Source organism: Streptomyces sp. NPDC026575 (genome assembly GCF_055567415.1).
This window is the reverse complement of the sequence record NZ_JBVHQM010000028.1, coordinates 57,361-115,031: the sequence shown is the minus strand read 5'-3', so window position 1 is coordinate 115,031 and position 57,671 is coordinate 57,361. Positions and strand designations below refer to the sequence as shown.

Annotated in this window: 44 protein-coding genes (2 of these 44 only partly in view); 15 read left to right on the top strand and 29 right to left on the bottom strand. The window is 71.4% G+C overall.

What is annotated here, in order from left to right; translation table 11 throughout:
- Window positions 1-925, top strand: partial view of a DNA gyrase/topoisomerase IV subunit A gene (locus ACZ4NB_RS31190; protein ID WP_467666389.1) — the final stretch only. The gene continues 1,523 nt to the left of window position 1, outside the view; only the last 925 of its 2,448 coding nucleotides appear in the window; the start codon falls outside the window, past its left edge; its stop codon occupies window positions 923-925.
- 156 nt (window positions 926-1,081) lie between these two features.
- On the opposite strand, the gene ACZ4NB_RS31185 is transcribed toward ACZ4NB_RS31190, so the two are convergent.
- Both ACZ4NB_RS31185 and ACZ4NB_RS31180 read right to left on the bottom strand, forming a co-directional pair.
- Window positions 1,082-2,245 (bottom strand): CobW family GTP-binding protein, encoded by a 1,164-nt coding sequence (locus ACZ4NB_RS31185; RefSeq protein ID WP_467666388.1) that lies wholly within the window; start codon window positions 2,243-2,245, stop codon window positions 1,082-1,084.
- A gap of 108 nt (window positions 2,246-2,353) precedes the next feature.
- Entirely contained in the window at window positions 2,354-3,523 is a 1,170-nt protein-coding gene (locus tag ACZ4NB_RS31180; protein WP_467666387.1) for a citrate synthase/methylcitrate synthase, read from the bottom strand.
- Between the two features lie 113 nt (window positions 3,524-3,636).
- Between ACZ4NB_RS31180 and ACZ4NB_RS31175 the strand changes: the two genes are divergently transcribed.
- From ACZ4NB_RS31175 to ACZ4NB_RS31160, 4 genes are all read left to right on the top strand, one after another.
- Window positions 3,637-4,884 carry a citrate/2-methylcitrate synthase gene (locus ACZ4NB_RS31175; protein WP_467666386.1) on the top strand — a complete coding sequence of 416 codons (1,248 nt, stop codon included), beginning with the start codon at window positions 3,637-3,639 and terminating at the stop codon, window positions 4,882-4,884.
- A gap of 134 nt (window positions 4,885-5,018) precedes the next feature.
- Complete coding sequence (locus tag ACZ4NB_RS31170; protein WP_467666385.1) at window positions 5,019-6,017, top strand: sucrase ferredoxin; 999 nt, start codon at window positions 5,019-5,021, stop codon at window positions 6,015-6,017.
- Between the two features lie 500 nt (window positions 6,018-6,517).
- Window positions 6,518-8,338, top strand: a complete 1,821-nt coding sequence (locus ACZ4NB_RS31165) for an ATP-binding protein (RefSeq protein ID WP_467666384.1) — start codon at window positions 6,518-6,520, stop codon at window positions 8,336-8,338.
- On the top strand, window positions 8,335-9,009 hold the full coding sequence (locus ACZ4NB_RS31160) for a DUF7342 family protein (protein WP_467666383.1): 675 nt from the start codon (window positions 8,335-8,337) through the stop codon (window positions 9,007-9,009). Before ACZ4NB_RS31165 ends, ACZ4NB_RS31160 begins: the two co-directional genes overlap by 4 nt.
- Before the next feature lie 161 nt (window positions 9,010-9,170).
- On the opposite strand, the gene ACZ4NB_RS31155 is transcribed toward ACZ4NB_RS31160, so the two are convergent.
- The 4 genes from ACZ4NB_RS31155 to ACZ4NB_RS31140 all read right to left on the bottom strand — a co-directional run bounded on the left by ACZ4NB_RS31155 (window position 9,171) and on the right by ACZ4NB_RS31140 (window position 13,853).
- Window positions 9,171-9,845 (bottom strand): response regulator transcription factor, encoded by a 675-nt coding sequence (locus tag ACZ4NB_RS31155; RefSeq protein WP_467666382.1) that lies wholly within the window; start codon window positions 9,843-9,845, stop codon window positions 9,171-9,173.
- The gene (locus ACZ4NB_RS31150; protein WP_467666395.1) at window positions 9,842-11,008 is read right to left on the bottom strand and encodes a sensor histidine kinase; all 1,167 of its coding nucleotides are present in this window, start codon (window positions 11,006-11,008) and stop codon (window positions 9,842-9,844) included. Before ACZ4NB_RS31150 ends, ACZ4NB_RS31155 begins: the two co-directional genes overlap by 4 nt.
- A 78-nt stretch (window positions 11,009-11,086) precedes the next feature.
- Window positions 11,087-11,575, bottom strand: coding sequence for a DUF1453 domain-containing protein (locus ACZ4NB_RS31145; RefSeq protein ID WP_467666381.1), 489 nt, complete (start codon window positions 11,573-11,575; stop codon window positions 11,087-11,089).
- A 157-nt stretch (window positions 11,576-11,732) separates the two neighbouring features.
- Complete coding sequence (locus ACZ4NB_RS31140) at window positions 11,733-13,853, bottom strand: DNA gyrase/topoisomerase IV subunit B (RefSeq protein WP_467666380.1); 2,121 nt, start codon at window positions 13,851-13,853, stop codon at window positions 11,733-11,735.
- 444 nt (window positions 13,854-14,297) lie between these two features.
- Here ACZ4NB_RS31140 and ACZ4NB_RS31135 point away from each other — a divergent pair, with 444 nt between their 5' ends.
- Window positions 14,298-14,528 carry a DUF7455 domain-containing protein gene (locus tag ACZ4NB_RS31135; RefSeq protein WP_006602664.1) on the top strand — a complete coding sequence of 77 codons (231 nt, stop codon included), beginning with the start codon at window positions 14,298-14,300 and terminating at the stop codon, window positions 14,526-14,528.
- A 122-nt stretch (window positions 14,529-14,650) separates the two neighbouring features.
- Here ACZ4NB_RS31135 and ACZ4NB_RS31130 read toward each other — a convergent pair whose 3' ends face one another.
- The 6 genes from ACZ4NB_RS31130 to ACZ4NB_RS31105 form a co-directional block, all read right to left on the bottom strand.
- Window positions 14,651-15,460, bottom strand: coding sequence for a serine protease (locus tag ACZ4NB_RS31130; RefSeq protein ID WP_467666379.1), 810 nt, complete (start codon window positions 15,458-15,460; stop codon window positions 14,651-14,653).
- Between the two features lie 137 nt (window positions 15,461-15,597).
- The gene (locus tag ACZ4NB_RS31125) at window positions 15,598-17,148 is read right to left on the bottom strand and encodes an RNA polymerase sigma factor (protein ID WP_467666378.1); all 1,551 of its coding nucleotides are present in this window, start codon (window positions 17,146-17,148) and stop codon (window positions 15,598-15,600) included.
- Window positions 17,149-17,551: 403 nt separating this feature from the next.
- Entirely contained in the window at window positions 17,552-18,556 is a 1,005-nt protein-coding gene (locus ACZ4NB_RS31120; RefSeq protein ID WP_467666377.1) for a FadR/GntR family transcriptional regulator, read from the bottom strand.
- 722 nt (window positions 18,557-19,278) lie between these two features.
- Complete coding sequence (locus ACZ4NB_RS31115; RefSeq protein ID WP_467666376.1) at window positions 19,279-20,043, bottom strand: NUDIX hydrolase; 765 nt, start codon at window positions 20,041-20,043, stop codon at window positions 19,279-19,281.
- 49 nt (window positions 20,044-20,092) lie between these two features.
- Entirely contained in the window at window positions 20,093-22,096 is a 2,004-nt protein-coding gene (locus ACZ4NB_RS31110) for a glycogen debranching N-terminal domain-containing protein (protein WP_467666375.1), read from the bottom strand.
- Between the two features lie 215 nt (window positions 22,097-22,311).
- Window positions 22,312-23,907 (bottom strand): DUF4192 domain-containing protein, encoded by a 1,596-nt coding sequence (locus tag ACZ4NB_RS31105; protein WP_467666374.1) that lies wholly within the window; start codon window positions 23,905-23,907, stop codon window positions 22,312-22,314.
- Window positions 23,908-24,859: 952 nt separating this feature from the next.
- Between ACZ4NB_RS31105 and ACZ4NB_RS31100 the strand changes: the two genes are divergently transcribed.
- Together ACZ4NB_RS31100 and ACZ4NB_RS31095 are read left to right on the top strand one after the other, a co-directional pair.
- Complete coding sequence (locus tag ACZ4NB_RS31100) at window positions 24,860-26,467, top strand: MDR family MFS transporter (RefSeq protein ID WP_467666373.1); 1,608 nt, start codon at window positions 24,860-24,862, stop codon at window positions 26,465-26,467.
- A 70-nt stretch (window positions 26,468-26,537) separates the two neighbouring features.
- Window positions 26,538-27,386 carry an SDR family oxidoreductase gene (locus ACZ4NB_RS31095; RefSeq protein ID WP_467666372.1) on the top strand — a complete coding sequence of 283 codons (849 nt, stop codon included), beginning with the start codon at window positions 26,538-26,540 and terminating at the stop codon, window positions 27,384-27,386.
- A gap of 84 nt (window positions 27,387-27,470) precedes the next feature.
- Here ACZ4NB_RS31095 and ACZ4NB_RS31090 read toward each other — a convergent pair whose 3' ends face one another.
- On the bottom strand, window positions 27,471-29,630 hold the full coding sequence (locus tag ACZ4NB_RS31090) for a RecQ family ATP-dependent DNA helicase (RefSeq protein ID WP_467666371.1): 2,160 nt from the start codon (window positions 29,628-29,630) through the stop codon (window positions 27,471-27,473).
- Window positions 29,631-30,105: 475 nt separating this feature from the next.
- On the opposite strand from ACZ4NB_RS31090, the gene ACZ4NB_RS31085 reads away from it, so the two are divergent.
- Entirely contained in the window at window positions 30,106-30,813 is a 708-nt protein-coding gene (locus tag ACZ4NB_RS31085) for a hypothetical protein (protein WP_467666370.1), read from the top strand.
- 167 nt (window positions 30,814-30,980) lie between these two features.
- Here the strand turns inward: ACZ4NB_RS31085 and ACZ4NB_RS31080 are convergent, their stop codons facing one another.
- The 5 genes from ACZ4NB_RS31080 to ACZ4NB_RS31060 all read right to left on the bottom strand — a co-directional run bounded on the left by ACZ4NB_RS31080 (window position 30,981) and on the right by ACZ4NB_RS31060 (window position 35,947).
- Window positions 30,981-31,628, bottom strand: coding sequence for a hypothetical protein (locus ACZ4NB_RS31080; protein WP_467666369.1), 648 nt, complete (start codon window positions 31,626-31,628; stop codon window positions 30,981-30,983).
- 66 nt (window positions 31,629-31,694) lie between these two features.
- The gene (locus ACZ4NB_RS31075) at window positions 31,695-32,396 is read right to left on the bottom strand and encodes a ribonuclease HII (protein WP_467666368.1); all 702 of its coding nucleotides are present in this window, start codon (window positions 32,394-32,396) and stop codon (window positions 31,695-31,697) included.
- A 297-nt stretch (window positions 32,397-32,693) separates the two neighbouring features.
- Window positions 32,694-33,599, bottom strand: a complete 906-nt coding sequence (locus ACZ4NB_RS31070; RefSeq protein ID WP_467666367.1) for an ADP-ribosylglycohydrolase family protein — start codon at window positions 33,597-33,599, stop codon at window positions 32,694-32,696.
- Window positions 33,600-33,610: 11 nt separating this feature from the next.
- Window positions 33,611-34,270, bottom strand: coding sequence for a histidine phosphatase family protein (locus ACZ4NB_RS31065; protein ID WP_399150082.1), 660 nt, complete (start codon window positions 34,268-34,270; stop codon window positions 33,611-33,613).
- 57 nt (window positions 34,271-34,327) lie between these two features.
- Window positions 34,328-35,947 (bottom strand): ABC-F family ATP-binding cassette domain-containing protein, encoded by a 1,620-nt coding sequence (locus ACZ4NB_RS31060; RefSeq protein ID WP_467666366.1) that lies wholly within the window; start codon window positions 35,945-35,947, stop codon window positions 34,328-34,330.
- An 86-nt stretch (window positions 35,948-36,033) separates the two neighbouring features.
- Between ACZ4NB_RS31060 and ACZ4NB_RS31055 the strand changes: the two genes are divergently transcribed.
- Entirely contained in the window at window positions 36,034-36,789 is a 756-nt protein-coding gene (locus tag ACZ4NB_RS31055; protein ID WP_467666365.1) for a TetR/AcrR family transcriptional regulator, read from the top strand.
- A 27-nt stretch (window positions 36,790-36,816) separates the two neighbouring features.
- Here the strand turns inward: ACZ4NB_RS31055 and ACZ4NB_RS31050 are convergent, their stop codons facing one another.
- A complete protein-coding gene (locus ACZ4NB_RS31050; protein WP_384434336.1) occupies window positions 36,817-37,422 on the bottom strand; it encodes a YdbC family protein in 606 nt (201 codons plus the stop codon).
- A 221-nt stretch (window positions 37,423-37,643) separates the two neighbouring features.
- Here ACZ4NB_RS31050 and ACZ4NB_RS31045 point away from each other — a divergent pair, with 221 nt between their 5' ends.
- Both ACZ4NB_RS31045 and ACZ4NB_RS31040 read left to right on the top strand, forming a co-directional pair.
- Window positions 37,644-38,135 (top strand): TetR family transcriptional regulator C-terminal domain-containing protein, encoded by a 492-nt coding sequence (locus ACZ4NB_RS31045; protein WP_467666394.1) that lies wholly within the window; start codon window positions 37,644-37,646, stop codon window positions 38,133-38,135.
- Entirely contained in the window at window positions 38,132-38,653 is a 522-nt protein-coding gene (locus ACZ4NB_RS31040; RefSeq protein ID WP_467666364.1) for a TerD family protein, read from the top strand. Before ACZ4NB_RS31045 ends, ACZ4NB_RS31040 begins: the two co-directional genes overlap by 4 nt.
- Window positions 38,654-38,779: 126 nt before the next feature.
- On the opposite strand, the gene ACZ4NB_RS31035 is transcribed toward ACZ4NB_RS31040, so the two are convergent.
- A complete protein-coding gene (locus tag ACZ4NB_RS31035; RefSeq protein ID WP_467666393.1) occupies window positions 38,780-39,292 on the bottom strand; it encodes a CGNR zinc finger domain-containing protein in 513 nt (170 codons plus the stop codon).
- 197 nt (window positions 39,293-39,489) lie between these two features.
- On the opposite strand from ACZ4NB_RS31035, the gene ACZ4NB_RS31030 reads away from it, so the two are divergent.
- Window positions 39,490-40,758 carry an MFS transporter gene (locus ACZ4NB_RS31030; protein ID WP_467666363.1) on the top strand — a complete coding sequence of 423 codons (1,269 nt, stop codon included), beginning with the start codon at window positions 39,490-39,492 and terminating at the stop codon, window positions 40,756-40,758.
- Window positions 40,759-40,820: 62 nt separating this feature from the next.
- Here the strand turns inward: ACZ4NB_RS31030 and ACZ4NB_RS31025 are convergent, their stop codons facing one another.
- Together ACZ4NB_RS31025 and nrdR are read right to left on the bottom strand one after the other, a co-directional pair.
- Window positions 40,821-43,688, bottom strand: a complete 2,868-nt coding sequence (locus ACZ4NB_RS31025; protein ID WP_467666362.1) for a vitamin B12-dependent ribonucleotide reductase — start codon at window positions 43,686-43,688, stop codon at window positions 40,821-40,823.
- 124 nt (window positions 43,689-43,812) lie between these two features.
- Window positions 43,813-44,343 carry a transcriptional regulator NrdR gene (gene nrdR / locus ACZ4NB_RS31020; RefSeq protein WP_384434346.1) on the bottom strand — a complete coding sequence of 177 codons (531 nt, stop codon included), beginning with the start codon at window positions 44,341-44,343 and terminating at the stop codon, window positions 43,813-43,815.
- Window positions 44,344-44,890: 547 nt separating this feature from the next.
- Between nrdR and lexA the strand changes: the two genes are divergently transcribed.
- Window positions 44,891-45,691: a transcriptional repressor LexA gene (lexA, locus tag ACZ4NB_RS31015; RefSeq protein ID WP_393496662.1), complete on the top strand. Its 801-nt coding sequence runs from the start codon at window positions 44,891-44,893 to the stop codon at window positions 45,689-45,691.
- 147 nt (window positions 45,692-45,838) lie between these two features.
- Here the strand turns inward: lexA and ACZ4NB_RS31010 are convergent, their stop codons facing one another.
- The 5 genes from ACZ4NB_RS31010 to ACZ4NB_RS30990 form a co-directional block, all read right to left on the bottom strand.
- On the bottom strand, window positions 45,839-47,815 hold the full coding sequence (locus ACZ4NB_RS31010) for an ATP-dependent DNA helicase (protein ID WP_467666361.1): 1,977 nt from the start codon (window positions 47,813-47,815) through the stop codon (window positions 45,839-45,841).
- 41 nt (window positions 47,816-47,856) lie between these two features.
- Complete coding sequence (locus ACZ4NB_RS31005) at window positions 47,857-49,623, bottom strand: IucA/IucC family protein (protein ID WP_467666360.1); 1,767 nt, start codon at window positions 49,621-49,623, stop codon at window positions 47,857-47,859.
- Window positions 49,624-49,728: 105 nt separating this feature from the next.
- The gene (locus tag ACZ4NB_RS31000) at window positions 49,729-50,430 is read right to left on the bottom strand and encodes a GNAT family N-acetyltransferase (protein ID WP_467666359.1); all 702 of its coding nucleotides are present in this window, start codon (window positions 50,428-50,430) and stop codon (window positions 49,729-49,731) included.
- Window positions 50,431-50,538: 108 nt separating this feature from the next.
- Complete coding sequence (locus ACZ4NB_RS30995; protein WP_467666358.1) at window positions 50,539-52,566, bottom strand: IucA/IucC family protein; 2,028 nt, start codon at window positions 52,564-52,566, stop codon at window positions 50,539-50,541.
- The gene (locus tag ACZ4NB_RS30990; protein WP_467666357.1) at window positions 52,563-53,957 is read right to left on the bottom strand and encodes a diaminobutyrate--2-oxoglutarate transaminase family protein; all 1,395 of its coding nucleotides are present in this window, start codon (window positions 53,955-53,957) and stop codon (window positions 52,563-52,565) included. The genes ACZ4NB_RS30995 and ACZ4NB_RS30990 overlap by 4 nt, the downstream gene beginning before the upstream one ends.
- 283 nt (window positions 53,958-54,240) lie before the next feature.
- On the opposite strand from ACZ4NB_RS30990, the gene ACZ4NB_RS30985 reads away from it, so the two are divergent.
- Window positions 54,241-55,428 carry a trypsin-like serine peptidase gene (locus tag ACZ4NB_RS30985; RefSeq protein ID WP_467666356.1) on the top strand — a complete coding sequence of 396 codons (1,188 nt, stop codon included), beginning with the start codon at window positions 54,241-54,243 and terminating at the stop codon, window positions 55,426-55,428.
- 119 nt (window positions 55,429-55,547) lie between these two features.
- Here the strand turns inward: ACZ4NB_RS30985 and hflX are convergent, their stop codons facing one another.
- Together hflX and ACZ4NB_RS30975 are read right to left on the bottom strand one after the other, a co-directional pair.
- Window positions 55,548-57,035 carry a GTPase HflX gene (hflX, locus tag ACZ4NB_RS30980; protein WP_467666355.1) on the bottom strand — a complete coding sequence of 496 codons (1,488 nt, stop codon included), beginning with the start codon at window positions 57,033-57,035 and terminating at the stop codon, window positions 55,548-55,550.
- 146 nt (window positions 57,036-57,181) lie between these two features.
- Window positions 57,182-57,671 carry the 3' portion of a M1 family metallopeptidase gene (locus tag ACZ4NB_RS30975; protein WP_467666354.1) on the bottom strand. It continues 1,061 nt past the right edge of the window, so the window shows 490 of its 1,551 coding nt (coding positions 1,062-1,551); its start codon lies beyond the right edge, outside the window — the gene reads right to left on this strand; it ends in the stop codon at window positions 57,182-57,184.

Sequence of the window (57,671 nt, the reverse complement as noted above, 5' to 3'; positions counted from 1 at the left end):
GGTGCCGCTGGAGGTCTCCGACGACCCGTGCCGGGTGCTGCTGTCCTCCACGGGCCTTCTGGCGCGCACGGTCACCGGCGAGGTGCCCTTCGACGTCGAGGCCAAGCGGGTCAAACACGATCTGATCGTCTCGGCGGTGCCGGCGACGACCCGCGGCGAGGTGGGCGCGGTGACGTCCCTGGGCAGGCTGCTGCGGCTCTCGGTGATCGATCTGCCGCAGCTCCCGGAGACGGCGGCCGCACCCAACCTCTCCGGTGGCGCCCAGATCTCGGAGTTCCTGTCGCTGCAGGACGGCGAGGAGCTGATCTGCCTGACCACACTGGACGAGTCCTCGCCGGGCCTGGCCCTCGGCACGGAGCAGGGCGTCGTCAAGCGGGTGGTGCCCGACTACCCCGCCAACAAGGAGGAGTTGGAGGTCATCACCCTCAAGGAGGGCGACCGCATCGTGGGCGCCGCCGAACTGCGCACCGGTGAGGAGGACCTGGTCTTCATCACCAACGAGGCGCAGCTGCTGCGCTATCAGGCGTCGCAGGTGCGACCGCAGGGCCGTCCGGCCGGCGGTATGGCGGGTATCAAGCTGGGCGAGGGTGCCAAGGTGATCTCGTTCTCGGCGGTCGATCCGGCCTCCGACGCCATGGTGTTCACCGTCGCCGGCTCACACGGCACGCTCGACGACTCGGTGGCGACTGCCAAGCTCACCCCGTTCGACCAGTACCCGCGCAAGGGCAGGGCCACGGGCGGCGTGCGCTGCCAGCGCTTCCTGAAGGGCGAGGACTGCCTGACGCAGGCATGGGCGGGACCGGCCCCGGTGCGCGCCTCGGACGCCAAGGGCGCCCCGGTCGCCCTGCCGGAGACCGACCCGCGCCGCGACGGCTCCGGAGTGCCCCTGGCGAAGCCGGTGGCGGCACTGGCAGGACCGATGTAGCCGACGCGCCGCACGCAACGCGGACGGGCGCTGTCGGGCCGGTGGACTTCCGGCCCGACAGCGCCCGTCCGCGTTCCTCAGCCGCTCGCTTCAGGCGCTCTCCTCAGACGTCGGCCTTCCTCAAGCGCCACCGTCAGGCGCCTTCGGACACCACCCTCAGATGTCTGCTTCGACCTCGTCCTCACGGGCAGCCACATAGCGCAGCACGCCCCACATGCTGTTCACATCGGCATCCGACGGGCCGGGCTCCCGGCAGTTCTCCAGCTCCTTGCGCAGCGCCGGCGCGTCGATGCCGCTGCCGATCATGACGAGCTGGGTGCACCGCTCCTCGCCCTTGGGCCACGGCTCGGGGTAGAAGCGCAGGAAGTCGCCGACCGCGTGCAGCGTGAACTTCTGGCGGTTCTCCGGGACGTCGAAGTGGACGAAGCCCTTGATGCGGTAGAGGCCGGTCGGGCGGCTGTCGAGGAAGCTCATGAGCCGGCGCGGGTGCATCGGCTCGGACGAGGTGAACTCCACGCTCTGATAAGCGGCGTGCAGATGACCTGCGTGACCGGGGTGATGCGCGTGCTCCGGGTGATCGCAGCGACCCTCGCCGTCACCACAGTGGTCATCGACGTGATCGCGGTGGTCGTCATCCTGACCCGCGGGCCCGCCGTTCGCCGCGGCCTCACGCAGCAGATCCTCGAACGACAGCTGACGTACGGACGCGTCGAGGTCCTCCCCCGTACCGCGATCGAAGAACAGCTCGGGGTCGACCCGCCCGTACGCCGTGCAGATCACCGGCCGCCCCGGAGCGAGGTCCGCGAGCCGGTCCATGAGTGCCTGCCGCGCCGCATCACCGATCCGGTCGGCCTTGTTGAGCACCACGATGTCGGCGATGCCCACATGCCGGTCCAGTTCGGGATGCCGCACCCGGGTGTCATCGAACTCGGCGGCGTCCACGACCTCGATCAGCCCGCCGTAGACGATCCGGTCGTTGTCGCTGGCGAGGATCATCCGGATGAGTTCCTGCGGCTCGGCCAGCCCACTGGCCTCGATGACGATCACGTCGATCCGGGCGGCGGGGCGGGCCAGCCGCTCCAGGTAGGTGTCCAGTTCGCTGGTGTCGACCGCGCAGCACAGACAGCCGTTGCCGAGCGACACCATCGAGTCCACCTGCCCGGCGACGGTCATGGCGTCGATCTCGATGCTGCCGAAGTCGTTGACGATCGCGCCGATACGGGTGCCGTCGCCGGCGCCGAGCAGATGGTTGAGGAGCGTGGTCTTGCCCGAACCGAGGAATCCCGCGAGCACGACCACCGGGATCTGTTGCGTGACCAAGGGGGCGCCTCCATGGTGCGGGTGGCGGGCCGCCCGGACCGGCGGCGAACGAGCTGTCGATCGTAACGGACCGCCGGCCGCCACGGGCTCGGCCCGCCCCGCCGGCCCCTAGAGGGCGGCGACGACGGGCAGCGGCTGCGGCGGGGGCGGGCCGACGTAGCGGGCCGCCGGACGAATGATCTTCGAGTCCTCCGCCTGCTCCAGGATGTTGGCACTCCAACCGACGACGCGGGCCGCGCAGAACGTGGGCGTGAACATCTCACGCGGCAGTCCGCACAGTTCCATGACGACGCCCGCGTAGAACTCCACATTGATGTGCAGCTCGCGACCCGGCTTGAGCTCGGCCAGCAGCGCCTCGGCCCTCGTCTCCACCTGGAGGGCGAATTCCACCAGCGGTCCACCGAAGCCCTCGGCGATACCACGCAGCATCCGGGAGCGCGGGTCCTCGGTGCGGTAGACGGGGTGCCCGAAACCCATGATCCGCTCGCCGCGCAGTACGCGGTCGCGGATCCAGGTGTCGATGCGGTCCGGTGTGCCGATGGCGTCGAGGGTGTCCAGTGCGCGGCTGGGTGCACCGCCGTGCAGCGGCCCGGAAAGCGCACCGATGGCGCCGACGAGGCAGGCCGCGAGGTCGGCGCCGGTGGACGTGATGACGCGGGCGGTGAAGGTCGAGGCATTGAAGCCGTGGTCGATGGTGGAGATCAGGTACGCCTCGATCGCGCGCACCTGCTCCGGCTGCGGTTCTTCGCCGGTGAGCATGTAGAGGTAGTTGGCGGCGTGGCCGAGGTCGGCGCGCGGCTCCACGGGCTGCTGCCCCTGGCCGAGCCGGTGGAGCGCGGTGAGCAGGGTGGGTACGGCGGCACAGGCGGCAAGTGCGTCGGCCCGCCTCTGGTCGGCGTCGATGTCGTACAGGGGCCGAAAGCCGACCGTCGCACCGAGCAGCGAGAGCGCGGTACGCAGCCCGGCGAGCGGGCCGGCGAGCGCACCGGCCTGGGCGAGCGCGGGAAGCGCGTCACGCACGGCGGCGGGCAGCAGCCGCAGTGCAGCGGTCTGGGCTGTGAAGGCCGCAAGCTGCGCCGCGTCGGGCAGTTCACCGTGGAACATCAGGTACCAGACGTCCTCGAAGCTGCGGCTCGCGGCCAGCTCGACGGCGGAGTACTGGCGGTAGTGGTAGAAGCCCTCGAGGCCCCGGACGTCGCCGAGTTGAGTCTCGGTGACGATGACACCCGCGAGTCCACGGGGCGCGTTGATCGGTGCGTTCGCCTCGGCGATCGACATGGCGGATCTCCTTTGCTCTTCCTCCCCGAATATTGATCCGACTATCTATGCTTGACTCAAGAGTCGTCAATATTGATTGAATCAATATGTATGAGTCTGGATACGGTGACCTCATGGCGGATCAAGACACCACGCAGGACGCGAGCGGGCGACGGCTGAGCACCCGGGAGGCGGCCGACCGGCTCGGCGTGAAGCCCGAGACGGTGTACGCGTATGTCAGCCGCGGCCAGCTGACCAGTCGCCGCGAACCGGGCAGCCGTGGCAGCACCTTCGACGCGAAGGAGGTCGAGGTGCTGGCCCGCCGCAGCGGCCGGCGCGAACCACCAGCCGCCAGTGGCGAGTTGGCCGTCCGCACCGGCATCACCCTCATCGACCGCGACCACTGCTACTTCCGTGGCGTCGATGCATCCGAACTCGCCGCCCACTACAGCTACGAGGAAGTGGCCGAGTGGCTGTGGACCGGCGAAATGCGCCACGGCATCCGCTTCACCGCACCACACGACGCCCTGTCCGCAGCCCGCCGTGCCGTACAGGCACTGCCGGCCCACAGCGGACCGATGGACCGTCTGCGGGTAGCGGTGATCGCCGCAGCGGCCGCCGACCCACTCCGCTTCGACCTATCCGAGAACGTCGTCCTCGACACCGCCCGCACCCTGATCCCGACCCTCGTCGACGCCCTGCCGTCACAGGCTGCCGAGCAGTCCGCCGCGGACTCACTGGCCCCACGCCTGTGGTCCCGCCTGACATCTGAGCCGGCCGACCCCGCGTCGCTGCGCATCTTGGACGCCGCGCTGATTCTGCTCATCGATCACGACCTCGCCGCATCAACCCTCGCGGTCCGCGTCGCCGCCTCCGCACGAGCGCATCCGTACGCCATCGTCTCGGCCGGCTTCGGGGCATTGGACGGCGCGCTACACGGTGCGGCGAGTGGACTTGCCCACCGAATGCTGCTCGAGGTGCTGGGCCGGGGCAGCGCGGCCGCCGTCGTCGCCGACCACCTGCGAGCCGGGCGCCGGGTGCCGGGCCTCGGGCATCGCCTCTACACGGGTGAGGACCCGCGCGCCCACACCCTCTTCGAGCTGCTGGAAGAGGTACCGCGCGCCCGCCCCGCGCTGCAGGCTGCTCGCGAAGTGATCACCACCACCGCTCGACACACGGAGCTGCACGCCAACGTCGACCTGGCGCTGGCCGTCCTGACCGTCGCGACCGGAATGCCGACCGAGGCGGGCGAAACCATCTTCGCCATCGCTCGCACCGCCGGCTGGATCGCCCACGCCCTGGAGGAGTACGAGGAGCCCCCAGCCCGCATGCGCCCCAGCGGTAGGTACTGCGGCCCGAAGCCACCACAGCCACTGCCGTAAGCAGAGGCACCGCACGTACAGGTGGCCTTGGGTTGCTCAAGCCCCAGGCCACAGCCGGGACAACTTCCGTGGACATGCGAGCCCCCCAGCCCCTCCCGGAATCCACCCCAGCGCACGAGGTTAGGCTCACCTTTGTGAGTACCTGCGCCACCGCTTCCCTCGAATCGGCCGAACCTCTCGCCGGGACGGCGGCCACCGCCCTGACCTGGCTGCTCATCGAGCAGTCCGGGCCGTGGGGGGCCAAGGCGCTGACGGACAGCCATCTTGACCCTGACGTCGGCCGGGCCCTGGAGGCCGCGGCAGAGGGCACGGGCGTACGCATCGCCCTCATCCGCAGGCCAGGGCGCCATGCCGACTGCCACGACGCATCCTCGCGCCGCATGTTCCTCGCACACACCGCCCCAGGGCGTTCATGGGTCCGCACGACCACGGTCACCGACCCGCGAGCGGCCCTCGGGCTGAATTTCACTGCCCTGGGGGACGGAGAGCATGGCGGCCTTTGGGAGCCGTACACCGGTGAACCGCTGGTCCTCGTGTGCACCAACGGCAAGCGGGACCGCTGCTGCGCCCTCCTCGGCCGCCCGCTCGCCGCCGAGCTCGCCGCCGGCGGAGCCGCGGCATGGGAAGTCACTCACATCGGCGGCCACCGCTTCTCCCCCACCCTCTTCGTCCTCCCCTACGGCTACGCATACGGTCGCGCCTCGGCCCCTCTGGCCAAGGACGCCGTGGAGTCGGCGCGCGACGGACGGATCGCGCTCAACCACTGCCGCGGACGCTCGGCCTGGGACCGCCCGGCCCAGGCGGCCGACCTCGCGGTCCGCCAGCTCATTCGGGAGGACCGCGCGGACGCACTCGACGTCGTACGGACCGACACGGTGCGGCCCGAACTGTTGCCGGCCGACCACCGGGCGCTTCACAGCGGGACGCCTGCTGGAGCGTTCCCCACCTGGGCCGTCATCTTGACGCACACGGACGGCCGCGCCTGGCGGGTGATCGTTCAAGAGCGGGCCGACGGTGCTCCGACGCCCGCTAGCTGTGGTGCGCCGCTCGGTCCACCAGCTCGGATGGCGGTTGGTTCCATCACCGCCATCGCGGGTGCGACACGGGCAAGGGCAGCAGCGCCCTGCAGCTGACCTCGCGCGCCTCGGCGAGGGCACTCCCGAACCGGTGGCAGTACCTCGCGGCCGCCTCGCCTCCCTGGACTCGTCGGGAGTCTGCTGCAAGGAGGCGTCGCCGACGGCCGCAGCGCGCGACGGACGCCGGGAACCTCCCGGCCGCTTCAAGATCAACGTAGCGATCCCCAAACTCAGCATCGCTCCCGCTGCCCGCCACGCCACAACCCGGCGCCCTCCGCCCCGCACTGCTGCCTGCCACGCTCCCTTGCCACCCCTCATGGACCACATGACCGCTCCCCTCTCCGCGAGCCATCGCGCGCACGATCCGCCTCGACCGGAATCGGCATCACGCTGCGAGGTTAGGCGCGCACGATCTGCAATCGAAAGGCCTGTGGATAACCGCTCGGTCCCCCTGCCCACAGCCCGTGGCAGCGCTGCGAGTCGCCGCCCGAACACCCTCCGAATTGGGCCCATCAGGGATTACCGCCAGGCCGCCGCCGCGCTTACTGTTCGTTCATATGGGCGAGAAGGATGCGTCGGCTCCGCGCCCGAGTGGCGCTCGGCCCTCGGGTTCCGCAGCCGTCCCCGCCGACGCGCCGGCCTCCGGCACTGCGCCCGAGCTGCCCCGGAAGTGGCCGCGCCTGGGCTGGCCACGCCGCGTCTTCTCCCAGGTGCTGATGGTGCAGCTAGCCATCGCCACGGGAGTCACCGCACTGGCAACCGGTCTCTTCCTCGCCCCGCTCAGCGCCCAGCTCGACGATCAGGCGATGCGCCGCGCCCTCGCCATCGCGCAGACCACCGCCGCGGCGCCGTCGCTCGATGACGCCCTGGAATCCTCGCGCCCCAGCCGTCACGGTCCCGTCCAGAACGAGGCGGAGCGGATCCGTGCCGCCACCGGGGCCGAATACGTAGTGATCATGGACAAGCGCGGCGTGCGCTGGTCCCACACCGACCCGGACGAGATCGGCCACCACGTCTCCACCGACCCCAGCGTCGCCCTCGCCGGCCAGGAGGTCATGCAGATCGACGAGGGCACCCTCGGCCGCTCCGCGCGCGGCAAGGTCCCGCTGCGCAACGAGAACGGCGAGGTCATCGGCGCCGTCTCGGTCGGCATCGCGTACGAGAGCGTGCAGGAACGGCTGCTCTCCACCGTCCCGCAATTGCTCGCGTACGCGGGCGGGGCCCTCGCCGTGGGAGCGCTTGCCGCCTATCTCGTCTCCCGCCGCCTCCAGCGCCGCACCCATGACCTGGCGTTCTCCGATATCTCCGCGCTGCTCGCCGAGCGAGAAGCGATGCTGCACGGCATCCGTGAAGGGTTCGTCGCGCTCGACGCCCGCGGCCGGATCCGCCTGATGAACGACGAGGCGCAGCGCCTCCTCGACCTGCGCGCCGACGACACCGGCCGCCCTCTGGACGCCGCCCTGCCGCCGGGCCGTACAACCGATGTGCTGGCCGGCCGTGTTGCAGGGGCCGATCTGCTGGCCGTCAGCGGGCAGCGGGTTCTGGTGGCGAACCGCATGCCGACCGACGACGGGGGTGCGGTGGTCACTTTGCGCGACCGCACCGAGCTGGAACGGCTGGGCCGCGAGCTGGACGGTACTCGCGGCCTGATCGACGCCCTGCGCGCACAGGACCACGAGCACGCCAACCGGCTGCACACACTGCTAGGTCTGCTCGAGCTGGGGCTCCACGAAGAGGCCGTGGAGTTTGTGACACAGGCCGTGGGCGTGCATCGGGCGACTGCGGAACAGGTCACCGAGCGCATCCACGATCCGCTGCTCGCCGCCCTCCTGGTGGGCAAGGCCACGGTCGCCACCGAGCGTGGCGTCTCCTTGCGCGTCGCACCCGGCACTCATCTGCCCGACCGGCTGGTCGACCCGCACAGCCTGGTCACCGTACTCGGCAACCTCATCGACAACGCCCTGGATGCCACATCAAGTGAACGCGACGCACAACTGGAGGTGGAGATCCGGGCCGATGGCCAGACCGCCATCGTCCGCGTCAGCGACAACGGGCCGGGAGTGCCCGAGGCGCGTCGCGCGGAGATCTTCACGGAAGGCTGGACAACCAAGGAGCCGCCCGCCCACGGGCAGCGCGGCATCGGCCTGGCCCTCGTGCGCCGGCTCGCCGAGCGCTACGGAGGCCGTGCCGAGGTCGGCGAACGCCCCAGTGGCGGCGCGGTGTTCACCGTCACCCTCCCCGACGCGCTGTCCGAGCAGATTCCCCAGCCGGGTGATGCACCCCATGAGGTAGCGGTAATGAACACCCATGCCACCGGGCGAGCCAGCGACACCGAGGGCGCTCGTCACGTCGCAGGTGTCACGGAGGCCGGGCGATGATCGACGTACTGGTCGTGGACGACGATGTGCACGTCGCGCGGATCAACGCGGCGTATGTCGCCAAAGTGGCGGGGTTCCGGGTCAGTTGCCTCGCGCATACCGCCGCCGAAGCCCTCGCCGCCCTGGAGACGCACCCTGTCGACCTGATCCTGCTGGACCACTACCTTCCCGACAGAGCAGGGCTTCAACTGGTCGGCGAACTGCGGCGACGCGGTCTGCTCACTGACGTGATCATGGTCACGGCGGCTCGCGATATCGCCACCGTGCAGGCTGCGATGCGGCACGGCGCACTGCAGTACCTGGTCAAGCCGTTCACCTTTGCGGGCCTGCGCTCCAAGCTGGAGGGGTACGCGGCGCTGCACCGTACGTTCGCGGACGGCGGGCAGGCGGAGCAGTCCGAAGTGGATCGGATCTTCGGGGCGTTGGGAGCCGCCAACGCCGGCCCCGCCGAATTGCCCAAGGGTCACTCCTCCGCCACCGCCGACCGTGTGCGCTCGGTACTGCGCTCCGCGGACTCACCGTTGTCGGCCCAGGACGTCGCCCTCCAGGCCGGCCTCAGCCGGCAGACCGCCCAGCGCTACCTCAAGCTGCTGGAGCGGGCCGGGCGCGTACGCCTCACTCTCAAGTACGGCGAGACCGGCCGCCCGGAACACCGTTACGACTGGGTCTGAGGCCGACACCGCGGTTCAGTACGCGCGCTCTAAGCCAACCCACCCGGCCCCACCAGCACCTACGCCTACGTCTCTGCGTGCCGGAACTCGTCGGATGAACGCCCGACCCCGCCTCGAGTGGTGCGCTGTGTCCCCTGCTCTTCACCCCATCAGGTGGTGAGCTACCCGGGCGGCTGTGCGAGACCGTGGCGGTAGGCGTAGTGGACGGCCTGAGTCCGGTCGCGCAGTCCCGCTTTGGCGAAGAGGTTGTTGATGTGGGTCTTCACTGTCGCGGTGGAGACGTGCAGCGTGCGCGCGATCTCCGGATTGGACTGGCCGGCGGCGACCAGCTGCAACACCTCCACCTCACGGGCTGTAAGCCCGTCCGGTGGCTCGTCGGGCGGCTGCGGCAGGGTCCGTACGGGCTCCGTGACGCGTTCCAGGAGCCTGCGCTGGATCCTCGGTGACAACCCGGCCTCGCCCGAGAGCACGTCGTCGATGGCGCGGACGATCTCATCACCGTCCGCGTCCTTGGTCAGGTAGCCGCGGGCGCCGGCCTGAAGGGCGGGGAAGAGCGAGTCGTCGTCGGCGTAGGTGGTGAGCACGACGACCTGGGTGCCCGGGTGGTCCGCGCGGATGCGGCGGGTGGCCTCGACGCCGTCACAGCGTGGCATGCGCAGGTCCATCAGGACGACGTCGGGGGCTACCTCGGCGACCATACGGACGGCTTCCTCGCCGTCTGCGGCCGCTCCGACGACTTCGATGCCCGGCAGCAGCCCCAGCAGCATCACGATGCCCTCACGCACCACGGTCTGGTCATCGGCGGCCACGACCCGCGCCACCTTGCGCGCCGTCATGCCGGCACTCGCAACCGCACCACGAAACCCTCCTCAGCGGGACCGGACTCCAGCGTTCCGCCGAGGAGTTCGGCGCGCTCCCGCATCCCGAGCAGACCGTAACCGGCACCGCTCTTGGCGAGCTCGACGGCCTGCCCACGGCCGCCAAAGTCGCGCACCTCGAGGCGCACGTCGTCTGCCGTGTACTCCAGCAGCACGTTCACCCGGGCGCCCCGGGCATGCTTGCGTACGTTCGTCAGCGCCTCCTGGGCGACTCTGCGCAGCGCGAGACCCACCTCGGCCGGCAGCGGGCGCGCCTCCCCCGTAACGTCCAGCCGCAGGCCCTCAGCGGCCGCCAGACGGCGCAGGTAGTCCTCGACCGGGATCATCTCCCCGCGAAGCGCGGAAAGCGCCTCACGGGTGCCGTCCAGCCCTTCACGGGCCATCCCCCGGCATGCCACCACCCGTTCCATGAGCTTTTCACGGTCGGCCTCGAGGTCGGTGCTGCGCTGGATCAGCAGCCTCGCCGCCTCCAGATGCACCACCTGAGCGCTGAGGCTGTGAGCGAGGACATCGTGGATCTCCCGTGCGATACGGCCTCGTTCCGTCAGTGCAGCCGATTCGGCCTCGGCTTTACGGGCGGCTCGTTCCTGGGCCAGCAGCCGCTGGGCATTGCCGCGCGCTTCGGCGTCCAGCCGTACGACATAGCCCGCCAGCGCCAAGCCCGCGGTGGTCGCGATGGTCGTCAGCCAGTTGTCGGTGTTCATGACCGCGTACGCACCGAGTGCCGAGGCGGCGCACGGTACGGCGGCGCTGAGCGGCAGCCGCTCCATGGCGATGATGGCGCAGGCGCACCACAGGACGATCGCCGGCGTGCGCGCCCCTGCGTACTGGAAGCCGAAGGCGGTGGCCTCCAGTACGGCGAACAGCGCGATGGACGGCCACAGGCGGCGCTGCAGCGTCGCACGGAAGAATCCGCGGAACGCCAGCACGGTGACGGCCAGCCCGGCGACGGCCACCACCAGGGCCCAGCCGCGGAAGTGCGGCCCCGTCACGGTGGACCACGTCAGTGCCGCGACCGCCAGGAGGCGCACGGATCGGCCGATCCACAACCGGGCGCTGCTGATGCCCTCACGGGACAGTGACTCCCTAAGGGGCCAGCTCGTCCAGGCGTTCAGCGTCACATGCGGTCCTTCGTGGTTGCGGTGCGGTGCGAGGCGTACGTCCATGGGTGTCAGCCCCAGGACGTACGGCCAAAGGCGTCAGCAGGCGGCAGGAACACGGTACGTCTGCCGCAGGTCCTGGGCCCTCCAGGAGGTGACACCGGACCGTGTCAGCAGCATTGCGGCAACACCGAGCATGATGGCCGCGCTGCCCTGGTGGACGCCCATGGCCGCGGCGACCCCCATGAGAGCGGCGCGCAGCGCCATACCGCAGAGCCAGACACCGGCCGCCGCCCAGCCTCCCTTGGTCCACACCACGCCGTCCGCGTCCGTCCAGATACGCGTCGTCCAGGCCCAGCCGGCGCCACAGGCCAGCCCGATGAGCAGCTCCACGGCGAGCAGAACAGCGGCTTCCGCGGGATGCCGGGCATCGAGGAGACCGGGTTGCCGCAGCGCCATGACCGTCAGGACGGCCGGGATCAGCCACCACTTCCTGCCCTCGGCCTTGAGGCGCTGCGCCTTGAACTGCTGGATGAACACGAATGCGACAGCCGCGGTGATCACAACGATGTTGAGCAGGCCGCTCATGACCTGAGCCTCCGTGGGACGGGGATTTTCGACCCTTCCGACGCTATGGAGAGCGGCGGCCGTCCGGATCGGAGCCAGGGTGGGGAGCGGGTGGAAATGGCGGCGGGCGCCTCTCCACCCGTGGGTGGAGAGGCGCCCGCACAGTGCCGCGGTGGGCTCAGGTGTCGATGCGCGAACGGTCCAGGGTGGACGCGGAGTTGGTGATGAACTCCTTGCGGGGGGCGACTTCGTTGCCCATCAGGAGGTCGAAGGCCTGCTCCGCCGCTTCGAGGTCGCTGATGTTGATGCGGCGCAGGGTGCGGTGGCGCGGGTCCATGGTCGTCTCGGCGAGCTGGTCGGCGTCCATCTCACCCAGGCCCTTATAGCGCTGGATGCTGTCCTTGTAGCGGACCTTCTTGCGCTCGAGTTCGAGCAGCGTCTGGCGCAGCTCGTTGTCCGAGTAGGTGTAGATGTACTTCTCCTGCCCCTTCCTGGGGTTGGTCAGCTCGACGCGGTGCAGCGGCGGGACGGCGGAGAAGACCCGGCCCTGCTCGACCATCGGCCGCATGTAGCGCTGGAAGAGGGTCAGCAGCAGGCAGCGGATGTGGGCGCCGTCGACATCCGCGTCGGCCAGGAAGATGACCTTGCCGTAGCGGGCGGCGTCGATGTCGAAGGTGCGGCCGGAGCCAGCCCCTATGACCTGGATGATGGCGCCGCACTCGGCGTTCTTGAGCATGTCCGAGACCGACGACTTCTGGACGTTGAGGATCTTGCCTCGGATCGGCAGCAGTGCCTGGAATTCGGAGTTCCGCGCCAGCTTCGCCGTACCCAGCGCCGAGTCTCCCTCGACGATGAAGAGTTCGCTGCGGTCGACGTCGTCGCTGCGGCAGTCCGCGAGCTTGGCCGGCAGCGAGGAGGATTCCAGCGCCGTCTTCCGCCGCTGGGCCTCCTTGTGCTGACGGGCGGCGATACGCGTACGGGCCGCCGCGACGACCTTCTCCATGACGGCGCGCGCCTGCTGCTTGGCGTCCCGCTTGGTGGAGGTCAGGAACGCCTTGAGCTCCCGGCTCACCACCTGGGCCACGATCCGGGAGGCGGCAGAGGTGCCGAGCACCTCCTTGGTCTGGCCCTCGAACTGCGGCTCGGCGAGCCGCACGGTCACCACGGCGGTGAGGCCCTCCATGGCGTCGTCCTTGACGACGTCGTCCTCGGCGACGCGCAGCAGCTTGCTGGACCGCAGGGCCTCGTTGACGGTCTTGGTGACCGAGCGCTCGAAGCCGGAGACATGGGTGCCGCCCTTGGGGGTGGCGATGATGTTGACGAACGACCGGACCGTGGAGTCGTAGCCGGTGCCCCAGCGCAGGGCGATGTCGACGCCCAGTTCCCGGGTGACCTCCGTCGGGGTCATGTGACCGCGGTCGTCGAGGACCGGAACGGTCTCCTTGAAGGTGCCCTGGCCGGTCAGCCGCAGCACGTCGCAGACGGCCTTGTCCTGCGCGAGGTACTCGCAGAACTCGCTGATGCCGCCGTCGTAGCGGAACGTCTCCTCCGTCTTTCCGGCGCCGTCGATGCCGCGCTCGTCGCGGACGATGAGGGTCAGGCCCGGTACGAGGAAGGCCGTCTGGCGGGCGCGGGCGTGCAGCGTCTCCAGGGAGAGCTTGGCGTCCTTGAGGAAGATCTGCCGGTCGGCCCAGTAGCGGACGCGGGTGCCGGTCCTGGTCTTGGGGATCCGCTTGCCCTTGAGCAGGCCGTTGCCCGGGTCGAAGGGCGCGTCGGGGCCGGACTCGGTGAAGATTCCGGGGACGCCGCGTCGGAAGCTGATCGAGTGCGTCTTGCTGTTGCGGTCGACCTCGACGTCGAGTCGCGCCGAGAGGGCGTTGACGACGGAGGCGCCGACGCCGTGCAGGCCGCCGGAGGCCGCGTACGAGCCGCCGCCGAACTTTCCGCCGGCGTGCAGCTTGGTCATCACGACCTCGACGCCGCTCAGACCGGTCTTGGGCTCGACGTCCACGGGGATGCCGCGGCCGTTGTCCCGGACCTCCACCGACCCGTCGCCGTGGAGGATCACCTCGATGTGGTCGCAGTAGCCGCCCAGCGCCTCATCGACGGAGTTGTCGATGATCTCCCACAGGCAGTGCATGAGGCCACGGCTGTCCGTGGACCCGATGTACATGCCGGGGCGCTTGCGGACGGCCTCGAGGCCCTCGAGGACGAGCAGATGCCGCGCGGTGTAGTTGGAACCGTCCCGGTCTGCCCCGGTCAGCACTGCGGTGGACGGCACGGACATCTCGGCGGTCACGCGGTTCGCTCCTCGCTGAATTTCTGGCAGTCCGCATTCCGCGGACTCGGTTGTGGCGGTGTCGCCGGTCAGAGGGTACCGAGGCCTAGTAGAGCCGATGTGACGCCACCCGTAAGCATGCTCATGGTAGTAGAATTTCGCTCGTACGTTCGATCCCTCGTTGGGGTGACGTACGAGTGACGTGCACATCACGTTCCCTTCGAGGCATGAACCATTTAGGCTCCGGGCACGTCCTCATCAACAACCGGCAAGCCAGCCGGGGGGACGGATCCAGCAACCAACGTGAATCAGACCACCAAGCAATACGGCTCATTCGCCGCCACCCGGCAGCACCCGGCCCCCTCGGAGAATTTTTTTCGAGGAAAAGGCACGAGCGGGAACGTTTTCGGCCTGGTTGGATGTTGACCCTGGTACGACAGCTCGTCGAGCTAGAGAAGAGGCGACGTGACTACTGTTCTGACACCCGCGAGCCCGCTGACGGCCGCTGACCGCTGCGACCGCTGCGGCGCCCAGGCATACCTGCGCGTCGTCCTGATGTCCGGCGGAGAACTGCTCTTCTGCGCCCACCACGGTCGCAAGTTCGAGCCAGAACTCAAGAAGATCGCCGCGGAAATACAGGACGAGACGGAGCGGCTGACCGCCTCTCCGGCGTCCGCGTCCGAAGAGGAACGCTGACACTTCGCATCCACGACGAGCGAGCAGCGGCCCAGGGCCGTGCAGCGGGCGGTTCCCCCGGCACCATCGGGGAAGCCGCCCGCACTCGTACGCTCACATACTTCCCCCGGCCCCCGGCCCGCTCAGCCGGCCCCGTGCGCCGACAGCGCCGGAAGCAGTGCCGAAGCGCGCGTATAGACGCCGGGGCTGCCCGCCTGGCCGCAGCCGGTCCCCCATGACACAAGTCCCACGAGCCGTCCGCGTACGACCAGCGGCCCACCGCTGTCCCCCTGGCAAGCGTCCCGGCCACCCGACGGCTCCCCCGCGCACAGCATCGACGGCGACCGGTACGTGCCGTCGGCGCTGCCCGGGTAGGCCCGCGCGCAGACGGCGTCGCGCAGCACGTTGACGTGCGCCGACCGCAGTCGCGTCGCATAGCTGCCCTCCCCCGTGGTGTCTCCCCATCCGTAGACCGTGGCCCGGCTTCCGGGCCGGTAGGCGGCGTCGTGCCGTCCGGCTATCGGAATGGGCCGGTTCGGGACGGGCTTGTCGAGCGTGATCACGGCCATGTCGCCGTCGTTCGTCCAGTTGTCATAGCGCGGGTTGACCCACACCTTCGCCGGCTTGCGCTCCTGGCCGCCGCCACCGGTGAGGTTGTCGCGCCCGACCACGATCCGCAGATCCCGCACCTGCTGCCAGGGCACGCCCAGTACCTCCTTGCTCAGGCAGTGGGCGGCCGTCACCACCGTGGAGCGCCCGACGAGCACGCCGCCGCAGAACTGTCCGGAGCGCTGGGCCCCGAAGCGGGCGTGGGAGGCCAGCGCGACCGCCCAGGGGCTCTGCGACATCTGAGTGGGCTTTCCACCGATCACCGATCCGTCCGCGGCCGCCGACGCCGGCAGGGCAAGGACCAGGGCGAGGGCTCCGAAGGCAGCGTGTGCGGTCGGTCGCATACGGACTCCTGACTCTGGGACATTGCTCGCCACCCCAGAGTGACCCCAAGCAGCCTCGCCCCGCACCCGGACGGACGCGAGCCCGGCCCCTCCTAGCTGGAGGAACCGGGCTCGTGGCGCTGTCCGGGCGGGTTGGACTAGTCGAGGTAGTCGCGCAGCACCTGGGAGCGGGACGGGTGGCGCAGCTTCGACATCGTCTTCGACTCGATCTGACGGATCCGCTCACGCGTGACGCCGTAGACCTTGCCGATCTCGTCCAGCGTCTTGGGCTGGCCGTCCGTGAGGCCGAAGCGCATGGAGACCACGCCGGCCTCGCGCTCGGAGAGGGTGTCCAGCACCGAGTGCAGCTGCTCCTGCAGAAGCGTGAAGCTGACCGCGTCGGCCGGGACGACGGCCTCGGAGTCCTCGATGAGGTCACCGAACTCGCTGTCGCCGTCCTCGCCCAGCGGGGTGTGCAGCGAGATCGGCTCGCGGCCGTACTTCTGGACCTCGATGACCTTCTCGGGGGTCATGTCGAGTTCCTTGGCCAGCTCCTCCGGGGTGGGCTCGCGGCCCAGGTCCTGGAGCATCTGGCGCTGGACACGGGCCAGCTTGTTGATGACCTCGACCATGTGGACGGGGATACGGATCGTACGGGCCTGGTCGGCCATGGCGCGGGTGATGGCCTGGCGGATCCACCACGTCGCGTAGGTCGAGAACTTGTAGCCCTTGGTGTAGTCGAACTTCTCGACCGCACGGATCAGACCGAGGTTGCCCTCCTGGATCAGGTCCAGGAAGAGCATGCCGCGGCCGGTGTACCGCTTGGCCAGGGAGACGACCAGTCGGAGGTTGGCCTCCAGCAGGTGGTTCTTCGCGCGGCGGCCGTCCTCGGCGATGATCTCCAGCTCGCGCTTGAGCTTGGGCGCGAGCTTGTCGGAGTTCGCCAGCTTGTCCTCGGCGAACAGGCCCGCCTCGATGCGCTTGGCGAGCTCCACCTCCTGCTCGGCGTTGAGGAGCGGGACCTTGCCGATCTGCTTGAGGTAGTCCTTGACCGGGTCGGCGGTGGCACCGGCCGCGGCGACCTGCTGCGCGGGGGCGTCGTCCTCGTCGTCGTCGGACAGGACGAAGCCAGCGTTCTCCGCGCCCTCGGCGGCCTCGGGAGCGTCGCCCTTGCCGGGCGCCGGGGTCTCCTCGGTCACCTCGTCGTCGAGCAGCTCGTCGACGTCCTTCTTGGACGCGGTCTTCTTGGCGGTGGCCTTCTTGGCCGTCGTCTTCTTCGCGACCGTCTTCTTGGCGGTCGTCTTCTTCGCCGCTGCCTTCTTCGCAGGCGCGGACTCGGACTCACCGACCGACGGGTCCGCCACGGAGGCGGGGGCGGCGGCGGTGGTCTTCCTGACCGTGGCGGCCTTGGCCGCGACGGTCTTGGTGGCGGTGCGCTTCGCCGGACTCTTCGCTGCGACGCTCTTGCGGGTGCGCTTGGGCGCCTCTGCGGCACTGACCATCAGCGTCACACCCTCCTCGTCGAGGATCTGGTTGAGGCTGCGCAGAACGTTCTTCCACTGGGTTGGCGGAATCTGGTCAGCCTCGAAGGCCCGACGCACGTCATCGCCGGCGATCTGCCCATCTGCCTTTCCCCGCTCGATGAGCGCCATCACAGACTCGGACTCGGCGATCTCCGGCGGGAGCGTACGGGATGTGCTGGCCGACACGAACAACCTCTCGGAACGATGGAAACGGCTTCCGACCCCGTCCAATGTGGATCGGAGCCGACGACCGCCGGTGGGGATGGACCGACGGCGCAGGGGCAACCGGGGAGTTGAACAGCGTCACGAACGCCGTCCTTATTCCCTCCTCGGCTATCACCTCTTAAGTCATCGCGCTTCCCTGAAGAGCGTTACGCCCAATCTGCGTGGCCCGAGTCACACCCCATAACGACCCATTCCCAGTCATATGACATGCAATCCTCCCAAGGTCCGCCGCCGGATCCGGTCGACATCCCGGATCCGGCGATCATGTGCGCCTCCGCCGCGTACGGCGTGCCCCGCCCGAGGGGTACGCGGGGCACGGGGGCCGCGCGGCGCCTACGGTCCGTACGCGGTCGTGTACGGGCCTTCAGTGCTCGCGGGGCGCGGGGACGACGTGGTCGACGGGCGTCCCGGAGCCCTGGCCGGCGGCCTCGCCGTGTGCGACGAGAAGCTGGCGCATCGCGGATTCGGCCGCCGTGGCGTCGCCGGAGCCGATGGCGTCGACGACCCTCATGTGCTGGCCCACGGACGTCTCGACCGGTCGCTCGCAGCCGCCGCTGGGGCCGCCGGAGACGTGCAGGGCGGCGGAGACGATGCCCGAGAGGTGCTCGAGCATGCGGTTGCCCGCGAGCTGCAGCAGCAGGGAGTGGAACTCGGCGTCGGCGCGGGAGAAGGTCATGACGTCGCCCTGGGCCGCGGAGTGGCCCATGATCTCGACCATGTCGGCGAGCCGCTGCTGGATGTCCTCCCGGCCGTGGCCGGCGGCGAGCCGGGCGGCCAGCGGCTCGATCGTCCAGCGCAGCTCACACAGCTCACGGCGCTGGTCGTCGCGCTGCGGCCCGTAGGCCCGCCACTCGATGATGTCGGGGTCGAGGAGGTTCCAGTCGCTGACCGGGCGCACTCGGGTGCCCACGTTGGGGCGGGCGCTGACGAGGCCCTTGGCCTCGAGGACGCGCAGCGACTCGCGGACGACGGTCCGGGAGACCTCGAAGCGCTGGCCGATCTCCTCGGGGACGAGCGGGCGGTCCGCGCCGAGATCGCCGGAGACGATCATCTGGCCGAGCTGCTGGACGAGTTGGCCGTGCAGGCCGCGGCCGCGACTGCCGGCGGCGCGGCGGCCGACCCGGCCGATGTCTGCTTCGGAGCCGTCCCAGACCTGCGAAACGCGTTCGGCACGCTCCGGACCGGCTGTGTTGTTGGCGCTCGCGGCGTTGGCGGCGGCATTGGCGTAGGGGTAGCGGTCAAGCTCGCCCGGGCCTGCAAGGCCGGTGTCGCCGGGGCGAGCCGCGGTCATCATGGTGTGCGCAAGGGTACTCACGCATCCTTTGTCGGCGACACCCTGAACACCCTTGAGGTCTTTGGTGAAAAGCACACGAAAGGGTGATCGCCCCCCATCTCCGAATTGACGCTTTATCGGAAGGAAACGCACTCTCCGTGGTGAGTTGTGAACAACAGGCATAACAACACCGCGTCAAAACAGGCGCCTTACTCGGTCAGAACGCGAAGCCGTATCATGCCGAGCATGCATCACCGCAGGCCAGAGCCGGTGAGCGCCAACGAGGTTGCGCAGTACGCAAGTTGGCTTACGAGCGACCTCGCGACCGATATACCTCGGTCGATTCCGGAGGGGTACTTGACGGCGGCCGAGTGACCAGTGCCCGACGCCCGACCCGGCCCGCATAGGGGCGAGGCACTCCACGGCGCCAACGCTGTTGCGGCGAACCGGAGTACGCAGGCAGCCGGGATCCAGATGTCGCAACGGTCATTGCAGCCAAGGGAAGTTGAAAGCGCCACTCACCCTGTGAGCAGGCAAGGCGCCACGGAGCGCCAAGAGGGCATCGCGGACGCAGGCCGGCACCGGCGCCGGACCAGACCGTGCGCGAGCCGACCGGGCGGGGCACCACGGGGCGCCGGGCATGGGCCGCTCTCGGCCGGAAGCCCCGCCCGGCCGTTGACTATCGGGGACGCTAAAGGACTCACCCAGCCAGGGTACTGTGATATGTCCTATTTTCTCGTAATTGCTCTTTCTTGGTGCTGTGTCGTGTCCCCGAGGGCGCACGCCGGCCCGGCGATGACGCGGGATGCGCCCCGGGCTCAGATCTCGGGGCGCAGCATGGGCGGGTTGAGCAGGGTCGCCCCGCCGGCCCGGAACAGCTGCGCGGGGCGGCCGCCCTGGCGTGTGGTGGTACCACCCGTGGGTACCAGGAACCCCGGCGTTCCCGTCACCTTGCGGTGGAAGTTGCGGGGGTCGAGCGCCACACCCCAGACCGCCTCGTAGACCCGGCGCAGTTCACCCACGGTGAACTCGGGCGGGCAGAAGGCCGTGGCGAGCGAGGAGTACTCGATCTTCGAGCGGGCGCGCTCCACACCGTCGGCGAGGATCCGGGCGTGGTCGAACGCGAGCGGCGCGGCCAGCTCGCCCTCGCGGGCGTGGGTCTCGTCCTGCTCCAGGAGGGTCTCCACCGGCGCCCAGCGCGCGCTGTGGGCATCTCCACCGGCCTTGGGGGCGGGCAGGTCGGGGGCGAGGACCAGGTGGGCGACGCTGACGACCCGCATCCGGGGGTCGCGCTTGGGATCGCCGTAGGTGGCGAGCTGTTCGAGGTGCGCGCCGTAGGCGGGCGACGCGTCGGCCGGGGACTGGGCGTGCAGACCGGTCTCCTCGGCGAGTTCCCGGGCTGCCGCGTCCTCGAGGTCCTCATCGGCCCGGACGAATCCGCCGGGCAGGGCCCAGCGGCCCTGGAACGGCGGCTCACCGCGGCGGACGGCCAGCGCGCACAGGGCGTGGCGGCGCACGGTGAGCACGACCAGGTCGACGGTGACAGCGAAGGGCGGGAAGGCCGACGGGTCGTAGGGAGGCATGGCGTGATCATAGTCGTCCGCCTGACGATAAACAGGCCCACGAGTCAGCTCACGTGCCCAGTTGCAGGCCCTCCGCTGCCTCCTCGACCATCCCCATGCCGAGCCTGCTGATCCGCAGGGCGAACGGCTGCTCCGCGACCCTCAGGTCGGTGAGCTCCATCGCGCCGAGGGGGGCGGTGCTCAGCGGCCGCAGGGACACCGTTCCGGCCGGGACGTCCGGGCGCAGGCCGGCGAGCGTGATCAGTATCTGCACCGCGCCGGCCGCCGCAACGGCCGCCGGACGGCAGGCCGCCGGGTGCGGGACGGGCGCGCCGTCGGCGGTGCGCTGCTCCCCCGCGTACATCTCGGGAAGGCGGTGTCCGAAGCTGTCAGCGGCGTCGAGGACGCCCTTGGTCAGGGCGCCCGCTGCCCGTTCGTGACCGGCCGCGGCCAGGCCGGCGGCGGCGATCGCGGTCTCCTGGACGCGCACCGCGCCGCTGCGGTGGCCGAACGGGTTGTAGCCGCTCTCCTTGGCACCCAGCCCGCGCAGGCCCCACCCGGAGTCCATGGCGGGGCCGCCGAGCAGTCTGGCCAGTTGGTCGGTCTGTGCCGCGTCCAGCAGGCCGGGGGCAAGGGTGCCGCCGCCGAGAAGGCCGGCGTCGAGGAGGTGGGCGGTGGTGGAGGAGAGATGGGGGACGGGCCGTCCGTCGGCGGTGAGCAGGGCCGCGGGGCGGCCGCCCATGCGGTCCTCGTACCAGAAGTCCGAACGGAAGCGGGAGCGCAGGTCCGCTGCCCACTCCCGCAGCGCTGCCGCGTCGGACGATCCGTACGCCTGCAGGAGATCGGCGCCCAGCAGGGCGGCGCGGTGGGCGTGGGCCTGGGTCTCACAGCGGTACGGCCCGTCCGGAGCGGGGTCGGGAACATAGCCGCCGCGGCCGCCGCGCGGTGGGTCGGTCACGATGCGCAGCCAGCGCAGACAGCGCTCCGCCGCGGGCATCAGCCGCTCGGTCTCCCGCTCGGGCAGGCCCCAACGACGCGCCTCGGCGAGAACGGTGGGGAACAGCAAGGTGGCTTCGATGCCCGTGCAGCTCGGCGGGGCATGTGGTCCGGCGTCCCGGAGGGCACCGGGAATTCGTCCGAAATCCGCCCCTGGAGCGGCGTGTTGGCTACGGGCGAGCGCACGCAGCGTGCCCGCGGCAAGCCGGGTGCCGAGCGGCAGCAGCATCCGCGCGGCCCACAGCGCCTCGGCCGGTGCGAGGCCACAGCGCCAGGGGAACCCGCCTGCGACATACACGTCCGTGGGTGCGATCGGGTCGCGCATCGTCAAGCCGTGCAGATCACCGAGGCTGCCTGCCATCAGAGCGTCGGCGCGATGGTCGTCGCATTTCAGCCGGGCGGCTGCCCAGGGGGGCGGCGGCCGGTCACCGCGCTTGTGCGGCGCGAGCGTTCCACGGCGGGGTCCGGGGATACGGACGCCCCCGGCGCGCCGGCTGCCGGGAGGACCGGCGCCGGGTCCGCCGCGGGCGTGCTCCAGCCCGGCGTGCAGTTCGATGGTGCGGCTGCCGCCGGGCGGCAGGCTCAGCTCCCAGCGCAGCAACCCCGCCGAGGCAAGGGCGTCCTCGGGCGTAGGTGTCGCGGTCACCACCGCATGCACCCCGGGCCCCGACCAACGGAGCCCTGAGCCATGGACCGCGGCCCGCAGTGCAGGGCCCGGAAGGCCGACGGCGGCGGCTCCGAGCTCCGCGAGGTCCGTGCCGAGCCGGATCTCGACGGGCAGCCGCACCGGCCGGGCCGCGCTGCTGCGGAAGGTGATCCGCTCGGTGCCGTCGGCGTAGCGCAGCCGCTCCATGTGGATCTCCGGGTCCGGCCCACGCTCGCCGGTCCTGCGGACCGTCCCGATGAACCGGGCGCGGTCCGCGCCGGTCAGCCTCCCCTGGACCACGAGCGGTTCGCCGCCCGCGGCCCGCAGTTCGCAGTGGGACAGGACCCGCCGGCCGTCGCGGTAGAAGCCCTCCAGGCCGTGGCCGGTCAGCTGGCCCGAGCCGGGGGACACCGCGAGTGCGGGGAGGGCCACGCAGACCAGTGAGGAGTGGACGGGTTGGGGTTGCGGGGTACGGGGCGGCGCCGGACGCCGCTCTGCGGATGGCCGGCGGACCGGCTGGGTGAGGGGGACGATGCCTGGCACGCTCTGCGCTCCCTGGTGGGGTCGGGGATCCGTACGGCCTGCTCCAAATAGGTGAACGGTCCGGCCGGTGCCCAGGTCACGCCGGTCACATGGCGCCGATGCGATCATCGCCTGCTCCGGTCGTCGTCCCGGCGCGCGCGGCGCCTGCCGCGCCCGTCGGTCGTACGCGTGCCCGGGCCGGTGCCGCCGCGTGGTCCCCGGGGACGGCCGGCGGGTCCGGAGCGTGCCGGGCCCGATCGCCGCGCGTGCTGCGACGCTTCTTCGGCGGCGGACGCCGGCTCAGCGGGAGAAGCGGACTCGGCGGAAGGCTCGGCACTACCGGTGCCGGCCACGGCCTCCCGGTGCTGCTCGCGCAGGCAGCGGCGCAACGGCTCCGCATCGAGGCCCTCGTTGATCGCGCGGTGCAGTAGCTGTGCGAAGAGGCAATCGGGGTCGAGGGACAGGGCGCAGCTGAGGGCGACCCGCGCCGACGGGCCGTCCTCCGTGGACCAGCAAACCCATCCGGCGAGGGTCAGCGGGGCCACCGCGTGTTCCATGTAGCCGCCGGCGCAGCGGCGGGCGAGGGCACGCCAGAGCCGGAGGGCCGGCGCGGCGACGGGGCCGTCCATCCACTCGGCCGCTCGGTCGCGGGTGACCCGGTCCTGGAGGCCGAGGATGAGATCGGCGGCCTCGGCGTCGGTGATCAGCGCGTCGTCGCAGGCGTCGCGGGCCCGGTTGCTGCCCGAGGGGGTGTCCTGGCGGAAGCGGTGGATCATGGCGGCGGCCAGGTCGAGGGTGTCCCTGCGGACGGCCACCGCACCGTCTGCCCGCAGCATGCGGGGGACGAGGACGCCGGCCGCCTTGTCGAGCGCCCTCTCCTGGTCGGCGGCGCGCGGCCCCTTACGGGGCGTCAGCCGGGCCTCCATCTCCTTGAGCGAGCCGCGCACGTGCATTCCCGCGTACGCGGCGGCCGCGGCCATCACGGATGTGCCCGGCATGACCATGGGCGTGCCGTCTGCGGGGCAGCACCGGAAGTCGGGGCAGCAGTAGGACCAGAAGCGGCCGTTGGAGATGCAGAGCGCTTCGAGGACGGGTACGTCGAGTGCGCCGCAGGCGGTGCGCAGCCGCTGGGCGAGCGGGCGGAGGCGGTCCTTGACGTCCTTGCCGCTCTCACCCGCCGCGGGCTCCTGGCAGAGGTAGACGATGATCGCCGCGGGCCGGGCGGCACGTTCCTGACCTGCTGAGATCAGGCAGTCTGCGAGCTGGTCGGCGGTGTCGGGCCACTGGGTGGCGTCCGTCGGGATGCCGAGCCGGACCCGGCCGCCGAAGCGTCCGCGCTCGCCGTGAAGCGCCACCATCACGATGGAGTCGTCCGGATAGAAGCCCATGAGATACGGCAGGGCGTCGGCGAGCTCGGCCGGTCCGCGCAGGGTGACCTGCGGTTCGGCAGGCTCGCTCCCGGTCCGGTCCGCGTCGGCGGCGCCGGCGGAGTGGGAAGGAGCGGCGGGCTGGGAGGAGTGGGTGGGGGTGGAGGAACTGGAGGAGGCGGTGGATTGCGCGGGGATGTCAGGGGCTTCGAAGGCGCGTGAGGTGGGTGAGGGAGGTGTCGAGTCCGCCGGGCGGTCTGAGGCGTTCGGGGAGTTCGCGGCCGGCGAGGCCGAGGGTGTCCCCGCGGGGTTGATGTCGGTGCTGTGCTTGTGCGGTTCGCTGTGCGGATTCATGGCTCGAAGATCCCGCGACCGGCCGCTGCTCCGCGACCCCTGTGGATAACTCGCGGGTGACGAGGTTATCCACAACTTCGAGTGCGGGTTGGCGCGTTGTCAGTGGCATCGGGTTGTATGGGGGATGGGCAGTGAAGGTCGGCGCGCCGCAGCCGATGCCGTCGTGTCCCGCCTCGTCGGGATCCCGGCTGCTAGGCCGGATGCGTGAGACCAGTGGCAGGCGGTCGAGGCATTGGTGGCCGATCGTCGGCGTGCACGACTCGCGCACGCGGCAGTTCGCCATCGCGTAGAAGGTGCTGGTGCACTTCATTGGGATGTGTGGATCCGTACACAGCCGGCCGCCGAGTCCCGGCGTCTACTCGAACGGTAGGGAGAGGATCTATTTCTGATGTGCCGCCAGATAACAAACCGCGTCGCTTGCCCCGTAGGCACACAGATGCCCGGTGACCCACACGGGCTCGACCCGGTTGGAACGCCTACCTAGCCCTGAACTCCGACGATAGCGCTCGGCCGACGCGGAGGCACTGACGCGGACTTTGCGGCTGGCGGACGGGCGGCAGCGGCTGCGCGATCGCGCGCACTCGATCCGGGGGGGGACGGTCGGCGGCGCCGGGCGGACGCGGTGGCGCTGGGAGCGAGGCCGGTGCTTGTGTGCCGATCACGCTAATCGGGTTGCATCGTTCTCGGATCCTTGGATACCGTCCCGATCACTTGGAATCGACGCGGAGGAGTGGCGAGCAGCCAGACGAACAACGAAGGACCTTGATCAGCACATCTGCTGACGACTGATCAATGGTTGAGAGGGCCGAGGAAGGCCGGAGTCGGACGAGATCCGACCACCCCATCTCCGCTGCTGAGAGCAGCAGCGTTCTTCATCGAGTTCGTTCTGCGTACTCCCCCATCGGGCGGTGCCCCCTGTCACGGCATCGCTCCTCGATTGCAAGGATCCTCCATGGCTTCCCGCTCACCCGAGCCTGCCGTCGACGCCGCTGCCTCTTCGGCCCCGTCCGCCCGGACCCACGTGGTTGTCCTGACCCTCATGGCGGCGGTCTTCCTCTCCCTGCTCGACTCCCAGATCGTCGCCACCGCACTGCCGCGCGTGGTGAGTGACCTGGGCGGACTCGACCAGTTCGCCTGGGTCACCACCGGCTATCTCATCGGTGGCAGCGCGTCCGTCCCCGTCTTCGGCAAGCTCGGCGACCTCTTCGGCCGCCAGCGCGTCTTCATGGCCTCCGTCGTCCTGTTCCTCGTCGGATCGGCCCTGTGCGGACTCGCCCAGACAATGGGCCAGCTGATCGCCTACCGCGTGGTCCAGGGGATCGGCAGCGGCGGCCTGTTCCTCTGCGTCCTCGCCCTCATCGGCGAGATGTTCTCCCCGCGTGAAGGCGCTCGCTACTACGGCTGGTTCTCCCTCACCTTCGGCGCCGCCTCGCTCGCCGGCCCCACCCTCGGCGGAGTGCTGACCGACCTCACCAGCTGGCGCTGGGTGTTCCTCGTCAACCTGCCCGTGGGTGCCGTGGTCCTGATCGTCGCCTCCTCGATGCTGCGGCTGCCCGTCCAGCGCAAGAAGGCCCCTATCGACTACGTCGGCGTCCTGCTCCTCGTCACCGCGATCGTCGCCCTGAACCTGCTCACCGGCTGGGCCGGCGTCAAGTACGCCTGGACCTCGCCCGTCATCCTCGCTCTCGCCACCGGATCGGTCCTCGTGGTGGCGCTGTTCGTCCGGTCGCAGCGCCGGGCGGTGGACCCCGTCATCCCGCTCCGGCTCTTCGCCGACCAGACCTTCACCCTCGTCGTCATCCTCAACTTCATCGCCGGCTTCGTCGGCCTGGGCATGGTCAACTACCTGGTCCTGTGGCTCCAGACCGTCCTCGGCCTCGATGCCCAAAAGTCCGGCTACACCCTCACCGCGATGATGCTCGGCGTGGTGCTGACCTCCTGGATCAGCACCAAGGTCGTCGCTCACACCGGTTCCTACCGGTGGTTCCCGGTGGTCAGCATGGCCGTGTTCGCCGTCGCCGCCGTGCTGTTCTCGACGGCCGGTCCCACGACGAGCATCGCCGTCGCCGTCGTGTACGTCCTGGTCTTCGGGATCGCCGGCGGGCTCAACTCCCAGGCCCTGAGCCTGGCCGCCCGCAACACCGCGAGCAGGCGGGACATCGGCGCCGTGCAGGGCACCGCCACCCTCATGCGGCAACTCGGCACGGGGCTCGGTGTCTCGTTCTTCGCCGCCCTGATGAACGCACGTCTGGGCACCGGACTCCGCGACCGCCTCGGCGGCGCGTCCGACGTGCACATCGACAAGGAAAGCTCGCTCTCGCCCGAGGTGATCGGGCGCCTTGCCCACCACGTCCGCCTGGAACTCGCCGGTGTCTACGCGGACTCGTTCCGTGCCGTCTTCTACGCGGTGGTCCCCCTCGCCCTCGCCGGGCTGGTGGCCGCGCTGTTCCTCAAGGACATCAAGCTCGCCGGCGGCCACGGCCACGGCGCATCCGGGCCCGAGCGGTCCGGCGACGGTGCCACGGACGGCTCCCCTTCCGTCGCCCGCCGCGCCTCCTGACTCTCCCACTCCACGAGTGGCCCTTGCGCACGGCGTCCGTCCGTGCCTCACATCCCAAGGAGATACCCGCATGATTCTGGTAACCGGAGCCACCGGCAACGTCGGCAGCGAACTCGTCATCCAGCTCGCCGCCCAGGGCGTGCCGGTGCGTGCCATGTCCCGCACACCCGAAAAGGCCGTCGTCCCCACGGGTGTCGAGGTCGTCGCCGGCGACTTCGACCAGCCCGAGACGCTCCCCGCGGCCCTGGCCGGCGTCGACCGGGTCTTCGTCTGCCCGCCGGGCTACGGCCCCCAGGGCCCGGTCCACGAGCGCGCCCTCATCGCCGCCGCCCGCAAGGCCGGCGTCGGCCACCTGGTCAAGCTCTCCACCAGCGGCGTCGGCTACGGTGCCACCGACCCGCTGACCTCCGGCCACCGCCAGGGCGAGCAGCTCATCCAGGAGTCCGGCCTGGAGTGGACCATCCTGCGCCCCGGCACCTTCATGGTCTACCTGTACGGATACGCCGACACCATCGGCAAGGAGCGGACCATGTACGTCACCGAGGGCGACCCGGTCTCCGCCATGGTCCACCCGCGGGACATCGCCTCCGTGGCCGCTCAAGTCCTCACCGCCTCCGGCCACCACGGCCAGGCATACACCCTCACCGGCGGTGAGGCTCTCAGCCCGCAGCGCCAGGGCGAGATCGTGGGCGAGGCCCTCGGCCAGGAGATCAAGGTGGTCGAGCGCACCCGGGCCGAGACTCAGGCGGAATTCGACCGCCTGGGCTGGGGCGGCCCGCGCCTCGAAGCCCTGCTGGAGCTCAAGCGGCAGTCCGCAGCCTGGGACTGGAAGATCTCCGACTCGGTCGAGAAGATCACCGCGAAGGCACCACTGAGCCTGCGCGACTGGGTCGACGAGAACATCCACCTCTTCGGCTGAGCAGCCCTGGGAAGCCGCCCTCGGCCGCGGCGATCCGGCCACCCGTGCCTGTGCGGCTCCCGTCCGGGCGCGGCGCGGGGAAGCTCAGCCTGCCGCCGCGAGAACCAGCGGCAGGACTCCTTCGCTGCCTGCACGGCGGAGCAGGCGGGCGGCGACCGCGAGTGTCCAGCCGGAGTCGGTGTAGTCGTCCACGAGCAGGGTGGGGCCGGGAGAGTGCGCCAGGGCGGCGGCCAGTTCCTCGGAGACGGTGAAGGCGCCGGAGAGCGCCCTGAGGCGTTGTGCGGAGTTGCTGCGGCGTGCCGTGTGGGCGCCGTCCGGGCCGGTGTACGTCAGGGTGCCCAGGAAGGGGAGGCGGCCGATGGCGGCGATTCCCTGGGCGAGCGAACCCACCAGTTGCGGTCGGGCCAAGGAGGGCACGGCGACGATGCCCACCGGCCGGGCGGCGGCGTCCGGGGCGTTCGACGCCCAACCGCCCGGAGAGCGCGCCCAGTCGGCGAGGACCTCGACCGCGGCCCGCAGGACATCGTCGGGAACCGGCCCGTCGGGCGCGTTCTCGGCCAGCAGCGGGCGCAGGCGGTTGCCCCAGCCGATGTCGGAGAGGCGTCCCAGGGCGCGCCCCGTGGAGCACTGCTCGGTGGCAGGGATACGGCCCTTGAGGTCGATGCCCAGTGCGGGCATGCCCGTCGGCCACATCCGGCGGGGCTCGACCTCCACCCCGGGGCGATCCAGTTCCTTCGTCGCCGCCGTCAGTGTCTCCGTCGAGACGGAGGAATCGGCCCAGGAGCCGGCGCAGTTGTCGCACCGGCCGCACGGAGCCGCCCCCTCGTCGTCCAGCTGCCGGCGCAGGAACTCCATCCGGCACTGGGACGTGCTCACGTAGTCGCGCATGGCCTGCTGCTCGGCGGCCCGCTGCCGGGCGACCCAGGCGTACCGCTCGGCGTCGTAGACCCACTCGGCTCCCGTGGCCGTCCAGCCGCCCTTCACCCGCTTCACCGCGCCGTCGACATCGAGCACCTTCAGCATGGTCTCCAGCCGGCTGCGCCGAAGCTCCACCGACGCCTCCAGGGCCGGCACGGACAGCGGCCGTCCCGCTTCGGTGAGGGCCGCCAGGGTCTGGCGGACCTGCGCCTCGGGCGGGAAGGCGGTATCGGCGAAGTAGCGCCAGATGGCCTCGTCCTCCTTGCCCGGCAGCAGCAGCACATCGGCATGGGCCACACCGCGGCCGGCGCGGCCGACCTGCTGGTAGTAGGCGATCGGCGAGGACGGCGAGCCGAGATGGAGCACGAAGCCCAGGTCCGGCTTGTCGAAGCCCATGCCCAGCGCGGACGTCGCCACCAGCGCCTTGACCCGGTTCGCCAGCAGGTCGGCCTCGGCCTGCAGCCGGTCGGCGTTCTCCGTGCGCCCCGTGTAGGAGGCCACCTGGAAGCCGCGCTGCCGTAGGTAGGCGGTGGCCTCCTCTGCGGCGGCGACCGTCAGCGTGTAGATGATCCCGGAGCCCGGCAGCTCGTCCAGATGCTCGGCGAGCCAGGCCAGGCGGTGCGCGGCGTCCGGCAGCCGGACCACTCCCAGCCTCAGGCTCTCCCGTTCCAGCGGGCCGCGCAGCACCAGGGCCTCGCCGGCGCCGGTGCCCAACTGCTCGGCCACGTCGGCGGTGACCCGTGCGTTGGCGGTCGCGGTGGTGGCCAGCACCGGCACGCCGGGGGCGAGGTCGGCGAGCATCGCCCGCAGCCGGCGGTAGTCCGGGCGGAAGTCGTGGCCCCAGTCGGAGATGCAGTGTGCCTCGTCGACCACCAGCAGACCGGTCGTGGCCGCGAGCTTGGGCAGCATCTGCTCGCGGAAATCCACCGAATTGAGACGTTCCGGACTTACGAGGAGGACGTCGGTCTCGCCGCGCTCGACCTCCTCGTGGATGGAGTCCCACTCCTCGGGGTTGGCCGAGTTGATGGTGCGCGCCCGGATACCGGCCCGCGCCGCCGACTCGACCTGGTTGCGCATCAGCGCCAGCAGCGGCGAGACGATCACCGTGGGGCCGGAGCCGCGCCGGCGCAGCAGAGCGGTGGCGACGAAGTACACCGCCGACTTGCCCCAGCCGGTGCGCTGCACCACCAGGGCGCGCCGGCGCTCCTGCACCAGAGCCGCCACCGCCTGCCACTGGTCCTCCCGCAACCGCGCCGAACCCCCCGGGTCGCCGACGAGCTCGGCGAGGATGGTGTCGGCTTCGGTGCGCAGCTCCGTTTCGTCCATGCCCCCATGCAACCCGATGCCACTGACAATCAGCCACCTCACCGCGCGTGACAGGTGGCTCGCGAACGGTCAACAAGCCACGCACCGATCGAGGATGACCGGATTCCGGCGCTTGATGGGCCGGCCGCGACCGGCAGACCCGGCGGCTCTCCCCCGGCACCGGCCGGAAGCCTGCCCCCAGGTTGGCCGAGTGCTGCCCAGACCGGCGGCGAAGGGGGCGTTTGCGCTGGTCCTCGCCCTAAAGGGGTGGTGGCAGTGCGGCGCGGGTCGGCGCGAGCGCACACAGACATTTGCGATGTACCGGGGGATTCCGGGACGCGTGCGGGAATTGCTCGTTGCCCGCATGCCTGTACGACCGCAAGAATTGGAGGTGCTTCCCCGTACCGGCCGTCCGTGCTCAGGCAGGGCCGTGCCCTGGGTGCACAGGCGCACCCGGTCATGCCCTACGCGCTGACGCGTAGACGAAGGGAGGAACGTGACCTTCGGCTTCGCCCCGCCCCCGCATACGCCCCCGCCCACGTCCGCCGACTCAGCCGCCCGACTGGGCCGGATGCTGGAGCCCGCCGAATGGGCCTCCGCCGGTATCCCGTTGCTGCGCAACCCCCGTGAGGTCGTCACGAGCCTGCACGAGCGTCATCGCCCGGGGCCGTCGACGGCCATCGTGGCGGTGCTCGACCCGCAGGAGCGGGTGGCGGCCAGCGCATCCTTCACCGAGCCCGCCGCCGCTCCCGACGGCTGGGAGTTCCGCAATGCGCTGCTGACGCATCTGCGCCGGGTCATCCCGCACGACCTGCGGCTGCGCTCCCCGGTCCGTACGGCGGTGCTGCTCTACTGCCGTGAGGGCGAGCCCCGTTGGACGGAGACCGACGGGGCGTGGATGTGGGGTCTGCGCGATGCCTGCACCCTGCACGGGCTGCGCTGCGGCGCGTACATCACGCTGACGTCCGACCGCTGGCAGGTGCTGGGCGAGGGCCGCGGCGGGCGCCGCCCCGGCAGGCCCGCCACGGACAAGCCGGCCACGCCCGCACGACACGTGGGGCAGGGCCGGATACCCGCGCCCCGGACGACGGCGGCACGCTCGGACACTCCCCGTATGGCCGCCCCGGCCGCCCCGAGCCGGTCGGCCCCGCGCAGCACCGGCGGCGGCGCCCTGGAAGCCCATCGGCATACGGCGGCGCGCTGATCGCACCGGGAACGCGCCGAGCGCCCTCGGGCACCGGGGCAGGCCGGCCGCTGGGCGGCCCGGCCGTACCGCCCTCCCGGGTGCTCAGCGCCGCGGCGGGCGGCATCCGGGAAACGCGGGCGAGCCCGACGGCACTGGGGCCGACGGGCTGCTTCCGGCGAACGGGGTCAGGCGTTCGCGCCGAGAACGGCGTTGATCCGCTGCGGGTCCCCGCAGACGATCAGCAGCGTTCCGGCGCGGGCCATCGCGGCGGGCAGGGCCCGTGCGGTGACCTCGTCCGTGCCGCCGTTGACGGCGACGACCACGACGGGCCGGCCGGTGGCGCGTTCGGCGCCGGCGTCCGCGTAGAACACATCGTCCGCGGCGTCGTGTTGGGCCCAGTAGGACGCCTCGCCGAAGGACAGTTCGTGTGCGGCCCACGGGTGGGTTTCGCCGGTGGTCAGCACCAGGATCTCGGCCGGCGCACGCCCGGAGTCCAGCAGCAGGTCGACGGCCTCGTCGGCGGCGTCGATGGCGCCGTCGGCGGGTGCCGGGATCAGCTGGAGCTGGGCTCCCGCGGTGCCGGTCTCGCCGGCCGGGGGCTGCGCGGAGCCGGTGCGCTGCGCCGGCGGAGCGGCGGCGGGCCCACGCGGCGGGGCAGCGGGTCCGGGCTTGCCCGGACGGGCACTGGCCGCGGGGGCTCCGCGCGGAGGCGCGGGGCGGGGGCCGGGACCAGGGACAGGACGGGGGGTCGACGCGGTGCGGCCGGCGGCCGGAGTTGCGCGGGGACCCGGGACACTCTCGTGAATCTGAGGCTCCTCGGGGATGAGAGGCATAAGACGATGTCTATCAAACGTACGTGCGGGACACGTCATCGGGTACCGAATTGATGCCCGCACCGCTCAGAAATCGAAGCCGAGTTGGCCACCGGCTTTCAGAGCGGCTGCTTCGGGGGTGACGCGCACCTTCTTCAGATGCCGCCACCGGGGCAGTGCGTCCATGTAGGACCACGACAGTCGGTGGTGCGGCGTGGGACCGTACTCCTCCAGGGCGATGCGATGGGTCGGCGAGGGGTAGCCGGCGTTGGCCCCGAAGTCGAAGTCGGCGTATTCCAGGCCGAGTTCGGCCATCATCGCATCGCGTCGCACCTTGGCGATCACGGACGCGGCGGCGACCGCGATGCAGGACTGGTCGCCCTTGATGACCGTACGGACCCGCCATGGGGCACCCAGGTAGTCGTGCTTTCCGTCGAGGATGACCGCGTCCGGCCGGACCGGCAGCGCGTCCAGGGCGCGTACGGCCGCGAGGCGCAGGGCGGCGGTCATGCCGAGGTCGTCGATCTCCTCCGGCGAGGAGTGCCCCAGGGCGTACGACGTGACCCATTCGCCGAGCACATCGCACAGTTCCGTGCGGCGCTTGGGGGTCAGCAGCTTGGAATCGGTGAGTCCGTCGGGCGGTCGGCGCAGACCGGTGACGGCTGCGCAGACGCTGACCGGGCCGGCCCAGGCTCCGCGTCCGACCTCGTCGATCCCTACAACGATCTTGGCGCCCGTCGTGGCGCGCAATGATCGCTCAACGGTATGGGTGGGGGGCTCGTACGGCATGGCGCCAGCAAGATTACGCCTATTCGGCCCAGCAGTCCGCATCGGCTTCGCGCCTGGGGACGAACGAGGGGTGCGGTGGTTCCAGCGGGGTCGGCCGGTGTCGCTACCGACGGGTATCCGCAGGGGCGCACGGAGGGGCGGGGAGTGCGCCGAAGGCCGCGGTCGCCTCGCCCCACGCGCGGCCGGGCGGGGGTGAAGTCGCCGTGGGCCGCCGCCCGTTGGCGGCATGGGCGCATACGGGTGCGGAGGCGGACGATCATCCCGCCCGGGGCGGTGCACGCGGTGGTGCGGGTGTGGTCAGCCGGCGGCGGGAGTCCAGGCCGGGAGCGGCTCGGTGCCGGCCAGCCATGCCTGGGGCGGGGCGCCGACGCGGCCGGCGGAGACGATGCCGCCGACGATGGCGCAGGTGGTGTCGACGTCGCCGCCGGCCTGCGCGGTGGTCCAAAACGCCCGCTCGTAGTTACCGAGGTGCCGGGCGGCCGCCCAGAGGGCGAAGGGCACGGTGTCGTGGGCGCTGGTGCGCCGGCCGCACCCCAGGACGGCGGCGACGGTGCCGGAGTCGGCGTAGTCGAGCATGTCGCGGGCCCGGCGCAGCCCGGCCTGTACGGCGCTGCGCGGGATCAGCTCCAGTACGCCGTCGAGCAGCTGCTCGGGGCCGGTCTCGCGGGTCGGGTCGGCCACCAGGGCGGCCGCGGCGGCGACGGCCATGGCGCCGACGACGGCCTCGCGGTGCTGGTGGGTGGTGTAGGCGGAGATCTCCGCCTGGTGCGTGGCCTGCTCGGGGTCGTCGGCGTACCAGGCGCCGAGGGGAGCGATCCGCATGGCGGCGCCGTTGCCCCAGGAGCCCTGGCCGTTGAAGAGCCCGGAGGCCAGCTCCCGCCAGTCGCCGCCCTCGCGGATCAGCCGGAGCATGCGGTTGACGGCCGGGCCGTAGCCGCGGTCGAAGTCGTGGTGCTCGGCGAAGGAGCGGGCCAGGGCGTCCTGGTCGATCCGGCCGTGGCGGGTGAGCACGGCCAGGACGGAGCAGGCCATCTCGGTGTCGTCGGTCCACTGCCAGGGGGCGGGCGGCAGCTCGCGGCGCTTGAGGGCGGGGTAGTGGGCGGGGACGAAGAACTGGGATCCGAGGGCATCGCCCACGGACAGTCCGCGCAGGCTCGCCAGAGCCCGCTCGAAGCGGTCGGCGTCACGGTGGTCGGCGGTCATCGGTGTGCACTCTAACCGGTGACGCCGTAAGGCTCGGGTTCACACCAGCGCTCGAAGGGCCGGTCGAGGGTGTAGCGGCCGTTCGGGCCGAGCAGCAGGGTGCGCCACTCCGCGTTGCCCGGGTTGGACAGCGACTCGAACTCGGCCACCGTCCAGTGGAACCAGCGCATGCAGAACAGCCGCATGGTCAGGCCGTGGGTGACGATCAGGACGTTGGGCGGGTGGTGGGGGTCCTCGAAGCTGCGCCACAGGCTCTCCAGGAACGCGCCGACGCGGTCGTAGACGTCCGCGCCGGACTCGCCCTGGGCGAAGCGGTAGAAGAAGTGGCCGTAGGCGTCGCGGTAGGCCTTCTGCAGCCGTACGTCGTCGCGGTCCTGCCAGTTGCCCCAGTCCTGCTCGCGGAGTCGGGGCTCCTCCCGGACCCGGATCCTGGTGGGGTCCAGGGCGAGCGCCCGGAAGGTCTGGTGGGTGCGGCGGTAGGGCGAGACATAGGCGGAGATCCGCTCCTCGCCGAACATCTCCCGCAGCGGGCCGCCGGCCTGCTCGGCCTGCCGCCGCCCGGCCTCCGTGAGAGCGAGGGCATGATCGGGTTCCCGCTCGTACACGGTGTCGTCGACGTTTCCCTCCGACTCGCCATGGCGGAGGAGCACGATGCGTCGGGGCCGAGCCATGCCGCCAGCCTAAGGCGCCTGCCCTGTACATGTCGCACGCTGCCGCGGCGGGCCCCGTCAGCAGGCGACGAGGGCCGGGCGGCCGTCCCGTATCTCGTAGGGGCGGCCGCCGAAGCGACGGCGGAGCAGGCGGTCGTGGGAGACCACGACCAGGGCGCCGGGCCATGCCGCCAGTGCCGCTTCGAGCTCTTCCACGAGGCCGAGGGCCAGGTGGTTGGTCGGCTCGTCGAGCAGCAGCAGATCGGCCGGGCGGGCCAGCAGCCGGGCCAGGGCGAGCCGGCGCCGCTGGCCGGCCGAGAGCGCCCCGACGGGCACCTGGAGGTCGCGTTCGCGGAACAGCCCGAACGAGAGCAGCAGCGCGGTCAGCTCCTCGGCGTCCCCGCTCAGGCCGCGGCGAAACGCCGCCTGGAGGGGCTCGGCCGGGCGGGAGACCGGTATTTCCTGGGCGAGGAAGCCGATCCGCCCTCGGCGCAGCACCGTGCCGCTGTCGGGTGCGGTGACACCGGCCAGGACCCGTAGCAGCGTGCTCTTGCCCGCGCCGTTCGCACCGTGGATCAGCAGGCGTTCACCGGCGGCGACGGTGAGGGAGTCCACCGCCAGCCGATCCCCCACCCGCACGCCGTCGAGGCGGACGAGGGTGCCCTCGGCCTCGCCGAGGCCGGGCGCCGCCCGGAAGCGGAGGGGTTCGGGCGGTCGGGGGACGGGGTCCTCCCGGAGCCTGCGCAGCCGTTCCCGGGCGTTGCGCACTCTGCTGGACACGGACGCCTGGACGCGGCCCTTGTCCCGGTCGTACGCCATCTTGTTGCCGTCCTTGATGGGCCGGCCCTGGGCGACGACGCGGGCCGCGCCCGCCGCGAAGTCGGTGAGCTGGGTGATCTGTTCACACCACTGGGCGTACCTCTGCTCCCAGTGGTGGCGGGCGGCGGCTCGGGCGGCGACGAAGGCGTCGTAGCCACTGCCGTGGCGGACGACGCTCCGGCGGTCCGCGTCGACCTCGACGATCTCCGTCGCGATCCGCTGGAGGAAGAGCCGGTCGTGGGAGACGGCCAGGACCGTGCCGCGGTGGGCGAGCAGGGCGCCTTCGAGCCAGTCGAGGGCCGCGGCGTCGAGGTGGTTGGTCGGCTCGTCGAGGAGCATGACCTCGGGTGCCGCGGCGATCAGGCAGGCGAGCCCGAGCCGGGCCTGTTCGCCCCCGGAGAGGCTGCCCAGCAGTCGGTCGTGCCCCAGGCGCTCCAGCCCCAGGGCGTGGATCGCCTTGTCGACACGGGCGTCTGCTTCATAGCCGCCGCGCAGCTCGAAGAGGGTGAGCAGATCGCCGTACTCCGTCAGCCCGTCCGGGGCGGCATCGCCGAGCTCGCGCTCCAGCGTCCTGAGCCGCCGCTCCATGGCCCTGAGGTCCGCCAGGGCGGCGTCGATCGCGTCCTGGACGGTGTGGTCCGGCGGGAGGTCCGGGGTCTGGCCGAGGTAGCCGATACCGCCGTCGGCGCTGCGCACCACATGACCTTCGTCGGGCTGCTCGGCGCCCGCGATGATGCGCAGCAGCGTCGACTTCCCCGCGCCGTTCTCCCCCACGATCCCCACGCGCTCACCGGGACGGATGGACAGTGAGACGCCGTCGAGCAGCAGTCGGTCGGCGTAGGACTTGGTGATGTCGTGCAGTGAGATCTGTGTGGGCACGCGACCCTCCCCCCAATAAATGCAACCGATGTTGCATTACGATGAGGATGACACACGCGAACCCACTAACGCAACCGGAGTTGCAATTGACTGGCGACAAGGCGGACTCGGCTGCGGCGAAGCCCAGGACACCGACCGAGGAGACGCCCGCGAAGGCGTCCGGCGGCAGCGCGCCCACCCCCGGCACCCGGCGCCCCGGCGGCCGCACCGCCCGCACCCGCGCCGCCGTCCGTGACGCCGTGCTGGCCGGCCTCGGCGAGCACGGCTACCCGGGCCTGACCGTCGAGTACGTCGCCGAGCACTCCGGCGTGCACAAGACCACGCTCTACCGCCGCTGGAAGGACGTCGAGGGCCTGGTGTCGGACGCCCTGGCCCTGGCGGGCGAGGACAGCTGGATCCCGCCGGACACCGGCTCCCTGGAGGGCGATCTGCGCGCCCTCGCCCGAGAAGTCGTCGCCTCCTTCGCCGACCCGGCGGTGTCGGCGTCGGGCTCCGCGATGATCGCCGCCGCCTTCCAGTCGGAGCGGGCGGCCGAGGCCCTGCGCGGGTACTACGCCGAGCGGTTCGCGCGGTGCGAGGCCATCGTCGAACGGGCGGTGCACCGCGGGGAGTTGCCGGAACCCACGGACGCCCGCCCCGGCGCCCCGGAGGGCGGCGCCATCGACGCCGGCGCACTCGTCCGGTCCGTCTCCGCGCCGCTCTTCTTCCGGCTGTTCATCACCCGTGAGCCGGTCGACGACACGCTCGCCGACCAGGCCGTCGCGGCAACACTGGCCGCCGCCCGCGCCGGGGCCTTCACCGCCGGAGGCACGGTCGCAGGCACCCCGGGCGCGGCCCCCTGAGCGCGCCCGGCGCCCCGTATGCGCCCGTCACACCGTCCACGACGGTTCGAGCTGCACCACGTCTCCGGCGATCGCCCGGACATCCGCGCCTATCTGGGCCCGCAGCGCCAGCCGCTCGACCCGTTCGGGCCGGTACTTGCCCCGCTCGGCCGCCGACTGCCACATCGACAGGACCAGGAACTCCTCCCCCGGAGCCCGCCCCAGCATCCCTCGCAGCATTCCCGGTGAACCCGCCATCGCCGGGTTCCAGACCTTCTCCTGCATCAGCATGAAGTGATCCACCCGGTCCTCGCGCACCTGGCAGTGCGCCAGCCGCAGCACGTCCACATCGGCGAAGACCGGGCGGAAGCCCACCTTCACGTCAAACTCGTGCTCGAACAGCCGCACTTGGGCGTCCTTGTACGTGCCGACCTGGGCGGCCGCAAGGCGGTCGTGCGAGCGCGCCATGAAGGAGTCGTAGAACGCCCGGCTCTCCCAGAAAGCGACCAGATGCGCAACGCCGGGCCGCCCCCGGCTCCACCCCCCGCCCTGCCCTCGGAACCCCGGCTCACCCAGCAGCCCCGCCCATTTCCGCTGCCCCCGCTCGAACCCTCGACGGTCCACGACGGTGAGGCGAATCCACTTGACCAGCACCGCGCCATCGTACGGCCCGGGAGCGAATCCGGATCACTGCCCGTCACACTCCGACCACCCCGAATTTCCTTACGGACGCGGGGCGCTGGATAGAGGGATGCCGAGCCACCGCTCCACCTCTCCGGCCGTCTCCAAGCACGGGTCCTCCCGATAGGCACGCGATCGTCTGCCCGCCGTTCGGAAGCCCGTCCACCACCCCGGTGGGCACGGCCACCGGGGGCATGCCGACGGACCGAGGCCGGGTCCCGCTGGCCTTCGTGGCGCAGGCAGCCGCGAGTCCGTCGCTGGCCGAAATCCTTCGCACCAACTACACCGGCCTTCCTGCGGTGTTCACCCGGTCGATCTCCGAGACCTGCCCTACCCCCGCCCCTGGCCGGGCGGCCCACACCCTCCTCGCCCTCGCCGACGGCCCGCGCCGCCCACGTCCTGATCGGCCGTCTCTCCCCCGCCGAGGGGCTGGACCTCCTCGACGGCCACCCCACCGGCCTCTGGGGCACGAGCGCCACCTGAACGGATCGGCGCCCCATGGGCCGGAGGGGCACTTTCCAGCCAGCGCCATGGCCCTCAATCCGCTTCTGACCAGGGACAGTTCAGCCACCCCGGGAGCACGGGGCGTGGCACGATGGTCAGCCAAGGGGAAGCCCTGGGGGTGTCCGCGAGGCCGCGTGGGTCGAGCCGCGCCCCCGGGAGATGACGGAAGGGAAGCCCGGTGAGCACGCTCAACAAAGGGATCGAGAAGGTCGAGGTAACGCTCAAGTGGGACCCCAGCCCCATGGGCACGCCGGACAATGACCTCGACATCATCGCGGCGACCTACTCCACCGACGCCCCACATGGCGACCCCGCCTATCTGGTGGCCTTCGGCAGCCGGTCGCCCGATGGGACCATCACCCTCAACCGGGACAGCCGGACCGGCCAGGGGTTCGGCTTCGACGAGATCATGACGCTGGAACTGAACCGGCTGTCCGACGCCTACAGCCGCGTGGTCGTCGGAGTGGTCATCCAGCAGGACGGGAGCCGCAAGGCGTTCGGCGACATACAGAACACCGAGGCGCTGATCCGCGAGGGGTACACCGAACTGGCGTCGTACGACTTCGCCGAGGTCGCGCGGTCCACCGCGGCGAAGGTCGCCGAGTTCACCCGGGACGAGGCGGGCAACTGGCGGTTCCACTCCGCGCTCCAGGGCTTCGACGCCGACCCGGACACCTTCGCCGGGCTGATGGGGCGCTGACCGCGCCCCCCGCGCTCACGCAAGCGGCGATTCGGCACCAGACCGGCAGTGCTCCACCGAGGAGGCGGCCGGACATCGGCACGAGAGGGGTGCGGCGGTCGGCCGCCTCTCTCCCCCGCCCCTCCGTCATCCCCCCGCCCTCTTACGGCGGCGATGCGCCGCGACCCGTTCCCGGGAGGCGCATGCGGTGGAGCAGTAACGGCGGGCGCTCCCGGGGCCGGTGCCCAGATAGAGCGTGCCGCATCGGGCGGCCGCGCACTCGCCCCAGGGGGCCCGACCGTATTCGGTGAGCACCTGGGCCAGCACCAGGGCACTTGAGGCAAGGAACCACTCGGCCCAGCCCGCCTCCTCGCCCCGGTCGATATGCAGATGCCAGGGGTGCCCTCCGTGCCGGGAGAGGTGCGGGCGGGCGCCGCACTCGGCCAGCAGCGCGTTGATGGCGTGGGCGGCCCGGTCGGTGTCGGACTCGGTGAGGAGGGCGGCCAGTCGGGCCGCTGCCGCCCTCAGGCCCTCGGCGTCGCGCCCGGAGAACTCCCGCTCGGTGAGATCATCCGGGCTCTCCCCGTGGCGCGCGAGCAGTTCGGCCAGCGCCTCCCGGGAGAGGTCCGGTTCCGCTCGGACCGCGTTGACGAGGTCCATCAGCCGCTCGGCGGGCCGGAAGCCCTGCCGCAACGTCACGTCACCCTTCACGGCTACCCCATTCCCGTGGCTCGTTTCCGAGGCTCCATTCTCCTTCCTGCGAGCCCGCCTACCCTCACCCTGTAACGTCTTACGACTATAAGCCGTTACACTCGCCGCCGCGCCATCCCGTCGCACGCCGTCCACTGGAGATGCGCATGTCCCAGCGCTCCGCCCCCTCAGCCTCGCGATCAGGACTCCCGCTCTATCTGGCCATCGCCTTCCTCGCCCGCGTTGCGGACGAAGGGACGTCCGTGGCGGTGGCCCTGATGGCGCTGCAACGCGCCGGAAGCGCGTCCCAGGGCGCGTTCGTCCTCACCGCCTGGATGGCGCCGCATGTCGTCGCCGCCCCCTTGGTGGGTGCCCTCGTCACCCGGGCCCGGCGCCCCCGGCTGTGCTACCTCGGCGCGCTGGGCGGCTTCGCCGCGGCCGTCGCCGCGCTGTCGTTGCTCGTCGGGCGCGCTCCCGCCCCGGTGACGCTCGCCGTCGCCCTGGCCGGTGGCGCCTGCGGGCCGGTCGTCTCCGGCGGGCTGTCCAGCCTGATCGCCGCGCTGCTGCCCGCGGGAGCAGGCCGGGACCGCGCCTACGCGCTCGACGCCGCGGCCTACAGCGCCGCGTCGGTGGCCGGTCCCGCGGCGGTCGGCGCGCTGGCCGCCGTGGCGTCCCCCGCCGCCGCGACGATGTTCCTCGGTGGTGCGGCGGCCGTCGCGGCCGTGCTGGCCACCGGTCTGCCGTACGGCCGGACCCGGCACGACACAGCAGCCGCGTCGGCCGGCACGCTCCGCGCCGACCTGGCGGCGGGGCTGCGGGCGGTGCGGCACCTCCGTGAACTGCGCGCGATCACCGCGGGAACCTCTCTGGCCTTCGTCGGAATCGGCGCCCTGCCCACCACCGCGGTGCTGCTCGCCGGCCACCGTGGCCACCCGGAAGCCGGCGGTGCCCTGATGACCGCGTTCGCCATCGGGGCGCTGCTCGGATCGCTGGCGGTGGCCAGGTGGCGGCCGCCCCTGCCGGATCAACGGCTCGTCACGCTCGCCCTGTGCGGCACCGGCCTCGCACTCGCCGCCGCAGCACTCATCACCTCGCCCACCGCCGAAGCCGCGCTGTTCGTCCTGGCGGGGCTGTGCGACGGTCCGCTGCTGACCGCGACCTTCCGCATCCGGGCGGCGCACGCCCCACCGGGCGCCCGGGCACAGGTCTTCACCCTGGGGGCGGGCCTCAAGATCACCGCGGCGGCCTGCGGGGCCGGCCTGGTCGGTGCGGCCGCGGCGGTGCCGCCGCCCCTGTTGCTGCTCGCCGTCGCCGCCGTCCAACTGGGCGCCGCGCTCCTCTACACGCTCGTCCGCCCGCGGACCGGCGCACCCGGCGGCTCCCCGGACACGGCGAAGGGGACCGGCACCAGGCCGGTCCCCTCCACAAGCCGCTGAGCCACCGCCGGCTCAGCGCGCGGGCCGCGCGGGAAACCCTCTCCCGCGCGGCCCGCTCACACTCAGCTGCAGCCGCTGGTCGAGCCGCAGCCCTCACACAGGTAGCAGCTGCCGGCCCGCTGCATCTTCGTGCCGCAGGAGAAGCACAGCGGTGCGTCGGCGTTGATGCCCAGCTGCATCTCGACCAGTTCGGCGTTGGTGTGCGCCTGCTTGGGAGCCGGGGCGGCCTCCTCGACGCTCTTCGCCACCGGGGCCGGGTCCAGCTGGCGCGGCGCCGACTGGGCCAGGCCCTCGACGTCGACCTCGTCGTCGGCCGGCTCGTACGAACCGGTCTCCAGGTGGCGGGTGCGCTCCTCGACGGAGTGGATGCCGAGCGCCGAGCGGGTCTCGAACGGCAGGAAGTCCAGCGCCAGGCGGCGGAAGATGTAGTCGACGATCGACTGGGCCATCCGCACGTCCGGGTCATCGGTCATACCGGCCGGCTCGAACCGCATGTTGGTGAACTTCGAGACGTAGGTCTCCAGCGGGACGCCGTACTGCAGGCCCACCGACACGGCGATGGAGAAGGCGTCCATCATGCCCGCGAGGGTCGACCCCTGCTTGGACATCTTCAGGAAGACCTCACCGAGACCGTCGTCCGGGTAGGAGTTGGCGGTCATGTAGCCCTCGGCGCCGCCGACCGTGAAGGAGGTGGTGATGCCGGGACGGCCCTTGGGGAGGCGCTTGCGGACCGGGCGGTACTCGACGACCTTCTTCTCGGCGACCGGCTCGACCTCGGCCTTCTTCTCCTCCTCCTTCTTCTTGGCGGAGAGCGGCTGGCCGACCTTGCAGTTGTCTCGGTAGATCGCCAGCGCCTTCAGGCCGAGCTTCCAGCCCTGGAAGTAGACGTCCTCGATCTCCTCGACGGTGGCCGACTCCGGGACGTTGACCGTCTTGGAGATCGCACCGGACAGGAAGGGCTGCGCCGCGGCCATCATGCGGACATGGCCCATCGGGGAGATGGCGCGCTCGCCCATGGCGCAGTCGAAGACCTCGTAGTGCGCGGGCTTCAGGCCGGGGGCGTCGACGACATTGCCGTGGTCGGCGATGTGGGCGACGATCGCCTCGACCTGCTCGGGCTGGTAGCCGAGCCGCTTGAGCGCCTTGGGGACCGTGTTGTTCACGATCTGCATGGAGCCGCCGCCGACCAGCTTCTTGAACTTGACCAGGGCCAGGTCCGGCTCGACGCCCGTGGTGTCGCAGTCCATCATCAGGCCGATGGTGCCGGTCGGCGCGAGCACGGAGGCCTGCGCGTTGCGGAAGCCGTTCTTCTCGCCCAGGCGCAGCACGTCCTGCCATGCCTCGGTCGCCGCGGCCCACACCGGGGTGTCCAGGTCGTCCATGCGCACCGCGGTGCCGTTGGCGTCGGAGTGCTGCTTCATGACGCGCTTGTGGGCGTCGGCGTTGCGGGCGTAGCCGTCGTACGGGCCGACGACCGCGGCCAGTTCGGCGGAGCGCTTGTACGAGGTGCCGGTCATCAGGGAGGTGATGGCACCGGCCAGCGCGCGGCCGCCGTCGGAGTCGTAGGCGTGGCCGGTGGCCATCAGCAGGGCGCCGAGGTTGGCGTAGCCGATGCCCAGCTGGCGGTAGGCCCGGGTGGTCTCGCCGATCTTCTCGGTGGGGAAGTCGGCGAAGCAGATGGAGATGTCCATCGCGGTGATGACCAGCTCGACGACCTTGGCGAAGCGCTCGGCGTCGAAGGACTGGTTGCCCAGGTCGTCGTCGCGCAGGAACTTCAGGAGGTTGAGCGAGGCGAGGTTGCACGAGGAGTTGTCCAGGTGCATGTACTCGCTGCAGGGGTTGGACGCGGTGATGCGGCCGGTCTCCGGCGAGGTGTGCCAGTGGTTGATGGTGTCGTCGTACTGGATGCCGGGGTCGGCGCAGGCCCAGGCGGCCTCGGCCATCTTGCGGAAGAGGCCCTTGGCGTCGACCTCCTCGATGACCTCACCGGTCAGCCGGCCGCGCAGGCCGAACTTCGAGCCGGTCTCGACGGCCTTCATGAACTCGTCGTTGACCCGGACCGAGTTGTTGGCGTTCTGGTACTGGACGGACGTGATGTCGTCACCGCCCAGGTCCATGTCGAAGCCCGCGTCGCGCAGCGCGCGGATCTTCTCCTCCTCCTTCACCTTGGTCTCGATGAAGGCCTCGACGTCCGGGTGGTCGACGTCCAGGACGACCATCTTCGCCGCGCGGCGGGTGGCGCCGCCCGACTTGATCGTTCCGGCGGACGCGTCGGCGCCGCGCATGAAGGAGACCGGGCCGGAGGCGTTGCCACCGGAGGAGAGCAGCTCCTTGGAGGAGCGGATGCGGGAGAGGTTCAGGCCGGCGCCGGAGCCGCCCTTGAAGATCATCCCCTCTTCCTTGTACCAGTCCAGGATCGACTCCATGGAGTCGTCCACGGAGAGGATGAAGCAGGCGCTGACCTGCTGCGGCTGCTTGGTGCCGACGTTGAACCACACCGGCGAGTTGAAGCTGAAGACCTGGTGCAGCAGGGCGTACGCCAGCTCGTGCTCGAAGATCTCGGCGTCCGCCGGGGAGGCGAAGTAGCCGTGCTCCTCGCCGCCCTTGCGGTACGTCTTGACCACACGGTCGATGAGCTGCTTGAGGCTCGCCTCGCGGGTCGGGGAGCCCACCGCGCCACGGAAGTACTTGCTTGTGACGATGTTGACCGCGTTCACCGACCAGAAGTCGGGGAACTCGACGCCACGCTGCTCGAAGTTCACCGAGCCGTCGCGCCAGTTGGTCATGACGACGTCACGGCGCGCCCACTCCACCTCGTCGTACGGATGCACGCCGGGGGTGGTGTGGATGCGCTCGATACGCAGACCCTTGCTCGCCTTGCTGCCCTTGGCGCGGGAGCCTCGTGCCGGGCCGCTCGTCGTCTCTGTCATTCCGCCTCCCTGTATACGGGCAAACGCCCATATGTGCGCACGCATTCCGTGGCACGGTGTGTGTCTTGCTGGTACCGGGACGCCCTGCTCTCGCCCCGATACGGATCCTGGATGTGCGCCGAGCTCAGTCGGCGGCGGTGGCGGGCACGGGGACGGCCGGGCCGCCGGCCTTCCCGTCGGTCCCGCATTCCTGCCCGGGCGGTCCCTGCTCGCGCTGCTCCCGCAGCTCGGCGATGGCCGCCTCGAAGTCCTCAAGCGAGTCGAACGCCCGGTAGACGGACGCGAAGCGCAGGTACGCGACGAGGTCGAGTTCCTGCAGCGGGCCCAGTATGGCGAGCCCGACGTCATGGGTGGACAGCTCGGCGCTGCCGGTGGCGCGCACCGCCTCCTCGACCCGCTGGCCGAGCTTGGCGAGGGCGTCCTCGGTGACCGGGCGGCCCTGGCACGCCTTGCGCACTCCCGCGATGACCTTGTTGCGGCTGAAGGGCTCGGTGACCCCGCTCCGCTTGATCACCATCAGCGATGCCGTCTCGATGGTCGTGAAACGGCGGGAGCAGTCGGGGCACTGGCGGCGCCGGCGGATCGCCGTCCCGTCGTCGGTGGTGCGGCTGTCGACGACCCGGCTGTCTGGGTGCCTGCAGAAGGGGCAGTGCATGGCTCCACCCTCCTCACCCTCGCTATACGGACGTACGTACGCCATCGATCCCGGCGCACGACGAATAACCTCCGCCGGTCCGCAAGGGCCCTTCGGAGCGGTCTCCAGCATAGGCGATACCGGGGGCCCCGAAGGACCAGGCACCACAACTTCTGGGCGACCGCACGCATCCAACCACTAGATGTGGTGCCGGGCCGCTTACATCCGCCTACCGCGTGTCGCGATGGAGGCGGGCCGGGCGGTCGCCCACGAGGGTACGGGAAGCCACCCGGGCGGCGGCGCGGCGGGGCGGGGATGGAAGAATCGGCCCCGGTTGCGGCGCCCGGCTCGGCGCACACCTCCGAGCGTCGGCACCCCGGCTCTGGGGCCGATCGGGAGTCGCGGCGGAAGCGAACGCCGGAGCCCCGAATTGCCATTCGGCTATACACCCAGCGACTTGATCGGGTCAGCCAATCGGTGAATATTTCACTCGAACGTGTGTTTGGCGCAACCTTTCGAAAGCAACTACCGTTGGCTAACTAGGGAGAACATTTCGAGAGGGGCCGACGTGACCACCACCGCAGACAGCGCGACCATCACCGCACAAAGCCACTCCCAGAGCCGGTTCGAGCATCAGCAGAAGGCACAGCGGCCGCCGATGGACGACGCCACGTTGGACTCCGAAGAGCAGAAGCCCGCCCGCTCGCTGCCCGGACGGCCACCAGGGATCCGGGCCGACAGCTCGGGGCTCACGGACCGCCAGCGCAGGGTGATCGAGGTGATCAGGGATTCGGTGCAGCGGCGCGGGTACCCGCCGTCGATGCGCGAGATCGGCCAGGCCGTCGGGCTCTCCAGCACCTCGTCCGTCGCCCACCAGCTCATGGCGCTCGAACGCAAGGGCTTCCTGCGGCGCGACCCGCACCGCCCCCGGGCCTACGAGGTCCGCGGCTCCGACCAGCCCACGACGGCGGCGACGGAGACCGCGGGCAAGCCCGCCGCGTCATATGTCCCACTGGTCGGCCGGATCGCCGCCGGTGGCCCGATCCTCGCGGAGGAGTCGGTCGAGGATGTGTTCCCGCTCCCCCGCCAGCTCGTCGGCGACGGTGAACTGTTCGTGCTGAAGGTCGTCGGCGACTCCATGATCGAGGCCGCCATCTGCGACGGCGACTGGGTCACCGTCCGCCGTCAGCCGGTCGCCGAGAACGGCGACATCGTGGCCGCCATGCTGGACGGCGAGGCCACCGTCAAGCGCTTCAAGCGCGAGGACGGCCATGTGTGGCTGCTGCCGCACAACGCCGCGTACCAACCGATCCCCGGCGACGAGGCGACCATCCTCGGCAAGGTGGTGGCCGTACTCCGGCGGGTCTGACCCAGCCCTCACGACCGGGCCCCGGGACCACTGCGCCGGTCTCGGGGCCCGCTGTTTTTGCGCCTGAGCCGGCGCCGCTCCCACGGAAGTGGTTGCTGCCCGGTGGGGGCTGCCCACTTCATGGTTGCGGTACCGGCGCCCGCGGCCTCATGCCTGGCTCTCCGCCGCCTTCGCCGCCGCGTCGATCGCCGCCAGCGAGCGCCGGACCTGGTTGCGGTCGGTGGTGTACCAGAAGTCCGGCATGGACCTGCGCAGGAAGGAGCCGTAGCGGGCCCGCTCGACGCGGGGGTCCAGCACGGCGACCACACCGCGGTCTCCGGTGGCGCGCACGAGGCGTCCGGCGCCCTGAGCCATCAGCAGCGCCGCATGCGTGGCCGCGACGGCCATGAAGCCATTGCCGCCCCCCTCCTCCACGGCCTTCTGGCGGGCGCTCATCAGTGGGTCGTCGGGACGCGGGAACGGCACCCGGTCCATCACCACCAGCTGGCAGTTCGCCCCCGGCACATCGACGCCCTGCCACAGGGAGAGGGTGCCGAACAGGCACGTACGGGCATCGGCGGCGAAGGTGCGGATCAGCTCGCCCAGGGTCTCCTCGCCCTGGAGCAGGATCGGCATGTCCAGGCGGCCGCGCAGCTCCTCGGCGGCGGCCTGGGCGGCGCGCATGGAGGAGAACAGGCCGAGCGTGCGGCCGCCGGCCGCCTCGATCAGCTCGGCGAGCTCGTCGAGCATGTCGGTGCGGCTGCCCTCGCGGCCGGGCTGGGCCAGATGCTTGGCGACGTAGAGGATGCCCTGCTTCGAGTAGTCGAAGGGGGAGCCGACATCCAGGCCCTTCCACGGGGGGACGTCCTCCCCTTCGATGCCCTCGGGGGACAACCCCAGGGAGGCCGCGACGCCGTTGAAGTCGCCGCCGAGCTTGAGGGTGGCGGAGGTCAGGACCACCGAGCGGTCCTCGAAGAGCTTCTCGCGCAGCAGGCCGGAGACCGACAGGGGCGCCACCCTCAGGGACGCGCCGAAGCGGTCATGGCGCTCGTACCAGACCACGTCGTACTCGGAGCCGTTGGCGATCCGCTCGGCCACGGCGTGGACGTTCTCCACGGCGGCCAGGGCCTGCTTGCGGACGGCGTCCTCGTCCTGGACCGACTTGTCGCGGGTCGAGCCGAGCGCCGAGACGACCGTACGGGCGGCGTCCCGCAGCGCCATCAGGCAGTAGCCGAGGTCCTCGGGGATCTCCTCCAGGCGGCCGGGCAGCGCCAGCTCCATGAGCCGCTCGAAGGTCTCGGCCGCGGTCTGGAGCTGGTCGGCGGCCTTTTCGTTGACGAGCTTGGCGGCCCGGCGCACGGCGCGGTTGACCTGGCCGGGGGTGAGCTCGCCGGTGGCGACGCCGGTGACCCGGGAGACCAGCTCATGGGCCTCGTCGATGATCAGGACCTCATGCTGCGGGAGGACCGGCGCGCCCTCGATCGCGTCGATGGCGAGCAGCGCGTGGTTGGTGATCACGACATCGGCGAGCTTGGCACGCTCCCTCGCGGCCTCGGCGAAGCACTCCGCGCCATAGGCGCACTTCGACGCGCCCAGGCACTCCCGGGAGGAGACCGAGACCTGCCCCCAGGCGCGGTCCGAGACGCCCGGGGTCAGGGCGTCTCGGTCGCCGGTCTCGGTCTCGTCCGCCCAGTCGCGCAGCCGCAGCAGGTCCTTGCCGAGCTTGCTGGTCGGCGTCGCCTGCTCGAACACGTCGAAGAGGCCGTCCTCCTCTTCCTGCGGGGCGCCCTCATGGAGGCGGTGCAGACACAGGTAGTTGGAGCGGCCCTTGAGCATGGCGAACTCCGGGCGGCGGCGCAGCAGCGGATGCAGCGCGTCGACCGTCCGCGGAAGATCGCGCTCCACCAGCTGGCGCTGCAGCGCGAGGGTGGCCGTGGCGACCACGACTCTCTCGCCGTGGGCGAGCGCCGGCACCAGATAGCCGAGGGACTTTCCGGTGCCGGTGCCGGCCTGGACGAGGAGGTGGGCCGCATCGTCCACGGCCTCGGCGACGGCCTCGGCCATCGCCACCTGGCCGGGGCGCTCGGTGCCGCCGACGGCGGTGACGGCGGCGTGCAGCAGATCGGGGAGGGAGGGCTTCGTCATAGCGTGGCAAGCCTACGCGGGACCACTGACAGCCGGTCCGGTCACGGGGCGTGCAGGGGGTTGGGGACGGTGCCGTGGACGGCGGCGTGCGGGCGGTCGTGGCGGTCGCGGTAACCGTCCACATGCAGACGGTTGCGGTTCAGGCAGAGCCGCTCGATCCGCGGGGTGAGCAGGTCGAACGTCTCGTGCCGCTCCTTCAGGCCGGGGAAGCGCTCGTGGTGGCGCAGGATCTCCGCCCGTACGAGTGACCAGAACTCGGCCTCGGGAACGTCCAGTTGGTCCTCGCACAGCGGCGCCAGGTAGCGGAAGACGCCGACGAACAGGCCGGAGTGGATGAACTGGGTGAGGAAGGCGGGCGGTTCGGTCAGCAGCACCGTGCGGACGTCGTCCGGCATGGAGTCGTGCTCCGGCAGCGGCTGGGAGCTGGTGTTGACGTCGTCGACGAAGTCCTTGACCGCGAGGCGGGTGGGGACGTCGTGCTCGTCGAAGACCACGATGGCGTTCTCGCCGTGCGGGGAGAACACCGTCCCGTACTGGTAGAGGAAGTGCAGCAGGGGCGGCAGCAGCGCGGCGAAGAGCCGGCCGAGCCACTCGCGCGCGGGCAGCCCCGAGCGGTGCACCAGCTCCGCGGTCAGCGCGCGCCCACGGGGATCGGTCTGCAGCAGCGCGGCCAGGGTGCGGGCGCGCTCGCCCGGGTCGAGGTAGCCGCTGATCGGCTCGCGCCAGATGCAGCCCAGCAACTCCTTGAACTGGTACGGGACGCCGGGCAGCCGGTCGTAGAGCGGGTGCTCGACGGTGACGGAGGCGGTCTCGCCCAGCAGGATCACCCGGGTCTCGTCGCTGAGGTAGGGGTCGGCGTCGCGCAGTCCGTGGACCCAGCGGGTGACGGCCGGCGCGGCGAGGGTGCGCTCGGTGGGCAGACCGCGCCAGACGAGGGTGTTGAGGATGGACAGCGGCAGTTTGACCGTGCGGGCCTCGGGCCGGCTGATGTTGAGGAAGGTGCGGATCGACTGCTGCGGCAGGCGGAGGTCGTTGTCAGTGGGCAGCGCGATGATGGATCTGTCGGCGAGTTGCGGGGCGAAGAGCGGGGCGATGGTCTCGTCCCACTGCCAGGGGTGCACGGGGAGATAGAGGTAGTCGGCGGGGTCCTGGCCCTGGTCGGCGATGGCGCGGGCGAAGGCGTGACGGGTGGCGGGGGTCAGCTCCTCGCCGTAGAGGCGATCGGGGGTGGCGAGCGTGGGGATACCGCGGTAGTGGGCGAGGCGGTGGTGCGCGGCGAGCCAGGGCAGGCGCTGGGCGGTGCGGGCTTCCGGGGCCCAGGTCGCCGCGTCGGTGGCGGAGAAGCCGAGCCGTCCCTTGTTCGCGACGAGCCAGGGGTGGCCGGTCTGGTGGCCTTCGAGGGCGGCGTAGTCGAGGTCGGCGAGTTCGGCGGCGCTGAGGGCGGTGGCGTCGAGGCGGGTGTCGGCGGCGAGGGTGGCGGTCAGCTCGCGGATGAGGTGGCCGGTGGTGTCGCCGGACAGGCCCAGGACGGTGTCGTGGGCGTGGCTGAGGAAGTGGAACGGGTCGGTTTCCGGGGTGATCGAGTGGGGGTCGACGCGCCAGTGCCCGTAGGCGCCCCGGCGGGCGCGGAAGCGGTAGACCAGCTCGTCGGTGACCGGCAGGCGGTATTGCGGGGTGCCGTCCGGGGCGGCGCCGTCGGGCTCGGGGGTGAGGACTTCCTCGTACGCGAACTCGGCCAGGATCTTGGCGAACAGTCGACGCGCGGCGTGCTGCCAGGCGCTGTGCGAAGGCTGGGGCTCAGGCGGCAAGACGGGACTCCTCGAAGCGGGACCGCTCCGGCACGTACGGGGGACAACCGGGGCGGCGCGGTGGACGGCGGACCGGATCGGGAACGGCGGTGGACGGCCCCGGGGTCAGTGCAGGTGGCGGTGGCCGCGGTCGCGGATCATCAACGCCGCACGTTTCCCGGGCAGTTCGAGTTCTTCGGAATAGCGGAAGCCTCCGGTCAGGAATGCCGCGACGGAGGCGGTGTTGCGCAGATCGGGCTCGGCGACGACCCGCGTGCACTGCGGGCGGCGGTCGAGTACGAGGTCGGCGGTGGCGCGCAGCAGGGTGCCGCCCAGGCCGCGGCCGCGGTCGGCGCCGCTGCCGATGAGCAGATGGATCCCGGTGTCGTGGGGAAGGGCCGGGTAGTGGGAGGCCAGGGGGTCCAGGTCGGCGCGGTAGATCTCCCAGTAGCTCATCGGGACGCCGGCCAGCACACCGAGGCAGGGCACGCTGCGGCCGTCGCCGTCGAGCTGGCCGCGCAGATGGGCGGCGGTGGTCCCGGGCGGGCCGGCCAGCTCCCAGAAGGCCGCGACTGCCGGATCGTTCATCCAGCCGGTGATCCGGTCGAGGTCGCGGGCCGGCCGGACGGGGACGAGCTCGAACGGCCCGGCGGTGGTGTCGGCCGGTCCCCAGCCCGCCAGGTCGTCCAGCAGCTGGCCGGTGCCCGGGAGGCCGGAGGGTGTCGGGCGGCGGTGTCCCCCGGCGGGCCACGCGCGAAAGTCCGGCGGGAGCCGGCGGTCCTGTGTGTCGTCGGAGCTGGAGCTGAGGCCGGATTCGGTGGGTGGCACGGCGACGCTCTCCTCTCGTGGCCGGCTCCCGCGGGGCCTTGTGGGTCACGGGAGGCCGGCGCCGGGGGCTCGTGGGGTGACGTGGCTGCGGCGGGCTGGGGTGGGCGGCTAGGAGGCCAGGGGGTTGGGCAGGGTGACGTAGACGGACTGGGTCTCGACCGGGCCGACGAGTTCGTCGAGCCCGTGCAGGCGGGTCGCGAGGTTGGCCTTGCAGCGCAGGGTGCGGGCGGACAGCAGCTGGCCGGGGAGCCGGGAGCGGTGCGCGCGGGGAGCGGCGGCGGCACTGTCGAGGAACCGCCGGAAGGCGGCCAGCAGGATCTCCTCGCGGACCAGGCGCTGGGCGCCGAAGGCCCCGATGAGGCCGAGGACGTTGTTGATGCCCAGGTAGTAGGCGAAGCGCTCGTCGGTGACCTCGTCGGCGACGAAGGTGTCGCTGGCCGCGCCGATGCCGGGCAGCCGTCGCTCCAGCTCGGCGCGGCGGGAGGCGCGGAAGTAGTAGCCCTGGTTGTCGCGGTAGCGGCCGCCGACCGGCCAGCCGTCGGGGTCGAGCAGCACCAGGGTGTTCTGCTGGTGGGCCTCCAGGGCGACGCCGGCCGTGCCGTCGAGCCACAGCAGGGGCCGGACGACCGCTTCGAGGTAGCGCAGGAACCACTCGGTGGCGACGGCGCCCAGGGCGCGGCCGGTGCGGGCGGCGAGCGTGCCGACGAGGTCTTCGAGGCGGGAGCGGGTGCCCGCGTGGCCGGGCCAGGGCCGGGGAGAGGTGAGTCCGGCGATGCACACCGCGTCGTCGGTGGTGCTGAAGGGGTTGTGGCGGATGACGGCGTCGAGGCCCTGGACGGGTTCGCCGTCGGGACCGTCGACGGCGAGATAGGCCGGGTCGCGGACGATGTCGAAGCCGGGATGGGCGGCCTGCCACTGCTCGGCGAGGCCGGTGCGCAGCAGCCGGTGCACCTCTACCCCGCGGATGAGTTCCTTGCGGAGGTTCTCCCGGCGGGAGTTGGTGATGCGCAGCCCGAGGGAGAGCTTGAGCATGGCGTCCGCGCCGGAGCGGTAGACGGTGCGGACGGAGGAGGTGGGGTACCAGCGGGGGCCGTGGATGCCGAGGTCGCGCAGCAGACCGGCGTCGCGGAGTGCGGCGATGTCGGCGCGGTCGGCGAGTTCCCTGGCCTGCCAGGGGTGCAGTGGCAGCGGCACGGTCCCGTCGGGCAGGTCCAGGCCGGCTCCCGCGAGGCGCGCGGCGAGCTGCTCGGCGGGCACGGGCTTGCCGCGTTCGGTCCAGGCGGAGTCGGTGGCGACGGCGGAGCGGTGCACGGCCATCCAGTGCAGCGGGAAGGCGCCGCGCAGTTCGGGCGAGAAGGCGCGGGTCTCGGCGTCGGAGAGGCCCTCGCGGCTCTTGGGGGTGGGGTGCAGGGGGTGGCCGAAGAGCAGGGACTGCTCGGCTTCGAGGAAGAGGTCGCCCCGGTCGTCGGCGGGCCGGGCGCGCCGGTCGGCGAGGAAGACGGCCACGTTGCGTACGGAGTTGGCGACCCGTCCGACGAGTTCGGTGCCGTCGCCGTCCGGTGTCTGCGGCTGCTCGGGCTCCGCCTCCGGCCGTGCGCCGTCCGCCACGCGGTGCTCGCCGCCGTCCGAGGCCCGCCGGTCGCCGCCGTGCGCGGCCTCCCGGCGCAGCAGCGCGGCGAGGGTGACGGCGTCCAGCGGGGCGGCGCCGGCCGGGGCGCCTTCGAGGGTGGGCGCACCCAGGCGGTGCCAGCCGGTGGGTGACCAGTAGCGGACGGGGATGTGCAGGGCGCTGGCGGCGGCCCGCAGGGGGATCCGCAGGCGGCCGCCGGCCGGGCGCGGGGTGCCGTTCTCGCGGAGCCAGCAGCGCAGGAGGTGCTCGATGCCGGCGGCGTCGGCGGCGACCGCCGGCTCCGGGTGGTCGAGGGGGTCGTGGTCGACGTGCCCGGCCCGCTCGTGGCGGCCGGGCGCGCCGGGCCCGGCGGCCTGGCAGGGGTCCTCGTGGGTCTGCTGGTGGCAGTTGTCGCCGGGGGTGCGTCGCTGCTGGCGCGGTACGGACTCCAGCGTGCCGGCGCTGTGGTGCCGGTCGGGGATCCGCTCGGCGGGCTGGGTGTTGTCGGGGCCGGGGCGTTCGTTCATGCGGAGGTGCCTCGCAGTGTCGTGGGGGACGAGCCCGTCGGCCCGGGGGTGGTGCGGACGGCCGCAAGGACGGCGTCGGCGAGGCGGTCGAGGATCGCGTCCGCCTGTTCGTCGGTGATGGTCAGGGGTGGCAGCAGCCTGACGACGGCGGAGTGCCGGCCGCCCAGTTCGACGATCAGGCCGCGGTTCAGGCAGGCGCGCTGGACGGCGGCGGCGAGTTCGGGGGCGGCCGGGCGGGCGCCGGTGGCATCGGCGTCCGCCTCCGGGTCGACGAGTTCGACGCCGAGCATCAGTCCGCGTCCGCGGACGTCGCCGATGCAGTCGTGGGCGTCGGCCAGGGTGCGGAGCCGGGCGAGCATCCGGGCGCCGAGTGCGGCGGCGCGATCGGCGAGGCCGTTGGCGCGGACGTAGGCGAGGGTGGCGGCTCCGGCGGCCATGGCGAGCTGGTTGCCGCGGAAGGTGCCGGCGTGCGCGCCGGGCTGCCAGGCGTCGAGCTCCTCCCGGTAGACGATCACGGCGAGCGGCAGGCTGCCGCCGATCGCCTTCGACAGCACGATCACGTCCGGCACGATGCCGCTGTGCTCGATCGCCCAGAAGGTGCCGGTGCGGCCGACGCCGGTCTGCACCTCGTCCACGATCAGCGGGATCCGCCGGTCGGCGGTCAGCTCCCGCATCCGCCGCAGCCAGCTGTCCGGGGCGGGGATCACTCCGCCCTCCCCCTGGACGGGTTCCAGGATCATCCCGGCCGGCCGGGGCACCCCGCTCTTGTGGTCGTCGAGCAGGTTCTGGGTCCAGCGCGCGGCGAGTTCGGCGCCGCGCTCGCCGCCGGTCTGGAAGGGGCAGCGGTAGTCGTAGGGGTAGGGCAGCCGGACCACGCTGGTGTGCTGCGCTCCCCCGGAGGCGGCGAGCGCCTCGGCGGTCATGCCGTGGTAGGCGCCGGAGAACGCCATCAGGCCGTCCCGGCCGGTCGCGGTGCGGACGAGTTTGAAGGCGGCCTCGACGGCGTCCGTGCCGGCCGGGCCGCAGAACTGGATGCGGGCGTTTTCGGCCAGTTCGGCGGGCAGCGTGGCGAAGAGCTCGGTGGTGAAGGCGTCCTTGACGGGCGTGGCCAGGTCGAGGATGTGCAGCGGCGCGCCGGAGTCGAGGACCGTGCGGATCGCTTCGAGCACCACCGGGTGGTTGTGGCCGAGCGCCAGGGTTCCGGCGCCGGAGAGGCAGTCGAGGTATCTCCGGCCGTCGGCGCCCTCGATGGTCAACCCGCGGGCGCGCACCGGGACGATGGGCAGCGAGCGTGCGTAGGTGCGGGCAGCGGACTCACGCAGGGACTGCCGGCGCAGGATCCCCTCGTGGGCCGACGGCGCGGCCGCCGGCACGGTGTCGGTCAACGCCACGGCAGTTGTGTCCTCCTGCTTGGTGAGCTGCTGAACAGCGTCCGGGTCCTGCGGGCGGGCCGGCTGTCCCCCGTACGTACCAACGACGGTGACGACGCCGGATCACGGTCGCGAACAAGATCCTTGACGGCCGGGAACCGAGACCCCGAGTACCGCCGTCTCCATCGTCACCGGCATAGTGGGGTGTTGCGCCGAGATCTTGGGGTTCATGACAAGTTCCATCCGGCGCGACTCCGCTCATGCCACACCGGCTCAGCCCGATTCACCCAGGGGGACAACACCCATGCGATCCATACGTCGGCCAGTCCTGGCCGCCGCCGCTCTCACCGCCGTCGTGGCGCTGACCGCCACCGGCTGCGGGCCCGAGGGCGGCAACGCGGACGCCAAGCCCAGCCAGTCCGCGGCGGACACCACGGGTGGGGGTGAAATCAAGATCCCCCAGGACATCCAGGACAAGCTCAAGGAGCACGGGGTCGACCTGGACAAGTGGAAGAACGGCGAGTGGAAGAACTGGGACAAGGACAAGTGGCTCCGGGAGGCCGGGGAGTTCATCAACCCGATCATCAAGGACTTCTGGAACCCGGACAAGATCGAGAAGGTCAAGCCCCCGAAGGACCCCAGCAAGCCCGGGGACATCTCCGAGGACCAGGGCAAGACCGACCCCGAGCCGGCCGCCGTCCAGGCTCAGCCCGTCAGGACCCCGTACACCTCCACCGCTCCCGGTGTGGGTCTGCTGCTGTTCAGCACCCCTGAGGGCGAGTCGCGTTGCTCGGCCACCGTCGTCAAGGACCCGGCGCACCCCGGCAAGTCCAACCTCGTGTGGACCGCCGCGCACTGTGTGCACGCCGGCAAGAACGGCGGCTGGTACCGCAACATGATGTTCGTGCCGAACTTCAACAAGAACGGCGTCTCCGCCGACAAGCTGAAGGCCACGCCCTTCGAGGACCGCGTCCCGGCGGGCAAGTGGTGGGCCGACGACATGTCGACCTCCAATGAGTGGATCAAGGACGGCGGCGCCGTTCCGGGCGTGCCGATGGCTCCGTACGACTTCGCGCTGATGCATGTGAAGCCGGAGTCGTCGACCGGTGGCAAGTCGCTGGAAGAGGTCGCCGGCGGCGCGTACGCGGTCGACTTCAACGCCCCCGCGATGGCCAAGATCCCGAGCCTGACCGCGCAGGGCTACCCGGCCGAGGCGCCGTTCGACGGTGCGGCGCAGCAGCAGTGCACCGACAAGCCGACCCGTCTGACGATGGACGCCAAGAAGCCGACCATGTACCGCATCGGCTGCACCATGACCGGTGGTTCCTCCGGTGGCCCCTGGTTCATCAAGGGCGCCGACGGCAAGCCGGTGCTGGTCTCCAACATGTCGATGGGTCCGCGTCCGGCCCGCTGGTCGGCCGGTCCGCACCTGGGTGCCGAGGCCAAGACCCTGTTCGACAACATGAGCAAGAAGTGGGCGGCCAAGCAGTAGCCGCCCGCGGCGGGGGCGCGTGCCGACGGCGGCGCCCCCGCACCGCTCCCAGAGCATGACGAAGGCCCGCCCCGGTCTCCCCGGGGCGGGCCTTCGTCGTCGTGTCCGCCGCCGGCCGGCTACGCCGCCGGCACGAAGGGCTCGAACTCCGCGGCCAGCTCCTCGTGCACCCGTGCCTTGAGGACCGTGCCGTCCGCGGTGTGCTCCTCGGAGATGACCTCGCCCTCGGCGTGCGCCCGCGAGACCAGGGCGCCCTGGGTGTAGGGCACCAGCGCCTCGATCTCGACCCGCGGCCGCGGCAGCTCGTCGTCGAGGAGGGCCAGCAGCTCCGCCATGCCCTGGCCCGTACGGGCCGAGACGGCGAGGGCGTGCTTCTCCTGGCGCAGCAGGCGCTGGAGCACCAGCGGATCGGCCGCGTCGGCCTTGTTGACGACCACGATCTCGGGCACGTCCGTGGCGCCCACCTCGCGGATCACCTCGCGGACGGCGGCCAGCTGCTCCTCGGGCACCGGATGCGAGCCGTCGACCACGTGCAGGATCAGGTCGGAGTCGCCGACCTCCTCCATCGTGGAGCGGAACGCCTCGACGAGGTGGTGCGGCAGATGCCGGACGAAGCCGACGGTGTCGGCGAGGGTGTAGAGCCGCCCGCTGGGCGTCTCGGCCCGCCGCACGGTCGGGTCCAGGGTGGCGAACAGGGCGTTCTCCACCAGCACACCGGCACCGGTGAGGCGGTTGAGGAGCGAGGACTTGCCGGCGTTGGTGTAGCCGGCGATGGCGACCGAGGGGACCTTGTTGCGCCGGCGTTCCTGGCGCTTGATGTCCCGGCCGGTCTTCATCTCCGCGATCTCCCGGCGCATCTTCGCCATCTTCTCGCGGATCCGCCGCCGGTCCGTCTCGATCTTGGTCTCACCGGGACCACGGGTGGCCATACCGCCGCCCGCCGACCCGGAGCCACCGCCACCCATCTGCCGCGACAGCGACTGGCCCCAGCCGCGGAGCCTGGGGAGCATGTACTGCATCTGCGCCAGCGCGACCTGCGCCTTGCCCTCCCGGGACTTGGCGTGCTGGGCGAAGATGTCGAGGATCAGCGCGGTCCGGTCGACGACCTTGACCTTGACGACGTCCTCAAGGTGGATCAGCTGGCCCGGGGAGAGCTCACCGTCGCACACCACGGTGTCGGCGCCGGATTCGAGCACGATGTCGCGCAGCTCCAGCGCCTTGCCCGAGCCGATGTACGTGGCCGGGTCGGGCTTGTCACGGCGCTGGACGACGCCGTCGAGCACCAGGGCGCCGGCGGTCTCGGCCAGCGCGGCCAGCTCGGCGAGGGAGTTCTCCGCGTCCTGGACCGTGCCCGCGGTCCAGACACCGACGAGCACCACGCGCTCCAGGCGGAGCTGTCGGTACTCGACCTCGGTGACGTCCTCAAGCTCGGTGGACAGGCCCGCGACGCGGCGCAGGGCGGCACGCTCCGAGCGGTCGTACTGGTCGCCGTCGCGCTCCCCGTCGATCTCGTGGCTCCAGGCGACGTCCTCTTCCATCAGGGCGTCGGCCCGAAGGCTCTCGGGGAGGCGCTGCCGGTCCTGCGGAAGGGAAGAAGAGGAGGTCATTTGATCCTTTGCGTCGTTGGGAAGCCCTCAGGGGGACCGGCCGGTCCCACCGGGACTGTCGCTGGTGTCAACGTACGAGCCGTCCCGGAGATTCCCGGGCCGGTCGTCATCGACCCGAAGATGGTCGCACGGGCCCGGGAGGGCCGTCACGCGGGTTTTCCGGGCCCGGCGGGCTTTCCGGCGTTCCCGGCCGCCTTGTTCGGCCGCCACTCCTGGTGGCCGGGCATCGCAGGCGTCCGCTCGCCGTAGAGCCATCCCTGGAAGAAGCTCGCGAGGTTCTGTCCGGAGATCTTGGAGGCCAGCGCGATGAAGTCGGCGGAGTCGGCCACGCCGTCGCGGTTCTGGGTCACCCACGCGCGTTCGAGGCGGTCGAAGGCGGCGGTGCCGATCTTCTGCCGCAGGGCGTACAGGACCAGGGCGCTGCCGTCGTAGACCACCGGACGGAAGAGGCTGATCTTCTCGCCGGGGCTGGGGGCCTTGGGCGCGGCGGGCGGCCCGCCCTCGGCGCGCCATCCATTGGACTGCTCGTAGGCGCTGCGCATCCGGCTGTCCAGGGAGATCCGGCCGCCCTTCTCCTGGGCGTAGAGGGCCTCGTACCAGGTGGCGTGCGCCTCGTTGAGCCAGACGTCGGACCAG

Bases quoted from the DNA above. Each gene is read 5' to 3' on its own strand.
- ACZ4NB_RS31035 (WP_467666393.1), bottom strand. From the start codon at position 39,292: ATGGACCTCGTCAACGCGGTCCGAGCGGAACCGGACCTCTCCCGGGAG.
- ACZ4NB_RS31160 (WP_467666383.1), top strand. From the start codon at position 8,335: ATGATCGACGTACTGGTCGTGGACGACGATGTGCACGTCGCGCGGATC.
- ACZ4NB_RS31070 (WP_467666367.1), bottom strand. From the start codon at position 33,599: ATGACCGCCGACCACCGTGACGCCGACCGCTTCGAGCGGGCTCTGGCG.
- ACZ4NB_RS31130 (WP_467666379.1), bottom strand. From the start codon at position 15,460: ATGCGACCGACCGCACACGCTGCCTTCGGAGCCCTCGCCCTGGTCCTT.
- ACZ4NB_RS31095 (WP_467666372.1), top strand. From the start codon at position 26,538: ATGATTCTGGTAACCGGAGCCACCGGCAACGTCGGCAGCGAACTCGTC.
- ACZ4NB_RS31080 (WP_467666369.1), bottom strand. From the start codon at position 31,628: ATGCCTCTCATCCCCGAGGAGCCTCAGATTCACGAGAGTGTCCCGGGT.
- hflX (WP_467666355.1), bottom strand. From the start codon at position 57,035: ATGACCTCCTCTTCTTCCCTTCCGCAGGACCGGCAGCGCCTCCCCGAG.
- ACZ4NB_RS31030 (WP_467666363.1), top strand. From the start codon at position 39,490: ATGTCCCAGCGCTCCGCCCCCTCAGCCTCGCGATCAGGACTCCCGCTC.
- ACZ4NB_RS31100 (WP_467666373.1), top strand. From the start codon at position 24,860: ATGGCTTCCCGCTCACCCGAGCCTGCCGTCGACGCCGCTGCCTCTTCG.
- ACZ4NB_RS31155 (WP_467666382.1), bottom strand. From the start codon at position 9,845: ATGACGGCGCGCAAGGTGGCGCGGGTCGTGGCCGCCGATGACCAGACC.
- ACZ4NB_RS31145 (WP_467666381.1), bottom strand. From the start codon at position 11,575: ATGAGCGGCCTGCTCAACATCGTTGTGATCACCGCGGCTGTCGCATTC.
- nrdR (WP_384434346.1), bottom strand. From the start codon at position 44,343: ATGCACTGCCCCTTCTGCAGGCACCCAGACAGCCGGGTCGTCGACAGC.
- ACZ4NB_RS31105 (WP_467666374.1), bottom strand. From the start codon at position 23,907: ATGAATCCGCACAGCGAACCGCACAAGCACAGCACCGACATCAACCCC.
- ACZ4NB_RS30985 (WP_467666356.1), top strand. From the start codon at position 54,241: ATGCGATCCATACGTCGGCCAGTCCTGGCCGCCGCCGCTCTCACCGCC.
- ACZ4NB_RS31075 (WP_467666368.1), bottom strand. From the start codon at position 32,396: ATGCCGTACGAGCCCCCCACCCATACCGTTGAGCGATCATTGCGCGCC.
- ACZ4NB_RS31045 (WP_467666394.1), top strand. From the start codon at position 37,644: ATGCCGACGGACCGAGGCCGGGTCCCGCTGGCCTTCGTGGCGCAGGCA.
- ACZ4NB_RS31010 (WP_467666361.1), bottom strand. From the start codon at position 47,815: ATGACGAAGCCCTCCCTCCCCGATCTGCTGCACGCCGCCGTCACCGCC.
- ACZ4NB_RS31165 (WP_467666384.1), top strand. From the start codon at position 6,518: ATGGGCGAGAAGGATGCGTCGGCTCCGCGCCCGAGTGGCGCTCGGCCC.
- ACZ4NB_RS31115 (WP_467666376.1), bottom strand. From the start codon at position 20,043: ATGCCTCCCTACGACCCGTCGGCCTTCCCGCCCTTCGCTGTCACCGTC.
- ACZ4NB_RS31025 (WP_467666362.1), bottom strand. From the start codon at position 43,688: ATGACAGAGACGACGAGCGGCCCGGCACGAGGCTCCCGCGCCAAGGGC.
- ACZ4NB_RS30995 (WP_467666358.1), bottom strand. From the start codon at position 52,566: ATGAACGAACGCCCCGGCCCCGACAACACCCAGCCCGCCGAGCGGATC.
- ACZ4NB_RS31065 (WP_399150082.1), bottom strand. From the start codon at position 34,270: ATGGCTCGGCCCCGACGCATCGTGCTCCTCCGCCATGGCGAGTCGGAG.
- ACZ4NB_RS31090 (WP_467666371.1), bottom strand. From the start codon at position 29,630: ATGGACGAAACGGAGCTGCGCACCGAAGCCGACACCATCCTCGCCGAG.
- ACZ4NB_RS31180 (WP_467666387.1), bottom strand. From the start codon at position 3,523: ATGTCGATCGCCGAGGCGAACGCACCGATCAACGCGCCCCGTGGACTC.
- ACZ4NB_RS31175 (WP_467666386.1), top strand. From the start codon at position 3,637: ATGGCGGATCAAGACACCACGCAGGACGCGAGCGGGCGACGGCTGAGC.